Below are 40981 nucleotides of genomic sequence, written 5' to 3' on the forward strand. Positions count from 1 at the left end.
TAATAATTATAATTGAAATTAATGATGTAATCATTAATACAGTTTCTCAGAGATTGATTTTGCCGTTATCTCGCGGTATTTCATAGCTTCATCCTTTATTTTTAAAGAAACCCCGACATTCAAAATGTCAATAACAGCTAACTGGGATATCTTTGCAGCAAGTGAGCTGCCTTGTAGTGGATTTTCTCTAGCAACCATTAACAGTTCGATATCTGCCAGTTTGGTTATAGGGGAACGCGCATTACTGGTCATAACAACTATTTTGGCGCCCGCTTTCTTGGCTAGGCTTAAGTTCTCCAGCGTATCTTTGGTGCTTCCCGAAATGGATATCCCAACAGCTACATCTCCTGGATGCATTAACGCAGCTGTCATAGCCTGAAAGTGCGTATCTGTCTTAGCGAAGCTCTGCTTGCCAATCCGGGTGAAGCTATGCGCGGCCTGTAACGCCGTCAAGCCTGAAGATCCAACTCCAAAAAAGTGAATATGATTAGCTGCAGTTAATAGATCGATGGTCTTCTCCAACTGATCTGAACTAATAAGTTCCGAAGTTTGTTCCAGCGTCTCAATATGCATAGATATCACCTTGCGGTTTAAAGTCGCTGCATCATCCTCTTCCGTAACTTCATTATACAAGCGATCGGAAGGCTTAACCATATCTTGTGCCAGAGATAATTTAAAATCCTGAAAGCCCTGGAATTTCAGTTTCCGGCAGAGGCGAATCACCGTCGTCTCACCGACGTCTGCTCTCTCTGCAAGTTCGGTCACCGAATGATAAATGATATCCTGAGCGTTTTCCAGAATAAAATTTGCAACTTTTTGTTCTGTTTTGGTTAATCCATTGAAATGACTTCTTATGGATAACAACGTCTTTCCCATTCCCTGCTCGTTAGACAAATCCATTCTCCTTTCAGGTTGCCTAACAAATAGTGAACTGTAGACTAACCTACTATTTAGGATATACACAAATTCCTTAAAAGCCAAACTAGTATGCTATAACAAGTTACATTATAATGTAAATTTAATCTTAAATAAAATAACCCGCTACAGCCCCTACTACACCTCCATTATCTCCTAAAGAAGCCGAGACTACCTCAATTTCCCGAACCCTCTCTCTAAAAACAGGCAGCAGCTGGCGCGACAGACTTTCACGAACCGGATTAAGTAAAAAATCGCCTTGCCACCGATATCCAGACCTTTAGCTACTTCCCCAGTATGTCCCATCCATAGAACCTCCTCGTATAAAGGCTGCTGCAACAAAATAATAGAGACTACATTTCAGGAACGTTATGATATTGAAGTATAGCATCCGTATATTTCTTAGTAATCAATTGCGGCCTGGTAATGGCTCCGCCAATTACAACGGCGTAAGCTCCGGCCCGAAGACACGCAACAGTCTGCTCAGGACTATGAATTCTCCCCTCAGCTAATACGGGAACGCTAACCATTTGACGTAAATCAGCAACTAATTGAATATCTGGTTCCTCGCTCTGCGGGCTGTAGGCTGTATAACCAGATAGCGTAGTAGAAATAAGATCAAAACCCAGTCTATCTGCCTCTACTCCTTCTGCTACAGAAGATACATCTGCCATTAATAGTACTTGGTGCTTCTCCCTTATTTCTTTAACCAAATCCGCAAGACAAACATTGCCCGGCCTATTGCGCATTGTAGCATCCATAGCGACAATATCGGCTCCAGCAGCGATTATACCTTCAACCTCTGTTAAGGTAGGAGTTATGTAAATGTCAGAACCGGTATACTCCTTCTTCCATAAGCCGATAATCGGCAAATTCGTCACCTTTTTTATCGCTCTAATATCTTGAGGCGTATTCGCCCTGATCCCTACCGCCTTGCCCATTTCAGCCGCTAGAGCAAAGCGGGCCATATAATCACTTCCGTAGAATGGTTCTTCCTCAAGAGCTTGACAGGAAACAATAAGTCCGCCTTTTAAAGTTTGAATCATTGAATCTACCATAGTGCACACACCTCCGTAAATAAACTGTTCATTGAGTAATAGGTAGCTCATAATATGTACTCTTTCATTTCCTTAGAATCAGTAAACAGCCACCCCTTATTATCAATAGAGTGGCTGTCTGCTGAGTTTTTCTACTCTATCGTTGTTATAGAACCAGATCGTCCGGCCAGTGGATTTGGATCCCTTGCCTTTGAATCAGCGCTTGATAGGCCTGAAGATGCTCCGAATTGGCGTGAACCTCATGCGGCGTCACTTGATTCTGCAGCGCATAGGCCGCTAAATAACCGACCGATTCCCCAATGTTCCATTCTGTCGGGTGGAGGCGGTAGCATCCGTTCGTGATCTGAGTGGTTCCGATATTTTTACATGCGGGAAGCAAATTCTTGACCCGGATCGGCAGTAACGCACCAAGCGGAATCTCATACGGATAGTTCGGAATATAGAACGTCCGGTTCGTGACGGTCGTCAAGTGAACATCCAGATGATAGCTGCCTACACCGACGCTATCGTCGTAACGGCGAATTCCTTGTTCCCCGCGGAATTCCTTACTAACATCCTGCTCCGTTATGGTATACATCGCTTGAATCCGGCGCGACTCGCGAATATACGGGTACTTCGCCAGTCCGTCCTCTGTACCCAGTACATCCGTACGCAGCCGGATGCCTGGATACCCTCGCCCTCCATCCGGACGAGGCGTCTTAGTCTGGAGCCAGTAGATCAGTGAGAGGCTTAACTGTCTAGCACTCGCCAGATGCTCCTCCCGTTCTGCTTCAGGAACGTCAATAATTGAACCCAGAAAATAATCGTTCTGCGGCCAGTTGATCAAGGTGATGTCACTCTCATATAGCCCAGGCTCAAATAAAGCCGGGTCGATGACACGACGATACGTCCACAGCGACAGTAGCTCCCGTCCAGAAGCGTCCTTACGTTCACCTGGAAATAGGGCGAACTCCTTCATTTTCTCCGCGTCATCCGTATCGTTCGCATACCAGCTTAATAGCGGAATATTCGTATGCTTCGGTACGAACTTGCGCCAGAAATCATATTGCTCAGGCTTCTCAATCGTGAAATCGCCACCCTCTACATAATCGAGGGCAAACACATGGGTGATCGACTGCACATCGAGCGGATTTGCCTCTTCCAGCGCATGCGGCTCCCCTGTCTCATGCCTGGACTCCGCACCTATTACATATTCAACCCCCGCTAACGGCAGTACGTCTCCACATTCCGTAGCATCGAGGAAGTATGATCCCCTTAGTACAACTTCTTCACCTGAGCTTATATGTGTAACGGTTACACTCTCTATCTGATCCTCGTTCACTGAGGCTGCAGTTGGTCTGAAATGATACAATACCGTGATACGGCCGCTGTTCACATACGGGGCCAACATATCCTCGATGACGCGCAGCGCCACCTTCGGCTCATGGCATAAGCGGCTTACCCAACCATTGCCGGGATTAAGCAGTTCATTATTCTTCGCTTCCTCCAACATCGGATAGTTCTCTCGATAATAAGCACGCACCCGGTCTCGAAACTCGCGATATGTCTCTGTGGAGCCGAATTCCTCGATCCACCGATGTTCATCCGGCGGAACCGCCTGACTTGTCAGCTGACCGCCGAGCCAATCCGTCTCCTCTGTCATGATTACACGCACGCCCATTTTGGCTGCAGCCAATGCGGCCATACATCCGCCCAACCCGCCGCCTAGGACGGCGACGTCTGTCATTTGCTCGTTATGCATCTCTCGCTGGCTCCTTCTCCGGCGCTTCCAGCATCCACCTGAGCTGTTCATGCACCTTTTCTGTTATTTTCGTACTTTATTGTCCTTGCTTCGTATCACGGACATGGGTCTTCAATCCGACCTCAAACATCCGACTCCAAGGCATATAGCAATCGTCGATCACGATCTCATAATTATTCTCTGGATCATGCAAATGCTGCTCGATGAACCGAGTCAATTCAGCTCTGACCTGCTCGGCGATTTGTCCCCGCTGTCCGTCGATCGAGAAATAATTGTATTCCGTACCAGGCAGCACCCGATCACTTACATTCCTGCGTACGAAGGCACAATAGCCCCCATCCTCGACATAGCGTAGTGACAGGAAATCGCGATGCTGCGGCGTATTGCCATTCACGGCATAGATCATGCCTTGTGCAATGCAAGTTCCAAGCGTGTTGCCACTTGTATTCCAGCCTGCATAACCGGCCAATTCGAACAATAGCTTCTTATCGCGAAGCAGCTGCAGCAGTTCAAGATCTGCTCCGTTGGCATAGGCCACATCGGCGATAACACAAGGCTTGCCAAGACGGTGAACAATATCATCAGCCATCTCTACCAGTTCAACTAGATTCCGGTACACCTGATACCCTAAAGAAGACTGCCCTTGATCATTCGACTCCATCATGCTCTCGCCGGGTGAATTGATGCATAGGGCCATATCGGCTTCTGCCAGGGAAGGCGACATAAGTCCTCCGGCCGCCATAATCTGATATTTAACCGATTCATATAGTACGCGGTCTTCATAGAGAGGCATCACGAACGGCCCTTGCACACTGGCAAAATGAGCATGCACCCGTGGCTTGCGACGCTCAAAATGATTGATCATGCGGGCAAGCAGCGTACATCCCACTTCGTCGGCCCCGGGATACATATAGACGGACAGCTGCTGCTGACACTTCTTGACATGCTCGCGAACGTGCTGCTGATCCACCGCAGTCAGACCATAAGGAGCCGAGTCATCCTGTGGGATGATCATGAAATCGACGGCCCCGGCCTGCACCAGTTCGATTGCTCTCTTATTCGCTGTTAAATTAACAGCACGGCGCTCCGTGTAGTCCTGCCACATGAATTCAGGCAAAACGCCCTCGATCTGCTGCAATTCATGTTGCTCTTCTTCTGTAGCGATGCCCAGCTCCAACCGGTGGCGGATATACCCGCGCCGGAAAATCTCCCTGCCCCAATTCTCGTAATAATCCGGTTCTTCATCACTGCTGGAATAGCGCGGGCAACGCATAATAAGCTGATAAGCAAATACATGCAAAGCTGGGTTGATCCGCTTCAATTGACGGAGCTTCTCCAATTGCTCCCCGCATTGTTCCTCCGTCATCTCATGCAGCCGCGAGGGGATTATTCCTCCGTATAGCAATGTGTCCAAGGCCACAATCGCTCCGTCTGCATCACGCGCCTGCTCGAATAGCCAGGCCCATAGCTGTTCGATGTCTCCAGGGCGCTTCTTCAGCCCCATCATGCTCAAATCCGGACGAACGACATGATAATCCGTTCCCGCGGCAAGAAGTGCCGGAAATTCGTAATTGCACGGACGTTCGTCCAGCGGAATATATATAATTTTTCTCATGTGAGTAGTGTCCTCCTATCCTTTAACTGCTCCGGATACACCTTCCATGTAATATTTCTGGGTGCACAGGAACACGATGATAATCGGTATAACCGAAATGACGGTTCCGGCGGCAATCCAGCCAAAATTATAGGAAAATTGGCCATTTAAAAAGCTGAGCGCGGATGCGATTGGATACTGCTTCGTATCATTAAGCACAATCATCGGCCAGAGGAAGCTATTCCACATCCCCATGAACTCCAATAGTCCGATAACGGCGATCGCCGGCTTCACAATCGGCAGCGCCAATTGCAGCCAAATACGAAATTCGCTGGCACCGTCCACTTTGCCGGAATCGCGCAGCTCATGAGGCATGCCCATAAACGCCTGTCTCATTAGGAATACGTTGAACACGGTAACCGCTGAAGGAAGCACGACTGCAAGAAACCCGCCCATTAAGCCTAGTGCTTTTACCGTCAAATAGTTAACTACCATGCCTGCTGCAGCGGGAATAATCATCGTCGCTATCAGTAGTGTAAAGATTAGATCCCGGCCTTTGAAACGGAATACGGCAAGCGGATAGGCTGTAAGACAAGAAAAGAAGATGTTCATTACAACGCCCATCAGCGCAATGATAACGGTATTCATTAAGTATCTTGGAAAGTCCATGTAATTCCACACTTGGACGTAATTATCAAAGTCGATAAATGTCGGGAAAATCGCCGGCGGAGAGCTGAACACATTCTTGCCGGGCATGAGCGACACACTTAATATCCATAGGAATGGTCCCATCATAAAAATGGCAAACAGAATCAGCGCTCCATACAACAATAATAATTTCACTAATCGAAGTGGTTTTTTTCTCATATCATGCATCCATTAATATGGATTGACACCACCCTTCCGGTTGAATCTGAAGATGACGATACTAAGCGCACCAATCATGACGCTGACAATTAAGCCAAGTGCCGAAGAGTAGCCGAAATTAAATTGCTGGAAACCCTGCTGATAAATATACAAGCTCGATGTTAAGGTAGCATCCCCCGGTCCACCCATCGTTAGGATAAACACTTCATCGAACACACGGATTGCCGCCATTAGTGAAATAAGCGTGCAGAAAAAGACATACGGTCTCAACAGCGGAATTGTAATTTTACGAATCGTCTGCGCCCGGCTCGCGCCATCAATCATCGCAGCCTCTGTCAGATCCTTCGGAACGGATTGCAATCCGGCCAAATAAATCATCATATAGTAGCCAAGGCCCTTCCACATCGTAATGAACATCAGTGTCCACAGTGCAGTATCTTTGTCGGACAGCCAGGTAATTTTCTCTTTCATTAACCCTACATTGGACAGCACATAGTTTATGACCCCATTCTGGTTGAGCAGCCAGCCCCAAATAAGCGCTACCGCGACCATAGAAGTAACTACGGGGATGTAATAAGCCGTTCGAAATAATTTAATGCCTTTGACATTGCTGTTGACTAGAATCGCCATAAGTATAGATATAATCTGAATAAATGGTACAACAATGACGTATAGCAATGAGTTGAGCAGTGACGTGATGAAGCTCTTATCCTGCAACGCCTTAACGAAGTTATCCAAGCCAACAAACTCGGTCTTGCCTATGACGGAGTAATTCGTCAGCGCCAGCGGTACGCTATAAATAATCGGCCAGAAGACAAATAGGGCCAGTAGAATCAAACCCGGTGTCATGAAGAGCCAAGCCACTGCCGCTTCCGACTTGCCGAATCTAGTAAAGAATTTTCTCATGATAGTAATCCTCCACCACCATTAATTAGGTAGTTCAAAAAGTCCACTTTTGAACATCCATTATAAGAATCGGGCAGGACAAGCCTGCCCAATTTGAAGTATTTAGTTGCCCAAGATTTTGTTAACATCGCTCTCGGCCGTAGCCAATGTCTTCTTCACGTCAGCACCGTTCAAATAAATTTCCTGCAATGCTTTGGTGATGGTCTGATTAACGTCTTTAGCACTCTCAACGCCGATGTAGAAATCCTCGGCTTTATCAAGGCTGACTGCGGATACGGTCTTGGCGACCCCTTCTAGAGTTCCGTCATTCTCCGAGAAGAATGGATCTTTGGCACTCTCTACCGTGGAAGGCAATGTATTAGCGATCTTGGAGAATTCCACCTGATTGGCCGCATTCGTGACGAATACAGCGAAGTCAACCGCTTCTTTCTTATGGGATGTTGCCGAAGGCACGACGATGTTCATCGTGTTGGAATAGCGGATGCCCGCTTTGCCAACCGGACTTGGAACGGCAAGCATTTTGTTGTATACATCAGGCGCGGCTGTCTTGATCTTGTTAATAAACGGCGAGCTGGATAAAGACATGGCTACTTGCTCACTCGCGAAGTATTGCACTTGTTTATCGTAGTTGATAATGTCTTTTGGAATGACGCCGTCTTTTAACAGTTGTACATTCTCATTGACATACGCTTCCACTTCCGGTGTATTAAAAGCTGCCTTCTTATAATCCTCAGTCAGGAACGGCAGGTTCTCTTCTAACAGAGTCCGTGCTTCCATCGTGAATATGTAGCCGTAGGCGCCGGTTTTCTCTTTGATCTTGCGGCCCCATTCGTTCAATTCCTGTTTTGTCTTCGGCGGATTGTCTGGATTCAGTCCAGCTTTCACCACCAGATCCTTATTCATGAATAGGACAGGCAATCCAGTGTACCAAGGGAGTGCGAACGCTTTGCCGTTCATTTCTGTTGAGGAGTAGATTCCTTGGAAATAAGCTGCCTTCTGGTCCGCTGTCAGCTCTTGGTTGAAGTCAACCAATGCATCCTTGGTTCCCATCTGATTGGCCAGTTCCGTATTAAGGTTCACCACGTCTGGCGCATTACCGCCAGCAATATTCGTCATGAGCTTGTTCAGTACAGCATCGTAAGGGTAGTCCTTCCAATCTATCTTGACATTCGGATTCTTCGCTTCATAATCCGCAATCAATTTGTTGAAGTACTCATTGAAGGTCGGCTGCAATGAGATTGTCCAGAATTCTACCGTGACTTGTTCCGCGGGCTTCTCGCTATCGTTGTTTCCACTTGAAGCAGCCCCCTTGTTGCTCGATGAATCCGAACCACAAGCCGCCAATAACCCCACCATCATCATTGATGCCAATAGTAATGAAATGAACTTTCTACCTTTGAAACTCATGCCACAACACCCTCTCTTCTTTATAAACTCTCTCTCAAAGCTAGGAGAAGAAATGACTATAAGTCCGAAAACGGTAGCGCTTACAAAAAAGCCTTATTATTCTACGCTATATCTGTAATTGCTCCAATCCATGAATGATTTCGGAATAAGAGTCGTTCCTGCCACCTTTTCCCTTCTTGCATGTTCATTGTAGCACTCATTAAATAATTTCTCCACTATTTTTATAATATTTGGAGATTATATTCTTCATATTCTGATATAGCACTCGGATTTACAAAAACTAAAAAAATTCGGGGTGCCAAAATCGATCTGCGACACCCCGTGAATTCATTAGAAATTGATGAAGTCTAAATATTGCAGTTTCAACTTTGTCGTTATTCTTCGTAGTTCCCTTTATCATTACCAGCGCGCTGAATCGTCACCGTGTAGTTTTTCATTCGTCCATCTTCGGACATCACTTGTAACGTAACCAGATTCGATCCCACTTGAAGTGGTACGGGAATGACCGAATCATTTTCAATATGCTTGCCACCCACGGAAATAACTGAATTCTGATTCCTTGTAGTCGCCGTAATATTTAGCTCCGTAACCGAGTGCCCGACCTTTACCTTGTAATCATACGTCGATGGTGTGAAGGAAGGCGTTACCTTCATTACCTTCTTCCCCGAGCTCACCGTCAATTTACTTAATTGCGTTTTCGCTGTTTTGGAGAAATAGATGTCTATCATTTTACGGCCATAGTCCAAATCATGCTTCATTCGATTCTTCACTTCTTTATTAATCGAGCTGCTTGCGAGAAGTTTGCTTATGCTGTCGATCTTCTGTTTCACGTCACTTGCAGTCTCATCTGTCATAGTGGGATTCACATGTAGATCTTTTACAGCAGATTCCAGTTTCTGTATTAGTTTCCCGCCGTCCTTACGGCTCATCCCTTGGAAAGGAACGTAACTCTCATTGATTTTACGGATCATTTCTTCCATCACGGTCGCTAGAGGCTTGGTCGTATCATATTGAGGCAAAATTGCTTTATTACGATACAACCCAATCTTCAGCACCTTGTCATACTTATAATTAAATAGTCCTTCGTATTCAAATAATGCGGCTCCAGCTCCATCATTCTTTGTCGCTTCGGTAATTTGATCCACAACAGCCGATGTAGGATTGCCTTGGAATGTGTCCAGACCCGATGAGACGAATGCATTGTCTCCCGCTAATGCCATCGAGTTTCTCAAGTCCGTTACCGTTAATTCCGAACCTGGTGCATAAGACATATGGAACAAGTGATCGATCAAATTATGATCCAACCAGTATTTCGCTTCTTGTGCGTGCGATTTCGGCGCTTCCTCATAGTTCGGCCATACCGCAGTTGTAATTTGTAGGTTTGGTTTGATCTGATGCGCCTCGTTAACTACCCGAACGACCCAGGTATTGATCATGTCCGCACGGAATTGCAGCCACTCATCCCAGTAACGATCTCCTGGATGAAGGTCAAGCGGATCAACGCCATATTTCTCGCTGAACAAATCGCGGGTATACATGTCGTAACCAAAGTCATTCGTGTAATCTCCGGATCCTGGATACCTCGCATAATCCAAATGCAGTGAAGCTATGTCATATTTCGTGACGAGTTCATCGTATACAGAAGCAACGAAATCTCTAGCTTGCGGGAGCGCTGGATTAAGCCAATACCACTTGGCATTGTGACTGCCTTCTTCATAATCAATACCTTTTCTGCTTTTCATAAGCCAATCGGGATGATTCACCACAACCGGCCCGCCGACAAAGAAGTTCTCCACCCAGGCATGAATTTCAATCCCCTGTTTTTTGCCTTCCTCAATAAATGCTCCAAGTACATCAAAGCCTTCATACAAAGGATTTAATTCGGTATCTGGCAAAGACGTTGGCCAAGTGGTATATCCATTCCACCACGTTTCTAGATAGATGGCATTGATACCGGTCTCTTTGATTTTCTTCACATGATCTCTAACCTGCTCCAAGTTCTTTTCCTTCGGCCTCATCCAGAGACCTCGAGTCTGTACTTTCGGAGATTCAAAATTCATGTAACTTGCTTCCGTAACTTTCTGATCCAAGTCATTCAGTAGATCCATCAACCCGTTGGTACCGCTTTCATTTAAGCGCTGTTTGACCAACTCATAAACGCCCTTCGCTTCTACAATCTTCTGTTCAATATCGGCATAAGGAACGTCCATAAATTGATTCTTAGATAACTGGAGCGCCTTCTCTGCGCTATTGATACTTATCGATGCTTTATCTAAGTAAGATTCCGGTGTAAAAATAACCAACACTTCTTTTTTTACAAAATCCAGACTCAATTTGGCTCCGACCAGTGCATTGTTCTTTAACCATGTATTTTTAACCCCATGACCGGATAATACATAGCCGCCTTCAGGAATTTTACTGTTGTTCCCGCCGTTATTCGTCACATATCCATCCGCATTAACAATCGCTTCATTGCCCCATGGGTTCGTGCCAGTCTCCGCGCCATAATTACGACTATAGACGATCAACTGATTCGATCCACGAAATCCTGGATAAGGCACATTGCCGACATTGTCCCAGCCTCCGGGATTATCTTCTTTTACTTTCGGATTAAATGCATCAAACGAAGCTCTAGCCGCTTGGTAAATTAAACTATCCGTCACGAGCTCAACCTCTGCGCCGATACGCACTTGACCCGCTAGTTGGTTATAGAATGGACTTGTCGATTGAATCGACAGTACATATCCATCCGCTGGAATGGAGGAGTTGTTATCAAGATAAGCCCCTGTGTTGGGATCGTATGCAATTGACACGACCTTGGTTACCTTATTGCCAACGACTGTAAGCTCCATTCCCCAAGCATTCTGATTGGTGGTTGCGCCATAAGTAGGCTGGTACAACACCACCTCTCCCGCTCCACGCGGTCCATTTATTTTATCAATGCCTACCACAATACCATTCACTTTCAAATACTTGCTAGGCAGTATAGGAATATCTACGTTAATCGCTAGTACGGACTGCCCCACCTCCAAATTCAAGGATGACGCAGCGTTGCCAGAAGCCGAAATGACATAACCGTTCGCAGGAATGTAGGTGCCGCTCTGACCATGAACACCATATGTGCTTTTCACGACTGACACATCATTGGTGATGATATATTGAACGGTATCTTCAGAGAATGGTCTTGTCATCTCACCAAAATGACGTGTATAGACGGCGATGGTGTTCGCCGGTTGATCCTGATCTACAACGTCGATCGGTATGGTGCCCTGATCTGTGATGAGCTGTGGACCTCCGACTACCGGTGCGGGCAGCGTGTAGCCGACAATCTCAACCGGGTCTCCCGGACTCATATTGTCTTTAATCCACTGTTCACTCGATCCGTGACCAAACAGTACAAAACCATTCGTCGGTATTTGTACAGCACCCTCACGATATGTGACGTCGGTAACGCTGTAAGCGCCTTCATGGTAGTCCACGACTGCAGCAGCCGCATAAGGGTTCGAATCTGTGAGCTTACTACTATTTTCTCGGGTAAACAGGATCATTTCATCTGAAGCTCCGATGGCTCGATTCACTGCTGTAATGCTGATGGTGTTACCGTTTGCAGCTTTCGCTGTGATGGTGTTGCCATCAGCATCTTTTGCTGTGATGGCTTCATCGGCCAACACAGTCAACGTCGTCCCTGAAAAAATGAGAGCAAAACATAAGATGAAAGACAGCGTATTCTTTAATCTCATTTTCAAACCTCCCCATGGGTTCATGAAAAAACAGCTTCCCAAGCACTCCATCTTATGTACAACTAATCTCATCTATAAATCTATTTTTATGCCGAGTTTTCTACAAGCATCACCTCCATCAATCGTTATGGGGTATTCCTCTTGATCATAACAGACAACTCATATTCGAGGAAGGATATTTCCGCTTATTTTATGAATAATATTAAATTATTCCTCCATTTTATCTTTGCTTTATAGGAACGGCATCCATTCCTCCCGTAAGATGGAAGCCGAAACACAAAACGAGCCTTAGAAGCGATTCTAAAGGCTCGTTTTTGTACGGACTTTATTGTTGATGTTCTTTACAGTTACCTGCCATCATAAGCATCTCCATACGACTTGAAATTGTCAGTCAACCAAAACCAATTTTCACCTTTACTAGCGTATAAATGCTCTAACAATTCCGTAAAGCTTTTAGCAATAATCTGACTATCCCCTGGTGTTGCATGGGTTTCCAAAAAACTATCATAGCAATAACCTAAATGAGAATCGCTTAAGTCGATGCTAATGTACTGGTTTATTTGTTCAGATTCAGCAATTAGATACCACTCGTTACTAATATCTCCTTCTAGTTCCTCCCAAATAACATCATCCTCTGGGTAAAGCCTCTTACTAGTTGGAATAAACTCATTTGAAGAAACTATTTTTATTCCATAAGGCTTATCTGAGAACATTTGCAAGGAGTCATAATGGCTAAAGAAATAATTCAAATCTTCTGGAAGAGCGAATTCATTTGTAAAATCTGTTGTCCGCTTCACAAGTCTGCAATTACTATCCTGTTCTATTTTCTTAATAATCTCTATTATCTTCATAATTACTCCTTTAATCTCAAATTTACTTGCATGTAGTATATGTATCGCTCCCAGTTCATCTTGTTCTCTCACATCCTTCTCAATGACAACCGTGCTGAATTAGCATGAGCGCTATTCATATTGAGAACATTCATACAACAAATTGTTTTTAAAGTCATCCGCGGATACTCTTACAACGTCTGGATCTTCCGGAACTTTGAATACAACTACATGCGTTCCTTCTTCTGACAGGTTAGGCAATAGCTCATCTAAGAGTGTATCTAAATGTATTTTTTGTGTTTGGCAGTTCTCCCATTCATCTTCGATACATTTCATAGCGTACTCTTTAAATGGCCAAATCGGCATAGACAGATTTCCCTCTTTATCTGAGGTTGTAACAAACCCATCATTTAATTTCAAAGACCACGCCTCTTCCCAGTCTGCAATACGTTTTACGGAATAAATATATCGATCTCTAGCTGATCTTTTTATCATGGCTTTAAACTCTGGACTTGATTCAAATCCCTTACCCATATGGTTCTCCTCATTTCTTCTTTAGTTCAGTTCAGCCAACATAAAACTATCTTTATTTATCAAGATCTACAGACCAATCAATCTCTTCCTTAAACCAATTGTTCAATTTTGTTGAACCATTATCCATTTGAATAGGGATCTCCCTTGCCCACATTTTAATGTCATTTATGAACATCTCTTTATCAAGTCCTTCGAAGTTGTGTTTCTTTAGCGCAATGTTTAGGAACTCTAAAAATAGATTCCCCAAATGATACCGTTGCTCTACTTTATACATTTTTTCATATTCTTCTACCTTGACTGCAATATCGATTGTCAGATAGTTATCTTTCTTCGTGTATCTAATAAATGACCTTCTTCCATAGGATTCAGGCAAACATCTAAAACCTATCCCGATCGAGACATCAACATGACCATATTTTGAGTTTATGTTAGATTCCAATGCACTACTTAATTCACTAGCTAATTCACCAACTCTCGCACCTGCAGTATCTGAAATTATTGAAAAATCCATGCAGCGCACCTCCTACTCAGAAATTATTCTTTTCTCTTTTAGAAACAGAAACCAATCATCCTGTTCAGAATCCGGGATAACCTTGCAATATCCAGATCCGAACACAACATTTTGCATAAAGAAATCTAATTCTCCAAAGCCATTCATCGTAGTTCCGTCTTCATCCAATTTATAAACATTCCCGTCAAATCTGTTCATTATTAAGGGTTCATAGAGAATCTGGCCTATTGCTAACCATGATTCTTTGTCATCTTGAATATCTGAGAGAACATATTGACGACTCTCAAATTCACTGTAACTCCAGAAATCAATATCACCACATCGTGCTCCATTTGTTATTTTTAATAAGTCGTAGTATTTCCCTAGCTTTAACGAATCAGCTTCTTCATGAATCCCCGTGAACCCATCATTTAATTTTCCGAAAATAATCGTTGAAGGAGCCTCTTGTAAACCTTCTTTCAGGCAATCAATTATTTTTTTAATGTCTTCGTTCATTCAAATCCATCCTCTACTTAAAAAGAATCTTGAATTCTGTAACCTGCTTTTTGTGCCAACTCCTTAATTTCATTAATGTCAGTTGATGGAACCGTGATCAGAACGTAACAGTCACTTTCGAAATCCAAACATGCCAACGAAATTCCCTTTTCACTTAGCCTTTTGGAAATTTCATTTAAATATTGGGATGTTGGCAGCTCATCAAATTCTCCATCCTCAAAATCTTCCCAGCTTATGCACGCCATTTTCTTTCTATCTAGCAATTCATCAACAACATCGCATAGGTATAAACCTGATTCTTTCCAATCGATTTCAAATGCCAAATCATGATCAAGAAGTGCGTCAACCAAAGAAATCCATGCCAATTGATTAATCGGGCTATCGATCCCTCTTTCATCCAGCCGCTCTTTGAAATTCTCGAAATAGACTTCTGGCTTTTCTATAGCTAATGAAACCTCTGAATAAATTTCTTCTTCCACATCATATGAAAGCCTTTGCACAAGTAACAGCATTGCATTCATACACTCACTCCTTTTCTACCTAACAGTTGAAGGTTTAACGTATCATGCGCTGCGAATCAGGTACTTTTTCATTTTGAATTACGAATTGCAATATCTCATCCTCATCAATGTTATACCCGGGTTTATCCTTTGGAATTTCGGCCAGAGGTGTTTGAAGCAACGGATGTTCTATATTAGGGGTAGCTAGTCCCTCTTTTTCTCTAATTAATCGAATGCAATAATAATCGTAAGGAATACAGTCAAACGATAAAATTTCACTTAATTTATAGGGAGTGTCGCTTAGACTATAAATGTGGAAGTCACATAGTTCATACAGATGCTCTCTAAAATTACTTGTATCACTCCAACTACGCATTAATTTTTGATAGACATGATCTTCCGGTAAAATAGTAAACAATTCAGGCATGTCTCCCGTTTTCCATTTGTGATATAGGCAGGTCATAAAAACATGATGAGTCTTATTCTCCTCATAAAAATCTCGATCTTTCGTGAACATATTCGTTGCATATTTGTCGGCTAGCTCTGCAATATCTTCATAGCCCCACAATAAGGAAAGCCCGATAAGCCCACCTATTTGTCTGTCCGATACACTTCCTCTACTCGGATTGCTTTTGATCATTTGTATCAACCAAAAAAGTTGCTGCTCTAATAAAATCCATGCTGAGGATTCTCCATTGAGTATTCTATGTTTTGCATTCATTTCAAGGTGAACACCTATTAATAACCCTAAGCGATCCGCTAAACGATTTCGTTCGTTTTTTTGAATAAAGTCTTTGATTTCATCCAGTCGAGCATCTCGTATTTCTTTCACTTCTTCATCCGAAATTACTCGTTTTTTGTACTCTTTCATCGCTCGATCAAAATACTTCCAATACTTATTAGTGCGCATTCTTCCACTCCTTTACATTAAGAATATTGCCAATAACTTTGTATGGGGTTCTCAATCGAACCTGCTAACATTTGTGCATATAAATAGATAGCACCGAACGCAAAGGGATAACTCTTTCTTGGCTTTATGAGTGTATCTGGATACCCATCCTCATCGACCTGAAATAGAAATTCAAAACCGTCATCATGCAACTCCGTATAGTAATACTTTTCTCCCTGGATATGCCTTGGAGTTCCCCCAAATTTAATAAGAAAACGTTCTTCAAATGACGCTTTATCACTTACAATGTTGGCTTCTGAAATAAAGTGCTTTACTAAATCAGGATTGGTAAAAGTATCAAGTTTACTCTCTTCTGTTTTAGGATGTTTCATTGTGAATAATGAACAATCTGGATATCTATTTTTCGAAATACGATCTTCAAACTGTTTAGGAGCGAATATGGAGATCATCTCATTATCATCAAAAGGGTTAACGATAGATAAATAAAAATACCTCTCCATATCCTTATTTACCATGTCTTCTAGTTCATCAAAAGATGCCGGTGCATTCCCTCCGATCCATCCATTACGGCAATCATTTTCGCTCGTTTGAAAAAGCATGCACTCTTTTCGTTCTTTAAGCATTTTTAAATCTTTCATTGTAATCTCCCTTCTCTACTTTCATTTCGTGTAACACCGTCCTGCCCATCTCCTCACCATACTTCGATATTTATCGAGTTAAATCCTAACAAAAGGGGACTTGAATGAGCTTCTGACAATAGTCGATTTCGGCTTTGAGCATGTCCACCGTATTTTTAGCAGGAAGCCTTTCCTTTAGTGATTCATCGACAGTGTAAATGGCTTTTCTCAATTTGCGGGAGCGCTCTTGGAGAATCTCTTGCGGCGATTTGTGGTTGTAGCGTGCTTTTGTATGCGCTGCGTCCACAATAATAGAGGTGCTTTTCAGAATGCCCTGCTCGATAGCTAATTCGACTGACTTTCCAATCAGCATGTCCAACAGATTCAGGTCTTTGAGCCTCAGCTTGCGGAACTTGGTGAGTGAACTTGGGTCGATGACTGGTTCTTTCGGCGTCATTTGAAGGAAGTATTTGAACGACATGTCGTATCGGGAACGCTCAACCAAATCCACGTCCGATAGCTCGAAAATGGCTTTCAGAAGTAAATATTTAAACATCCGAACAGGGTCAATGGCGTTCCGGCCATTGTCCAGACAGTAGTTCGTTTTCAATTCATCGTAGACGAAGGAGAAGTCCACCAACTCGTTAATTTGACGTAGCATATTATATTTCGGCACCACAAGGTCATATAGAGCCGTGTAGGAGCTAAATGCAAACGAGATTTGAGGCTGGAACATTGGACTTCAACCCTTTCAATGTGATTTTTTCATTATACAGCAAAGAAGGCACTACTCCTCCAACAATCTTGGAGAAGAGTACCTTCTTTGGCTAAAGAACTTTTTCAGTGGCCTCCGTTACCGATAGGGCATTGTCCTTCCTTACTCGTGAATAACAACAAGCGGTATGATATAAAATGAGTGGGTAGGCGGTAGTAAGATGGCCTCATTTATGAACCTTCCAACCAGTCGTTCTGGTCTGTAAATCCCACAGCTTGTTATATAGACCGCCGCTTCCGAGCAGTTCCTTATGTGTCCCCTGCTCTGCGACTTTGCCTTTGTCCATCACGATGATCTTGTCTGCCTTTACAACGGTTTTCAGCCGATGAGCGATCATAATGACCGTGCGCCCCCGAATCAAGCGGCTGATTGCTTTTTGCATTTCCACCTCGTTCTCCGGGTCAAGGGAGGAAGTGGCCTCGTCGAGCAAAATCACCGGCGCGTTCTTAAGTATAGCCCGGGCAATGGAAATACGTTGACGCTCTCCGCCAGAGAGCGTAGATCCGCCTTCGCCGACCATTGTGTCATACCCATGCGGCAGTTTCATGATGAAATCATGACAACAGGCTTCTTTGGCCGCTGCCTCAACCTCCTCTTGAGTCGCATCTTCACGCCCGTAACGGATGTTATTGCGGATTGTGTCCTGGAACAGGTATACATCCTGGAATACCATAGAGATTTTCTTCATTAATATCTCCGGATCAAGCTCGCATTCATTCACGCCGCCGAACAGCACTTTTCCTGCCTGCGGATCATAGAACCGCGCAATCAGGCGCAGCAGTGTACTTTTCCCGCTTCCCGAAGGGCCTACGATAGCAGTCAGCTCGCCTTCCTCCATCCGGACAGTAACGTCGTCCAATACGATATTGCTCTTGTAAGCGAACGTTACATTTTCAAACCGGATATCATGGATTTGCGGAGGTTCTTTGTCACCCTTCATGACTGGCTCCTCCAGCAGACTGACGATGCGTTCACCCGCCAAGACGTCATATTTAAACGAAGGCAGACGCATGATCGCAACCGATAGCGGATCGAAAATTCGGGTGCCCATGAGCAAAAACATGGCAAACAGCGGTACCCTGATTCCACCGTCCAAAATAAGATACACGCCTAGAATCGTCATGAGAGATAATCCCATTTGAATAAAGGCAATAGCAACTAAAAAGAAAGGTCCAAGTCCACCTTCCAGTTTGATGCTTTCTTTCATATATCTATAAAAACTATGATCTAATCTTTTAAAATTTTCTCCGCGCAGATTGTAGGCCTTGATCATTTTCATGCCAAACAGATATTCCTGCAAATGGTTCGCTTGAACGATCTTGGCCTCAGCATGACTAGTGCCGATCTTGCGTTCCAAGCTGGAGACTCCCCACAGGATCAGTATCGTTACGGGAAATCCGGCAAACATCGCCGCCGCCATGCGCCAGTCCAAGAAAATCAGCCCGATAAAAGCGAATACCGGTATAATGGCACCGCTTATCAGCTGTGCCAAATTGTTGGTCCCCGCATTTTCCAGCTGGGTAAAATCATTCATCATCGTATGTCCCAATTCGCCGGGACTTTTGCTCATCAGAAAGCCAAGGGGAAGTTTTCGTATATGCTCGGCCAAATTAGCCCGCCCTTCGGCAGAAGCTTCATATGCGCCGCGATAGATGGAGCGGTATGCCATTCGTTCGCATGCCGACACGAGAACAAGGAACACAACCATGCCACCCCATGCATACCACAACTTCTCCATATTCAGGAGTCCCTGTTCCCCGCTGTAGTAAGCGTAAATGGTACTTACCGCTAAGGCTAGGCAACCGAATGGGAACATGTTAGCCAAATTGGCCAACATCGTCCAGAGGATGGGCTTCAACATTTTTCGGGGGTTGCCCGCCGTAATATAGTACAGTTGTTTCATCATCAATCGGACGCCACCCTTTCCTGCAATAGATCGATATTCCATTCCGTGGCAAGCGTATAAGCATCCCACATGCTTTTGTATAAACCGCCACGGGACAGAAGTTCATTATGTGAGCCTTTATCGTCGACCAGCCCTTCGTTTAATACTATGATCTGGTCTGCCTCACAGATGGTGGTCAAACGATGCGCTATAATCAGTACCGTCTTCCCCTTGATCAGTTCCTGCAGCGCAAGCTGCATATGATATTCGTTCTCCAGATCAGCGTAGGCAGTCGCTTCATCCAGCACAAGGATAGGCGCGTTTTTAAGAATGGCCCTTGCGACAGAAACCCTCTGTTCCTCTCCCCCCGAAAGATACACGCCGCCTTCACCGATCTTTGTATCATAGCCCTCGGGCAAGTTTTGGATAAACTGATGGCACTGTGCCGCCTTAGCAGCCGCATACACTTCCTCCGTTGTCGCCGTCTGCCTGCCCGCTGCAATATTATTGTAGATGGTATCTGAAAACAGGAACGTATCCTGGAATACGAAAGATAACGTATCCATGAGGTCGTTTGTTCTCATCTTCCGGATATCGATTCCGCCAATCGTGATACTTCCTTTTTGAACGTCCCAAAACCTAGGTATCAAATGCGCGATAGTAGATTTTCCGGATCCAGACGGTCCCACCAAGGCGGTGATTTCCCCTTGAGCTGCAATGAAGCTAATCCCTTGCAGCACCTCCGCACCATTGTCGCTATACGAAAAGGATACATTATGGAACTGAACATCATAGGAGGACGGCGTTAGACAAGTTTCCGGCTCTTGTATGGATGTTTCTGTGAATATCTCATCAATACGTCTGACGCTCTCGACAATGACATTGAGGGTAGATGCAAAACTGTTCAGCTTGAAAACAGGAGTAGAAATACCCGGTGCCAACACGAGGAAAAGCATCAGCGTTGCCGCAAATGCCACGTTGTCAGGATCTCCGCTGATGAATAGCAGGCCTACAGGCAAAATAAAAGTGACCAGCGATATCAGAATAACCTTAAAGGAGACATAGCCGTTTTGAAAATTATCGGTATACTTGACACTGAAATCACGATAGTGAATCATGTCTTGATAGAACTTGCGAAAAGAGCGTACCGTTTGTCCAAAGATTTTAATAGAAGGCATGCCTCGGACATACTGTATGGATGAAGTATTGATATTTTCCAAAGCGTCAAAATACTCCTTCATTCCTTCCTTTGCTTTTTTCCCTGCCATCATGGAAAATTGAAGGCCAAATCCGATCAAAATGGGGATGAAACAGGCCAAAGCGAGCCAAACATTGAATGAAAACATAATGATAGCCATGGCAATAATCATGACTAGCGTATTGATAAAATCAGGCAATTGATGAGCAATAAAAAGCTCGATCTTCTCTACATCGTGCTCTACGATTTTTTTGATTTTACCGGTGGCATTTTTAGTAAAGTATCCGAGCGGAAGGGAGCCAACGTGATTGGACAACTTCTTCCTGATCCCATACAGGATACGATACGCTGCAATATGCGAGCACATCCCCCCGACATACAGAAAGAAATACCCAAGCACCATCCCGGCAGCGCCCCATATCGCCCATCGGATGACATACGACCCATTCACAGCCGAAAGATCCGATGCGTGCTTTAACAATTCGGCCATCACCGCATAGATAGAGAAATACGGAACCAACATTAAAAATACGCTTAGCGTAGACAGGATTCCCGACCACACAAGAAGCGACTTTTTTTCACCTGCCAGCTCCAAAAGTCTGGGAATGCCTGCTTTCTTGTTCTGTTTCAATGTTTCTCCCCCCCATTCTTTTATTTTTAGCCGGTATCTGTTCATCGACTTTGAGCGGGGCCATAAATATATTCAACATACCGCAACGCGAACAAGCCTAGGGTGATTCATGGACTTTTCGCGTTGCGGCAAATCCAATCTATACAATGCCTGCTTTGGTAAAGTGCTTTCGAAGCATCTTCCTGCCCCAAAGACTACCCGCGTACGCCGCAATGGCAGTTACAACTAGCGCCGCGATAAATACCGGTAAATTCACCATACTTAGCAGCTTGTCGTAAAAAGCCGGGTCCATTCCTCGAGAGGTCTTAAAATCAATATAGGCTTCCTTCATAAATACCATGGGAGTGTATGCGCCTACAGCATAACCCACCATCAATATCGTATAAGAAATAGCGCCAGCGATAAATTTCGTGCGACCCATAAGCTCGAATACCGCCTCGGCCAAAATTCCGCCAACTATTGTGCAAATCGTCAAGATAGGCATATCTCCAACCAACATCATAAATGACCCAAGCAATATGCCGGTTATGATGAATACGCCGCGAATCGGAGCTTTGGCAACCATCAGCATGACGACAATTCCTCCAGGAATCGCGATAATGGCTGGCAAAAGGAGCCCCGTGACAGGAATTAATCCAAACGCAATCCCAAGAATAGTTACCAAAACCATCAAAATGGCATTTAAGATGCCGATAAAGATCAAACTTCTTACTTTAGACACGCTTTTCGATTTTGCATACATGTCGAACTCTCTCCTTCTTCGCTATCGATTTGGATGACGGATCGAATCTCCGCCAACGTTTCCTTGTTAACTCTAATTTCTCGAATTCCCTTGCTCCCTTCCAGGTGGAGGACACGATCAACGGTGTTCAATATAAACTCATAATCGTGGGAGATGACAAAAAGGCATCGGCCTTCTGCGGCGAGTTGGCGGAGCATTTGGCTTACCTTGTGCATGTTGGCTCCGTCTAACCCGCTCGTAGGCTCGTCGAAGAACAACAACTTGGCTTCCTTTAAGCAAGCAATTGCAATCGCAAGCCTTTGCTTCTGCCCCCCAGACAAGGTCGTCGGATGATGCGTCCGGTAGTCCTCGATTCCGAAATACCGAAGCAATTGTCCAGCTTTTTCTTTCACAGACTCCTTTTGTTCCAGTCCTAGTAAAATCTCCTCTTCTACACTGGAGGTGAAAAATTGGTAATCCACTTCCTGCATCACGATGAAGCTGTCGCGCAACCGCTCTCTTGGCGAACGAATGCGCCCGTCTATGCGAACGGTACCCGATTTCTGCCGTTTCATACCCATCAACGTCCGAAAGAGCGTGCTTTTACCGACGCCATTACCGCCGATGATCCCGACCACTTCCCCCGCATACGCTTCAAGCGAGATGTTGTTCAAGATCGGATCTTGTTTTCTATAGTAGAAGGTCACGTTCTCTGCCTGAATAAAAGGCTCGTTCTTCTTTGCCGATTGTTGCGACCTGGCGGCTGGAAGGAGCTGCTCAGGACGGATGCTTCTCAAGCCCTGTGCCTTAAACCATACCTCAGGCAAGCTAAAAAATTCCGGGCCGCTCCACTCCCCAAGCTTCTTGCCGTCCTCGATCATAATGACGCGATCGGCTAGTTCCCTCAAATAATAGAGCTTGTGCTCCGAAACCACGATGGTGTGCCCGGATTTCTTAAGCCGCTCAAGCGCTTGCCTCAACTGTTTGGTGCCCTGACCGTCTAAATTGGCCGAAGGTTCATCCAACACATAGATTTCGGGAGTGGAAGCGTATACGGAAGCGATTGCAACTTTCTGCTTCTGTCCGCTGGACAGATCGAAAATACGCCGCTTAACAAGTGGAGCAAGCTCCAGTTCAGAAACGGTACGCTCAATGTTCGCTCGCAGTATATGTGCTGGGATTCCCAGATTTTCTCCGGGAAACGCGATTTCCGAAAGAACCTCCAGCGTGAAAAATTGGGAGCGCGGATCTTGAAAGACAGAGCCTACTTTGGAAGCTATCCGTTTGATTTCTTCCTTCGGAACGTCTAACCCGCTTGCTCTGACATCACCCCCCAGCTCTCCTGCGTAGAAGTTCGGAACAAGTCCGTTAATGCACCTGGTCATTGTTGTCTTTCCGCAACCGCTTCGGCCCGTCACAACTACGAATTCACCGGGCTTTACCGACAAGTGAAAATGACTCAAGCTTTCTTGCTCTTCCTCTTCATATCGGAACGATACATCATGCAGCAATATGGAGATACTATTCATTCCTTCCCTATGATATTTGAAAGTCGACCGGTAAAATCGTAATCCTGAAGCCAAAGCAGAAGGATAGCCGTCAGCACGCATAGCCCTACACAACCGGCATCCATGATGCGAAACCGCACATCGGTCGCCGAAGTCCGCTTTCCGTTGGTATCGACGCCTTTGCTGAGGGCAGCGGCAGACAACTCCTCCGATACTTTGCTGCTTCGAATAAGCAGCGGAACAAGCAGATGCTCCATCGCCTCCATAGGATGCCGAAGCATGCCGAATATCGTCGCGTGAAGTCCTCGCATGACCATGTTTTCACGAATGTAAACAAGCTCCCGCCTGACGGTTGGCACATAACGGTAGGCCATTGCCAGAGGAATAATAATCAAATTCGGGATGCGCATCCGTTCAAGCGCTACGATCATCTCGTTGACTCGCATTCGAGACAAAACGATAACACCTACCATAATTAAGGGAAGAAAACGGTGTGCAATGGCGAGCAATAAAGAAATCGCCGTTACGACTCCATTCGTGGGAAGCTGCATCAACGCATGCTCCAACAGGTACCCTAATATGCTAACAATCGCAAAGACCGCCGCATACTTTCTTAATTCGAGAACCGCCATTACTATGGCAAGAAGAATAGATAGGCCAAGGAGCAACTCCCGGTTATGTAAGAAGAAGCTCAACAAGCAGACGGTTAAAGACATAAAAATGAATACTCGAGGATCTGGTCTGGTTGCACGGAAGCTGATCTTCTGGTTTTCCACCCTTCTCACTCCTTTCGCTTGGCGCGATGGATTGGATTATCGTAAAGATGATATCCCCAGCTCACACGAAGTATTCTTATATATACTCAACTTTATTTCCTTAGGGAAACTTTATGCGTGCGTTTATGTCATGTATCCTCTGCTCTGCGTCTCTTGTTTTTATGACCTGGTTTGTTATACTAGCCATTAAGTTAGAACTCTCAAACTTTACCACCCTGCCAGATGGAGAGACAATGGGTTTAGGCCACATTTGTCTTTCATCGGCATTCGATTTGTCTCTTATCGTCACTTTACATAGAAAGGAGCTTGCTGTTATGCAGCGGTTTACGATCGAAAGCGAATACACACCTTATCTGGAAGCGATCGGATTTTCCGTCGATCCGCATTTTCATGCCGAATCCGCAGTTCGCTTTATTCTTGATCCAGCGTTGGGTGAAGGGAGCGTATGGGTTTACGCCAAGACAGGCCATTTTTTTATACAGTCTATGGACTTTTACTTCTATGAGGATGTTTCGTTCGAATACCCGCAGTTCGACTTTATCAGCTTCGGATATTATGAATCCCTGCTCTATGCAGACGAACATGAGGTCTCTACCTCCCCCTACCTATTGGGGTATAGAAGCTATACTCAGGCTTTCAAATGCGTGATTCCGAAACAGCAGGCGGTAAGAAACCATTGTATTGTGCTCGCGCCCGCTTATTATGAGCATCACTTACGAAAAGCCTATCCGGACGAATACGAGGAATTGCTGACCGCGCTTGAGCAGCATTGCGGATTAATTCATCTCCCCGAGCTTGCTTTGCTTCTTAAGCAATTGACACATTTCTCAGGGAATGGCGCAGCAGCCAGGCTGTATTATGAAAGCAAGGTAGCCGAAACGTTAGCGCTGATCATCGACCATAACCACAAGCGAGGGATGCAAAAAGCGCCTCTTACCGATTTGGATCGCGACGGACTTGCGGCTGTCCTCCCCTTTATTGAGAACCAATGTGGCAACTACCGCATTACTCTTGATCAGTTGGCAAAGCTAGCTTGCATGTCCCCAACCAAGCTGAAATACACCTTCAAAAAATCGTACAACTGTACGATTTCCGAATACATTAGCCGGATAAGGATGCAAAAAGCGAAGCATGCGCTTGAACATACGCAAATCAGCATTGGGGAACTTGCCCGTAATCTGGGCTACAAAAAGACACGCAGCTTTTCCGATTACTTCTATGCCCATACCGGCCTGCTTCCGAGCGAATATAGAAAACTAGCGCATGGCAGTATATCCTTGCACCCACAGGAGGTTGAATTCGTATGAAACTGAGCCCCACCATGGAAGATTACTTGGAAACGGTTTTCCTTTTGTCCCAAGAAGGGGCCGGTGCTCGCCTCTCCGATATTGCCGATAAGGTCGGGGTAACGAAGGCCAGCGCGAATCGGGCGGTAGCCACCCTGTCCAGTTTAAGACTCGTTCAGAAAGAGCACTACAAGGAAATCCATCTCACCCCTGAAGGCCTTGCCTATGCAAATCGGATTGTTCATAAGCATGAGGTAATCAAACAATTTTTCATGAACGTCCTCCTAGTCGATGCGGATATTGCCGAGCAAGATGCCTGCATGATCGAGCATGTCATCAGTTCAGACTCGGTTCGAGCCATGCAGCAGTTTGTGACCAATACTCCCGCCAGCAATGCACCTCGCTCTATCCGTACAAATCCGAATGCGGACTAAGGAACGGATCCAGTCGCCGCCAATCATATAAAAAACCCTATCATCTTTGATAGGGTTTTGATGATGGAATCAACGTGTTACCGTAATCAACTCCAATCGTTAACGTGCCCGTATAAATTCTCTCTCCCCATTTCGTAAACTTAGGCCACCCTCCTTGAACCCCATGAGACAGCGTAAGAACAAAATCATTTGCATTAATATAGGGACTGAGTTGCCTTGAATTGTATGGTGGCAAGGATTCAATTTCATAGGTAAGCTCTTGAGGGAAAAATAATTGCGTTGTTAATATTTCTTTTAAACCATCAATTATTTTGATGTGAATATGAGGCGTTCTAAGATGATACCAAGCAGGAATTATGGTCAGAAACTCAACCATGCCATTCACGTCTGTAAACTGGCGCCCACGTAGAAATGTTTTATGGTCTATCGGTGTGGCAGTTTGTCCTGGAGCGAAGCTACTATTTTCGTACCCTGAAAATCCTGAATAAACACCACAGGCGTTACTATTCCAAATATCAACGGCCAACCCACAGATGGGTCTGCATCCCTTAACATCAACTACTCTTAAGCGGAGTAAGAGATCAACTCCATATTGGTCTTCTCGAACATCTTTTCGAATCATGGAGTTCTTCAAATAAAAGGGGCCTTCACTCGTGGAACTCGTAAGTAGACATCTATCTGTATCCTCGAAACTATAGCTTACAATACAAAATTCGTTATATTGCTGTTTCAGGATATTTTTCTTGACCCATTGATTACACGGATTGTTCATATCACGAAACATACATACGGTTCTCCTTTGGGTTTCTGATTATATCCTGAGCATATGCCTATATTTCGTAATAAGTGCAATTTGTTTAGGAAACCACAACATAAAGCTTCGAATAGCACTAAAAAGTCTTTTTTTATTTCAAACCTTTAGAAACATATGATTATCAATAGCGTTTATATACAGAACAATACGAACTTGGAAGAGGTGAAATTATGAAGAAATTAGACGGCCTCTAGCTTCCCACAAGGAGGAAAAATAGAGCCAAATGAGCAATAGTATGAAAAAATCACCCGTATGGACAGACCACCAAACACCCGGTACCCGCTGGAGCAAACGGCAGGCAAGTAAAGCTGTACGCCGCTTTACAGGTGATGTTCAAAACGGAAAATGGTACAGAAAGCTGTTCTGTTCCTGGGATATTTGCGACTTACGCTTTTACAAAACAAATGAACAAGCGATACATGAATGGGAAACATCCCGATGTCTGAGGGAACGACAATTGACTCAGGCAGAAGTGATAAAGGATTGGGAAAAGTTCTATAGAAGAAAATAAGCTCAAGCGTCGGTCTGGGAAGCCCGGCGCCTGAACTTTTATAAGGGATTATTGCTGCCACTCGTTCAATCTAATTTGAAGCGGAAATTCACATTAAACTGAACCTGATACGATATTGCCTCTGAACATCGTTGCGACACGTTTCGAACTTCTTGCGATAGCTTCAGCCGAACATGATGCTTCCACTAACACCATATTTGCATCGTCTCCGACTTGGGGCCATACTCTTTCGCCATTATCATTTAATGGCGTCTTGCCGTCAGTAATAAATTGCAGCGTCCGAGCTAATGCCCGCTCATCGGACCATCCGTACATTTCCGCCAAACGACCGGCGCGTTTCAAAATATCCCCATCTCCAAAAGGCGACCAAACGTCAAAAATATTATCGCATCCGACAGCAACATTGACACCTTTCCGATGTAATAGACCGACTGGCGGAAACTTGCGGTTTATCGGTACACTAGTAATGATGGAGATCCCTGCATCTGCCAGAAGCTCTCCCATGACTTCCGCTTGAGCTTGAGAGATGTCCCCCAACCCAAAGGCATGGCTGACGGCAACCTTGCCTTGCAATCCTGCTTCTTTCGTTAACTGGGCCAATCGTTTTATTGTAAACACACCAAGATGATCGGCGTCATGCAAGTGCAGGTCAATGCCCGCATTTCCTTCTACGGCTAGCTCCACCATTTCCTGCAAGGAAGCTTCGAGATCACCATCCACCGTGGCCGGATCGACCCCGCCAACAAAGCTGGCTCCTTGGCGAAGGGCTTCCCTGACCAACTGTTTCGACTTGGAACGCAATAAACCATGCTGTGGAAAAGCAACGATTTCGTAGGATAGCTTCCCTTCAAATGTTTGCAGCGCTCGCTTAACTTGTTCCAAATTCTCCAATCCAACCTCGGGATAAACATCGACATGCGTGCGCACATGCGTTACACCAGACTTCACATAAATATCAAGCAGCTGTTCCGCACGTTCTTGCGTCGTTGTTTCCAAAGAAGGAAGTACTTGCTTCTCGATTTCAAACCGTTCAAAAATATTGCTTGCAGGTGTTACCGCACGCCACCGATCACCAAGCAATGTTTTATCCAAATGACAATGTTTTTCGATGAATGAAGGCAGCACCAGACGCCGTTTCGCATCTTTCTTAGAGAGATCATCCTGAACGGGCTCATCCGCTGAGACGATCTTCGCCACTTTCCCATCCTCGATTAAGAGATGATAGCATTCGGTTTTGGTACCCGTAATCACACCGTTATCTTCCTGAAACCCCGTTTCCAACAGGACATTGGTTAACCAATAAGCAGTATTCAAAGAAGCTCATCCTTTCTACGTTCTATGATTAAAGTTCTCCGGCCGCCAGATTCCCCTGAAAGATAACCGCGACCCTTCTTGCTCTTCGTGCAACCGCTTCGGCTGAACAACTCGCATCAACGAGAACGAGATCGGCAGCGTCTCCGACATTGGGCCAGATGCGTTGTCCGTCTGTATTTAAAGGTGTTACACCGCCTGTAATATACCCCAGTGTTTGTCCAAGGGAACGTTCATCCTTTAAGCCGAATCGCTCCGCTAATGTACCTGCTTTTTCAAGACTATCTCCTTTGCCAAAAGGAGACCAGTGATCCGTGATGCTGTCATCACCGAGGGATATTTGCACACCTTTTTCGCTTAAAAGTGGAATCGGAATTGTCTTTCCAATCGGAACCGAAGATGTAATCGTAATCCGCTGCTCAGCTAATAGGTCTGCAACTTGACCTGCCTCTTCTAGAGAAATGTCGGCCAACGCCAGAGCATGGCTGATGTTGACTCTTCCTTGCCACCCGGCTTCCTCTGTTAACGCGGCCAATCGTTGAAAGGTAAAAATGCCAAGATGGCCTGGATCATGGATATGAAGATCTATACCCGCATCCGCTTCCACCGCAAGCTCCATGACCGTGTGCAGCGACTTCTCGATATTTCCGTCAATGGTTGCAGGGTCAACGCCGCCAACGAGAGCAGCACCGCTTCTCAATGCTTCTCTTACAAGAGAAACAGATTCACTGCGCAATAATCCATGCTGAGGAAACGCCACAATTTCAACCGAAGCTTTTCCTTTGTAAGTTTCTACGGCCTGAAGCGTGGCTTCCAAATTCCGCAGCCCTATGAATGGATCGACATTACAATGGGTACGAATACGGATCGAACCGGCATGGGTCAGCAATTCCAGCAACTTCTCCGCCCTTTCCTTGGCAACAGGCAACAAGCGCGGGAGTAATTCCTGTTCTTCCTCCAGCCTAGTCAAAAGTCCTTTACGCGGAATCGTTGGCGCTTTCCATGGGCCGCTGTAATATGTCTTATCAAGATGAATATGCATATCGCGGAAAGAAGGGAGCATGAGATATCGATTTGCATCCCGTTTCGGCATATTCGTTTCTAAAGGTTGATCTGCAGGAACGATCTCACTGATCTTCCCATCTACAATCTGTACATGAAAAAGCCTTGTTTCTGTCCCCGTTACGGTGCCATTCTCATATTGATAGCCGGTTTCCAAGCGCACATTCGTTAACCAGTAAGCATTGTCTGCCACTTCCGTCTCCTCCTTCACTGCAATGTTTTCCCAAACCAGCCAGTAAGACAGCCATTACAATCAGCAAGAGACGAGACATCTTCTCCGCCTCCTTTATCGTGCTTTACAAATATGCTAACATGAAGGCGATCAAACGAAAAATATATAATAAATAAGTTATCTATATGTTTTCCATATACGAGAAGGGAGTCTATGCATCGATGGATATCAGACAGCTTCGCTATTTTATTGCGATTGTGGAGGAAAGAAGCATATCAGCCGCAGCGAGAAGACTTCATATTTCTCAACCGCCATTAAGCCAACAATTGAGAGCAATGGAAGAGGAACTCGGCGTAATATTGTTAGAGAGAAACGGTAAACACATGGAAGTAACGGATGCAGGCAAGACCTTATATTCCTATGCCTTGCAAATGGATCAATTAATGCAAGAGGCTAAGATGGAAGTGAGTGAGGTCGAAAATGGGGTAAACGGCCAATTGACGATGGGTGTAAATACGTTTTCCGTTCCTGATTTGCCTGAAATCCTCCATCAATTTCAAAAGTACTATCCAAAGGTAACGTACAAAATCCAACAAAATGAGTCCGCTCATCTGTGTCAGTTAGTTCGGGATCGGGCTATCGAATTAGCATTCATACGATTGCCGCTTGAATTGGACGATTTCTCAGTTCTTCACCTGTATACCGAACCGTTTTATTTGATTACATCCCAGAAGCAGAAACGGTTTGAACATGAAGTAACGCTTGCGGACACGGCTAACGAGCGGCTCTTATTGCCAAGCACGCAGGGATTAGGTGTGCACTATTTAATCTTGGAGGCATACTCAAGGCTTGATATGCATCCCCCTGTTGTCGGCGAATGTTCCGACATAGCCCTGTTGATGGAGTTGGTTTCCACTGACTTTTGTTCATCGATCGTTCCGGAAACATTGCTTCATCGGCATAAAGGGTTTTCGATCCATGCGTACAAAATTTCCTCTACCGTTGGGATGTCTTCTCCGCTTGGGCTAATATGGCTCAAAAATCACCGTTTATCCAACACGGCCCGGAATTTTATCGATTTGTTCAAAAAGGAAAGCAGGTATCTTCAGCATCACGTGCATAAGGAAATGGATGGAGATTGATTGATTCAAACCCTATTATAAAGTCCATTTTTGTGGAATACGGAAATCAAAAAAAGACCCTCGGATTATGACGATCCGGGATCTTTTGGGTCACCTTCAAACGAATGATTTCACGTCTTTGAAGCAAATTGTTCTAAGAGCACATCAGCCGCGTTGAGGAGAATTTATATCTCTCAATCGACTTCCCGTGAAGATACTGCTTACGAGCAGTACGAATCCGCCAAACAGATAGGGCAAGTCAAAGTGAACCTCAAACAAAATACCTGCCAGCAACGGTCCAAATATCGTACCGAGACTCGTATAGGCATTATTCATCCCCGCCACAAACCCTTGTTCATTCCCGGCTACTCTGGACAGCAGCGTATTGATCGTGGGGCGCAAAATATTATTGAACGTAAAGAATAACATCGTGATTACCATGACATAGTAGAAATCGCCAGAGAATAATAGGAGTACAAGGGAGACCGCCGATAAGAACAACATGGCAACAATAATCTGTTTTTCCCCGAAACGTCGTGTAATTCGGTCGGTCAACAACAGTTGATTCATCGTGCCGATGAGCGAACATACGGTTAGTAGAATAGCGATTTGACCCGTCGTGAATCCGTACACCTGTACGACAAAGAGCGGAAAAATCGCTTCAAAATGCGTCAGACCGAAGGTCATCGTGAAAACAATGAGCAACATGACGAAATAGCGAGACCGAACCGAAAGCACGATTTGCCGGAACACATTGTCCCTCTTTTCCTTCATTTGACGACGCATCTGGCGATTGTTAACCGACACCGATTCAGGCAATCCCCACAAGCTGCAAAGCATTGCCAGCACTCCTACACATGCGGATACATAGAATGGCATCTTGATTCCCCATTCCGCAAGCATTCCGCCGACACCCGGTCCGATAATAAACCCAGATGTCATCGACGCACCCAACCATGACATCGACTTGCTGCGCTGATCGTCTGCTGTAATGTCAGCAATATACGCAATAATGGACGGGATTAAGGCTGCTGAGCCTATTCCACCAATCAATCGCGAAGCGAATAATAAAGTTAGATCACTTGCAAATGCTGCAAGCAGGTTGGAGAGTGCGAACAAGACCAAACCTATGATAATCATTGGTTTACGGCCGTATCGATCTGACAAATTGCCTGCAATGGGTGAGAAAAGAAACTGGGTCAAGCCGAAGCAGGAAACCAAATATCCTGCCGCCTGTCCGCTTGCTGAAAACTCCTCAAGAAGTTCCGGCACAATCGGAATGACAAGACCCATACTTAGATTAGCGAGAAACATGTTCAACAGCAGTAATGGAAACGCTGATTTAGTTAACATTAATAACCACCTATATCGAATTGATAAAAACCACGAGTCGGGAGCAAAATACCAGTCCCTCTCTATCTGCATTTGTATATGTTAGCATGCGGCTATCTTCAATAAAAATATGAAAAACATATAGGGACTTAATATTTTTAATATACATAACATCCTTTGTGGATTTTGACAGTTCATCATTGCTTGATTGATAAACTTCGAGGGAATATGCCAACTACCAGAATGTCGATGAAAGTTAATTATTGACACCCGCAACCATATAGGTTATTTTTAACCTATGTTACTTGTAACTTAGTATAGTTATGTAAATCCAATCAGCAATATTAGGCTTACTGAGTGGGAAGTCCTCAACAGGTGATGAACCAAACAAGATTTTGAGGATTTGAAAGAGAAAAAAAGGAGAGATATCATGGAGAATATATATAAATCAGAAGTAGGCAAACGAGAAGTGTTAGGACAGTACCGAAAAATACTTGCTAACTGGCCAGTGGAAAACCACCAATACGAAGTTGAGACAAGCTTTGGATCGACTTTTGTCATTGAGTCAGGATCAAAGGACAATCCACCACTGATTCTCCTGCATGGAAGCGTAGCGAATTCTTTTGCTTGGTATGGCGATGTAGCTTCTCTTTCACAAACTCACAATGTTTATGCAATCGACATTATTGGAGAAGCAGGATTATCAGCAGCAAGCCGACCAAGCTACGGGAGTGGTGCATATGCGCTATGGTTGAATGAAACCATACATGCACTTCGATTAAGATCCTGTTCCATTGTAGCTATGTCATTAGGCGGCTGGATGGCATTGAGCTTCGCTACCACTTATCCGGAGAAGGTTGACAAGTTGGTTTTGCTTTGTCCCGGAGGGCTTGCACATGAAAAAGCCAGTTTCCTATGGAAAGCAATCTTTTTCTCCCTTCTTGGAAAATGGGGTCAGCTGCAAATACTTAAATTAGTGGGTGCTGGTCATATTTCTTCATCATCGTTATCCAGATTAGAAGTAGATCTAACATTCGCATCACTAATATTCAAAAATTTCAAACCGCGAACTGCAAAAATGCCGCTATTTAGTAATCAGTCCCTTTCACAATTAACGATGCCGAGTCTGATGCTTTTTGGCGATTCTGATCAATTAATACCTGCTAGCAAGAGTATGAATCGACTGAAACAAGCTACACAACATGCTAAGATCGAGCTGCTGCCTGATACGGGCCACCTCATTGTCAACCAAACAGATAGGATACTACAATTCTTGAACCTCCAAGACAGTTGATAGGTTATGCAAACAATAAAAGGGTTTCCCGACATCAGTACCTCCCGCCTAACAACCAGGAGAAAAACTCAATGTCTGGAAACCCTTTGTTTATGGGCATTTTCAGCCTTATATTTAGCTACCTTTGACATCAATACTGCGCACAGCGTTGTAGAAACTATAAAAAGCCATTCATTCCACCAAATATCCTACCAAGAACATTAAAATATATGAAAAGAAGAGATACTCCAATCGTTATAAAAAGTGTCCAAAGCAATGGTTTACCTTTTTTTGCGATAGAGAGAAACAAAATGAGTATCATGATTAAATAAATTCCCTGCATCCATGGAATCAAATAATAATGTGTGTGTATGGGTAAGTACGCATTACGTAAATTATACCCTTCTGTAAGCAACACTGCCGCCGGGAGGGATAACACAGTATTGGAGAACAATCCGTTCCCACCCGAGTACCACATAATATATGCACAAATAGGTGAGATCACCGCGCATATGCTCCAAAAAATAATGACTGTTTGCGGAAAGAAATGCAATATGAACACTGTATATACATAATATACGGTAAGTAGCGCTACAAAAAATGTAAATACTTTTACAGCCGCTTGCTTGGGCGAATCGCTAAAGACCGATAAAAGCGTTGCTACAAATACCCACACGCCAAGGCGCGCTCCAATGTGGTCAAGTATAGGGTTTGCACCGGGATCATCCACAAGTTTCGCTACTAACCCCAAAACGGCTCCTAAAATAAAAGCATATACGATTGAGAAAGCGATTTTTTTCGTATTTGATTTTATCGGAGCTCTAATCCTAGTTAACTTGTTGGATATTTCCATGATCTGATATTGCACCTCCCAATTATATTGAACTGCAAAAGCTTTAGAAGCAAGAAAAGACCTGAACGAAAAGTTCAAGTCTTTAAGGTTTATCCACCAAGAAAACCAATTTGAGAAGAGTCAAGAAACTTCCTGACATATTTATTGTCATAACGTATTACGCCGTAGCTCATAAAAATACTGCACAATGGGATGCTTTACCTTCATCTTCTCGCCCATGTTTAAAATTCGCTTTTTCCCAACTCTTCTATCCACCAAAGCCAGAATATTCAATAAGATGTCATTGCTCTCTATGCTTTCCTCTATAGAAGTAGATAAAAAATGATTCGCCACAACGTTAAAATTTGATTTACTCAATGATGCCTGTGCTGACAAAAGCTCCCTAGCATATTCTGTTATTTTTCTATTTCTTGCAATAACTTGTAGACGATCCTCTGGAACTGTCCCCTTGGTATCCTTTCTGACCGCTTCAATTTCTTCATTGCTGATCGGAATTTGGATTTCTGAATCATTCTTAATTTCCATCTCCGTTTGATACCATTTGATTAAGCTAGTTTTATCACTCATATTGAATACATTCTTTTTGTCGACCGAAATATAACAAATACCTGCTTTATCAGGTAAATAACGATAGCTCGTTGCACGGTATTCGACCCTTCCATGTAACGCAGGACAGAGAAAGCTCTCCAGTTGTTGCTTCAATTTGCTCCAGGACATGTAATCCCCCTATTTTCTACTAGAATTCCTACCCCCATATTATCACATCTTTATTCGATTTTTAGACCGTGTATATTGCAAACAATATTTCTTTATTTCAAACACCCCGGTCTCTTTCCATCCGAGATCAGCTTAATGATTGCTTCGATTAATTGCGGAAGCTCACGCATCGTATCAATCGCAAAATCTGCACCATATTGCGATGGATCATGTAAGGATATGGTCTGCCATAAGAATCCGTTTCACTAGTTGTGACCAGATGATCGGAACTGTTAGAGCTGCTCCACATCCTGTTCTGTAAATGGCCTGCCATATTGATCTTCCCATAATGCCGAAACTCTGGGCATCGACAGCATCGCCCGAATATGATCGATTTTCAGCATCCCCATGGGTGCATATTGACAGCGGCTCCACCACCTGCAGCGGCATTACGATGGAACGAGGGATTTCGGATTACAATTTGGAGGAAGCTACTACACGCAAGAAGATGATCGAACTGTCCAAAGAAGTGTATATCGTGGCAAACAGCACCAAATTCGGAAAAGACGTTAAGATTGCCATTACACCACTAGATAACGTGAACGCCATTATTACCGATGCGAATATCGATCCCAGTTACCCGCCGCAGTTTAGGTCGATACGAACGAAGCTAATCATTGCAGATTAACCAACTGGCATATTTATCATCAGTAGAAAGATGGGGCATGGAAACGGCATGCTTATGTATGGAATCAGGTAATCATGAAAAAGAGGGGCCATCGCCCCTCATACGGTTTATAAAACTCTCTACAGATAATCCAAACTATAAAAAATCATAATCGCCCCCACGATACACATGACCCACGAAACAGCCGATCCCGAATGCTTCGAAAGCTTGATTTGAAGCCTTTCTAATGGTCTTTTCATCACTCGCCCTAATAATAAATGCAATGTAAATAGGATTAATGGCGGGAGAACCATTATAAAATTATAACCTACCATAATTGGGAGCCACTGAAAAACAGTTAAATTTGAGGTATTCATAAGACCAATCGCAGCAAAATACGGAAATGCTGCACCTACCTCAATCAAAGATGTCGTGAAACCGAGTGCAATCATGGATGTCTTGCTTTTTGACTTCGGCCTTGGCAATTCCGACTTTTTACTCTTTGGGTAGTAGAAGCTGGCTATAAACAGAATTCCCCCAATAATCAGCATAGCCCAACTTACAATCCGATTTTGAAAAATGGAAGAGAAACTAGCCAGAAACGCATCCAGACCTAACATGAAAGCAACGCCTACTGAAAAATAAATGACTGCGACCGTCAATAAATAAATCATTAAGCGTGAACCTAATCGCTCTTTTTCAGTCAACAGCAAATATACGGTTACTCCCAATGTTGCAGGGCTAAGCGTGTCTAATATGGCTAATCCCCCTATCATAGAAAGGAGTTCAAGAGTCACGATTCTCCTCCTTGCTCTATGGAAGAGTTCTGTATGGAAGAAATATGAATGCCATAGGCTCGTTCCATAAAATCAAGAACTTCCTTGTCTATAGGATACAGTCCGAGACTCTCAGATTGCTCTGGGGATTTCCTCAGATCCCATAGTTTATTCACAAACTCGTCTTCTCCTTTGAATTCTTCCAGTTGTTTTTCTATCATACGCCGTATTATGTTTTGCACTCGTGATGAAGCAGGATCATCTTTCGTATATCGTTTTATCTGACCTAGCAATGCAATCCACTCCATAGAATCAGGGTCTTCTCCACTCATTTTTGGGAGCTTTGTCCAAAGCTTCATTTCCTTATCGTTAAACATGTTTTCCTTGATGGTCGGCAATCTTTTTTTATGTTGATTCGATAACTGAATAAGTTTCTGTATCGCAAGCCGTTCATCCCCGTCTTCAACCGCAATCCCGGTTATCAATTCCCGAAGTGACGACTCTATACTCCTTAATCTTTCTTGCTCTTCAAGGATATAGGCTAATTGGTTTTTCAAACTGTTCGTCCAATTCCATTTAGAGTCGTATAACATACTTTTAATCTCTTGCAACTTGTAACCAATTCCTTTTAGAAATTGGATGTATTGAAGCTTCTTCAGTTCCTCTTCTGAATACAGACGATGGCCCCCTTCTGTTTTGGACGGTGCCGCCAATAATCCGATCTGATCATAGTACCGAAGTGTTCTGACCGTGATATTCGTTTTTTTTGCAACTTCTTTAATATGTATCAATTACAGACACCTCCGACAATTCAGATAAGATCAATTTTCTTGATCTTTATATAAACCATGTTTGATTAAATATCCTAATCCTAGACCGACTAATACGCCTGGAAATGCTTGATCAATCATAAGTCCAATTCCTGCTCCTATAATTACACATGCATAAATAATGATGTCTCCTTGTTTCATATCTACTCTCCCCTTTTATAATAAATCTCCTCTTCCCCTTAGCCGACTTAACAACATAAGTGATGAAGAGCTTACCCATTGGCTTGATTATACAAAATGACGCAACGTCACTTTCAAGTGTTTTCATTAGAAAATTCTTTGATTGCACAAGTTAACTTGATGTTGACGCAACGTAATCTTATATAATCAGTTCACAATCATGAAGAATAGTGATGAGGTGAGAAAATGAAAAAATATTGCATTGGTTTACTTTTGGTGGGGATGCTTTTTCTTAGTGCCTGTAGTTCTTACCAAGAAAATGCTGCACACGCTGTGTCATTAAAGGGGATAGAAAACATCCATATTGACCACGGCAGCACAACATTAATAGTAGAATCAGCAGATATAGAGTCACTTGAAGCAATTAGTAATGGACCTGAAATTGTTATAGATAAGGAAAAAGACAACATCAAAATTCGGCTTAAGAGTGATATTAGAAACATCGTAAATATCGGAAAAATGCCTCAGCTATCCGTTCGTATTCCAAACAATTATGAGAGAAAAGTAACGTTAGACGGTTCTTCCGGTAATGTAAAGATAATCAATCTGAGCACACAGAAACTCGATATCCAAGGAAGTAGTGGAAATGTATCGCTTGACTATTTAAGAATAAATAGTGACATCAATATTTCTGTCAAAAGCGGCAGCATCCTTTTAAATCTGGAAGACAAAGACTCCAACATAAACTGGCTTTTGCAATCGGGTAGTGGCAGACGAGCTATGGGTATTCCTTTGAATAATTCTCAACAAAATAACAGAAAGACACAGGGTCAGACGGGGAATGGCTCATTTAATGTACATCTCCAAACAACTTCCGGAAATATAACGGTTAAATAAATAACAGGGATATAAAAAAAACGCCTCAGATGTGATCTCTGAAGCGTGATTATTTGCAAACATATTTTGTCATCTAAAGCTGAATGAGCAAGCCCTCTAAACAAACTTACTCTCATCATTCCATGCATCATTAATTAGTGGAGTAAAATTAGTTCCCTATGAATGGTTCTGTGTATTATCGCATGGATTTTCTAATAATTGAGCAATGGTGATCACCATCGCCGATGGGTAACTGCTGTTTACGACTGCTCTGCGCCTTGACTGCCGGCATAATAAGGTTCTCCCGGATCTATATCGATAACAACCCGGTGCGGTGCGGCCAGCCCGTATTGGTGCTCGCAGCGCCAGCGCATCTCTTCGGTGAAACCAACTGTTTCCCCGTCGACAATAACGTCCCCGCGGTCGAATAAATAATAGGCGATATTAAGCAAGTTTCCGGCTACTTCATCAGGCTCCAGATCGTAATAATGACACTGAACATCCGGAATGCCAAGCGCGGCGAGTCCCAATGAATCCATCAGACCTTCAGGGCGGCCGCTGCCTGTGCCTTCAACATTATAAAAACGAATGTTCAGCGCACCATATAACAGTTCTCCTGCTTCAATCGCCGCCAGATAAGCGCTAGGTTCAACGAGCTTGTCGCTTTCCCCGAAATAGATGGCGTCGCAAGGCGCCGTTTCCAGCACCGCCTGCAGCGAGCCGGTGAACAGCTGCAGCCGCGATTTGGGAGCGAGTCCCGATGCCATCATGTCGATCAACAGCAGCGAGTGCTCGCAATCACTCACGACTTCAGCAGCTTCCCGCCAATGCCAGGACTGCTGTAAGGCCGACTCGTAGTCCGTAACCGGGCGGCTTTCTGTATCCATTAGGCTGGTTTGTGCCGGCATTTCGCCTTGAGAATATTCAACCATATAATTCAGATGGAAAAAATGCAGCAAATTCTGATCTTCCTGACTATTCGCCTCCCACACTGCAAGTCCCGCGGCATCCGAATGATGTTCTCCGCGATCAACCTTACCCGTATAAAGTTCCATCTTCTCGTAAAGCATGTTTCGATCCAGCTTCGGCGGCTGCTTGTATTTTAACTCCACAGCGTACACCTGGGCAAAACCAAAATCCTTTTCCTGTTCAAGCCTCTCATTCGCCTTAATATCATTCTTCTCCGAATCAATTGCGTTTGGCTGCACTGTCTCAGATTTCTCTTGATGGTCTGTTAGGCCAACCTCGCGACGGCTCCATGTCAATAACGTCGAAGTATCTTCATCTTCGGGATCAAGTTTATTCGCAATTTCGAATGCCGCTACTGCGTCCTCATATTGCGATAGGTAGTAGTAGGCATACCCTACACGAAAATGCCAAAGAAAGTCATTCTCGCCTTGCGTTTTGATCGTCGAAAGTTGCTGTAATGCTTCATCGTAACGTTTTAAATTGTTTAATGCTCTCGCCAAATAGCCAACTATATCATAGTCTCTGTCCTGTTCGGGAATTTCCGCAATCTTATCTACTATTTTTTCAAATTCATCCTCTTCATGCCAGAGGTTTAGCTGTTCCAACAAGTCCTTTTCCATAACATTACCTCCTTAGTTTCTAAAAGCCACTTAGATGTTTTTCTAGTTTTATTTCGGAAAACCTCCTTACTTCGCTAATAGGAAACCAACAATAGCCGACATTTAACTTTCAAGACCGTTTTCCGAAACAATTCCCCCTCTATAGCTGAGTGAAGCGCATAGCGCAACGATAATGGGGAGATCAATTTCGGTTCTCTTCATTTCCGTGAACGTCAAAAATTAAAAAGGTACTATTTTTAAATAGCACCTTTTTAAATCAATATTTTATTTGCGTTCCCACACTAGTACTTGGAATCAAGGATTTCCAGCCTTATTGTCTTTATAGCAAAGAGCAAAGCAACCGACTCCACATGTGGAGTCGACAGTAACAGAAACGGCTGAAACCCTTTTTAACAAGGACAACAGCCGTTTCTCTTTTGGTTATATGTCATTCAAATGAACAGCCTTTACTGGACCGCTTCACAATTGTAAGAATCCATGCTGTCTTCGTAGATAGTATGTTCTTTCATTAACAATCACTATTTAATAACTTCAACCTTTTTTTCTCCTGCTGTCTTCGCCGGCTGAGTACCTTGGGCATCGACTGTGCTGGCTGTAAGCAACATAGTCACGACTAGAGCTGTGCTGAGGGCTGCGGAAATCATTTTTCTTTTGCGATTGACCATGACCATACCTCCAATATCTATCTTTTGATAAGTCGATCATGCTGTCTGATAATTGAATTATAACGTACTGGTAGTGGTTGTAAAGGGAGTTTTTCCCGTGATGAGCACAGCAACGACTAATCGACTTACCAATTCAATCAACTCAGGGATTTTCTAATCTGTATTACTCTCCAAAACCGCTCCACTACTGCATTCTCAGCTATCTGTGCCATTCCTCACCAGCAAAGCCACTCATCTAAATACGGGTATCGGATTAACGAACATGATTTACTACAATTTTTTAATTATGAGAGGGTTGAGGACTTTAAAAAGTTAAATACCATTAGTTTAAGCCGCCGAGAAGTCGGCGGTTATACATATTCAGAAAACATAATCGGCTTTGACCGTGGCTACAGGAGAACACGTTAAAAACTGGCTCGGCTTTCACCAGTCAATGTAGCCCCGTGTTTATTGCATACTAAAAGTGCCTAAAAT

39 protein-coding genes and 2 pseudogenes are annotated in these 40981 nt (G+C 44.0%); 7 read left to right on the forward strand and 34 right to left on the reverse strand.

What is annotated here, in order from left to right; translation table 11 throughout:
- Positions 1-33: 33 nt before the first annotated feature.
- The 22 genes and pseudogenes from BBG47_RS17945 to BBG47_RS18045 all read right to left on the reverse strand — a co-directional run bounded on the left by BBG47_RS17945 (position 34) and on the right by BBG47_RS18045 (position 24119).
- Complete coding sequence (locus tag BBG47_RS17945; protein ID WP_021252872.1) at positions 34-894, reverse strand: MurR/RpiR family transcriptional regulator; 861 nt, start codon at positions 892-894, stop codon at positions 34-36.
- Positions 895-1086: 192 nt separating this feature from the next.
- Entirely contained in the window at positions 1087-1221 is a 135-nt protein-coding gene (locus BBG47_RS31095; protein ID WP_302621956.1) for a hypothetical protein, read from the reverse strand.
- 47 nt (positions 1222-1268) lie between these two features.
- Positions 1269-1973, reverse strand: a complete 705-nt coding sequence (locus BBG47_RS17950; protein WP_065292845.1) for an N-acetylmannosamine-6-phosphate 2-epimerase — start codon at positions 1971-1973, stop codon at positions 1269-1271.
- 145 nt (positions 1974-2118) lie between these two features.
- Positions 2119-3714: an FAD-dependent oxidoreductase gene (locus tag BBG47_RS17955; RefSeq protein ID WP_065292846.1), complete on the reverse strand. Its 1596-nt coding sequence runs from the start codon at positions 3712-3714 to the stop codon at positions 2119-2121.
- Between the two features lie 76 nt (positions 3715-3790).
- Positions 3791-5329 (reverse strand): DUF4127 family protein, encoded by a 1539-nt coding sequence (locus BBG47_RS17960; protein WP_065292847.1) that lies wholly within the window; start codon positions 5327-5329, stop codon positions 3791-3793.
- 15 nt (positions 5330-5344) lie between these two features.
- Positions 5345-6175, reverse strand: coding sequence for a carbohydrate ABC transporter permease (locus BBG47_RS17965; protein ID WP_065292848.1), 831 nt, complete (start codon positions 6173-6175; stop codon positions 5345-5347).
- 12 nt (positions 6176-6187) lie between these two features.
- Positions 6188-7081 carry a carbohydrate ABC transporter permease gene (locus tag BBG47_RS17970; protein WP_021252878.1) on the reverse strand — a complete coding sequence of 298 codons (894 nt, stop codon included), beginning with the start codon at positions 7079-7081 and terminating at the stop codon, positions 6188-6190.
- Positions 7082-7183: 102 nt separating this feature from the next.
- Entirely contained in the window at positions 7184-8488 is a 1305-nt protein-coding gene (locus BBG47_RS17975) for an ABC transporter substrate-binding protein (protein ID WP_065292849.1), read from the reverse strand.
- Between the two features lie 374 nt (positions 8489-8862).
- The gene (locus tag BBG47_RS17980) at positions 8863-12228 is read right to left on the reverse strand and encodes a family 10 glycosylhydrolase (RefSeq protein WP_065292850.1); all 3366 of its coding nucleotides are present in this window, start codon (positions 12226-12228) and stop codon (positions 8863-8865) included.
- Between the two features lie 347 nt (positions 12229-12575).
- A complete protein-coding gene (locus BBG47_RS17985; RefSeq protein ID WP_217492509.1) occupies positions 12576-13151 on the reverse strand; it encodes an SMI1/KNR4 family protein in 576 nt (191 codons plus the stop codon).
- A 39-nt stretch (positions 13152-13190) separates the two neighbouring features.
- Entirely contained in the window at positions 13191-13592 is a 402-nt protein-coding gene (locus BBG47_RS17990; RefSeq protein ID WP_065292851.1) for a DUF2750 domain-containing protein, read from the reverse strand.
- Positions 13593-13644: 52 nt separating this feature from the next.
- The gene (locus tag BBG47_RS17995) at positions 13645-14103 is read right to left on the reverse strand and encodes a hypothetical protein (RefSeq protein WP_065292852.1); all 459 of its coding nucleotides are present in this window, start codon (positions 14101-14103) and stop codon (positions 13645-13647) included.
- Positions 14104-14115: 12 nt separating this feature from the next.
- Entirely contained in the window at positions 14116-14598 is a 483-nt protein-coding gene (locus tag BBG47_RS18000; protein ID WP_065292853.1) for a hypothetical protein, read from the reverse strand.
- Between the two features lie 17 nt (positions 14599-14615).
- A complete protein-coding gene (locus BBG47_RS18005; protein ID WP_065292854.1) occupies positions 14616-15119 on the reverse strand; it encodes a DUF6630 family protein in 504 nt (167 codons plus the stop codon).
- 34 nt (positions 15120-15153) lie between these two features.
- Positions 15154-16008 (reverse strand): hypothetical protein, encoded by an 855-nt coding sequence (locus tag BBG47_RS18010; RefSeq protein ID WP_065292855.1) that lies wholly within the window; start codon positions 16006-16008, stop codon positions 15154-15156.
- A gap of 17 nt (positions 16009-16025) precedes the next feature.
- Positions 16026-16646 (reverse strand): hypothetical protein, encoded by a 621-nt coding sequence (locus BBG47_RS18015; RefSeq protein WP_065292856.1) that lies wholly within the window; start codon positions 16644-16646, stop codon positions 16026-16028.
- 97 nt (positions 16647-16743) lie between these two features.
- Positions 16744-17361 (reverse strand): annotated as a pseudogene (locus BBG47_RS18020) (transposase); the annotation flags it as partial.
- Between the two features lie 205 nt (positions 17362-17566).
- The gene (locus tag BBG47_RS18025; RefSeq protein WP_083189422.1) at positions 17567-19306 is read right to left on the reverse strand and encodes an ABC transporter ATP-binding protein; all 1740 of its coding nucleotides are present in this window, start codon (positions 19304-19306) and stop codon (positions 17567-17569) included.
- Complete coding sequence (locus tag BBG47_RS18030) at positions 19306-21006, reverse strand: ABC transporter ATP-binding protein (RefSeq protein ID WP_483310736.1); 1701 nt, start codon at positions 21004-21006, stop codon at positions 19306-19308. Before BBG47_RS18030 ends, BBG47_RS18025 begins: the two co-directional genes overlap by 1 nt.
- 247 nt (positions 21007-21253) lie before the next feature.
- Positions 21254-21856, reverse strand: a complete 603-nt coding sequence (locus BBG47_RS18035; RefSeq protein WP_065292858.1) for an MptD family putative ECF transporter S component — start codon at positions 21854-21856, stop codon at positions 21254-21256.
- Positions 21823-23364, reverse strand: coding sequence for an ABC transporter ATP-binding protein (locus tag BBG47_RS18040; RefSeq protein ID WP_065292859.1), 1542 nt, complete (start codon positions 23362-23364; stop codon positions 21823-21825). The genes BBG47_RS18035 and BBG47_RS18040 overlap by 34 nt, the downstream gene beginning before the upstream one ends.
- Complete coding sequence (locus BBG47_RS18045) at positions 23361-24119, reverse strand: energy-coupling factor transporter transmembrane component T family protein (protein WP_065292860.1); 759 nt, start codon at positions 24117-24119, stop codon at positions 23361-23363. The genes BBG47_RS18040 and BBG47_RS18045 overlap by 4 nt, the downstream gene beginning before the upstream one ends.
- 314 nt (positions 24120-24433) lie before the next feature.
- Between BBG47_RS18045 and BBG47_RS18050 the strand changes: the two genes are divergently transcribed.
- Positions 24434-25426 (forward strand): helix-turn-helix transcriptional regulator, encoded by a 993-nt coding sequence (locus BBG47_RS18050; protein ID WP_065292861.1) that lies wholly within the window; start codon positions 24434-24436, stop codon positions 25424-25426.
- A complete protein-coding gene (locus BBG47_RS18055; RefSeq protein ID WP_065292862.1) occupies positions 25423-25839 on the forward strand; it encodes a metal-dependent transcriptional regulator in 417 nt (138 codons plus the stop codon). Before BBG47_RS18050 ends, BBG47_RS18055 begins: the two co-directional genes overlap by 4 nt.
- A 40-nt stretch (positions 25840-25879) precedes the next feature.
- Here BBG47_RS18055 and BBG47_RS18060 read toward each other — a convergent pair whose 3' ends face one another.
- Positions 25880-26623, reverse strand: coding sequence for a dioxygenase family protein (locus BBG47_RS18060; protein WP_065292863.1), 744 nt, complete (start codon positions 26621-26623; stop codon positions 25880-25882).
- A 253-nt stretch (positions 26624-26876) separates the two neighbouring features.
- On the opposite strand from BBG47_RS18060, the gene BBG47_RS18065 reads away from it, so the two are divergent.
- Complete coding sequence (locus BBG47_RS18065; protein WP_065292864.1) at positions 26877-27164, forward strand: hypothetical protein; 288 nt, start codon at positions 26877-26879, stop codon at positions 27162-27164.
- 93 nt (positions 27165-27257) lie between these two features.
- On the opposite strand, the gene BBG47_RS18070 is transcribed toward BBG47_RS18065, so the two are convergent.
- Together BBG47_RS18070 and BBG47_RS18075 are read right to left on the reverse strand one after the other, a co-directional pair.
- Positions 27258-28478 (reverse strand): amidohydrolase, encoded by a 1221-nt coding sequence (locus tag BBG47_RS18070; RefSeq protein WP_065292865.1) that lies wholly within the window; start codon positions 28476-28478, stop codon positions 27258-27260.
- 28 nt (positions 28479-28506) lie between these two features.
- Positions 28507-29730, reverse strand: a complete 1224-nt coding sequence (locus BBG47_RS18075; protein ID WP_065292866.1) for an amidohydrolase family protein — start codon at positions 29728-29730, stop codon at positions 28507-28509.
- Between the two features lie 200 nt (positions 29731-29930).
- Between BBG47_RS18075 and BBG47_RS18080 the strand changes: the two genes are divergently transcribed.
- Positions 29931-30851, forward strand: a complete 921-nt coding sequence (locus BBG47_RS18080) for a LysR family transcriptional regulator (protein ID WP_065292867.1) — start codon at positions 29931-29933, stop codon at positions 30849-30851.
- Between the two features lie 144 nt (positions 30852-30995).
- Here BBG47_RS18080 and BBG47_RS18085 read toward each other — a convergent pair whose 3' ends face one another.
- Positions 30996-32183 (reverse strand): MFS transporter, encoded by a 1188-nt coding sequence (locus BBG47_RS18085; protein WP_065292868.1) that lies wholly within the window; start codon positions 32181-32183, stop codon positions 30996-30998.
- A 409-nt stretch (positions 32184-32592) separates the two neighbouring features.
- On the opposite strand from BBG47_RS18085, the gene BBG47_RS18090 reads away from it, so the two are divergent.
- The gene (locus tag BBG47_RS18090; RefSeq protein WP_065292869.1) at positions 32593-33456 is read left to right on the forward strand and encodes an alpha/beta fold hydrolase; all 864 of its coding nucleotides are present in this window, start codon (positions 32593-32595) and stop codon (positions 33454-33456) included.
- Between the two features lie 157 nt (positions 33457-33613).
- On the opposite strand, the gene BBG47_RS18095 is transcribed toward BBG47_RS18090, so the two are convergent.
- The 3 genes and pseudogenes from BBG47_RS18095 to BBG47_RS31410 form a co-directional block, all read right to left on the reverse strand.
- Positions 33614-34288: a DUF6518 family protein gene (locus BBG47_RS18095; RefSeq protein WP_065292870.1), complete on the reverse strand. Its 675-nt coding sequence runs from the start codon at positions 34286-34288 to the stop codon at positions 33614-33616.
- Positions 34289-34435: 147 nt separating this feature from the next.
- Positions 34436-35005, reverse strand: coding sequence for an SF0329 family protein (locus tag BBG47_RS18100; protein ID WP_065292871.1), 570 nt, complete (start codon positions 35003-35005; stop codon positions 34436-34438).
- A gap of 275 nt (positions 35006-35280) precedes the next feature.
- Positions 35281-35400, reverse strand: a pseudogene (locus BBG47_RS31410) (phosphonoacetaldehyde hydrolase); the annotation flags it as partial.
- A gap of 38 nt (positions 35401-35438) precedes the next feature.
- On the opposite strand from BBG47_RS31410, the gene BBG47_RS18105 reads away from it, so the two are divergent.
- Positions 35439-35672 (forward strand): DeoR/GlpR family DNA-binding transcription regulator, encoded by a 234-nt coding sequence (locus BBG47_RS18105; RefSeq protein WP_397376555.1) that lies wholly within the window; start codon positions 35439-35441, stop codon positions 35670-35672.
- Positions 35673-35791: 119 nt separating this feature from the next.
- Here BBG47_RS18105 and BBG47_RS18110 read toward each other — a convergent pair whose 3' ends face one another.
- Genes BBG47_RS18110 through BBG47_RS29990 form a run of 3 tightly spaced genes read right to left on the reverse strand, consistent with a single transcriptional unit; the run spans position 35792 to position 37398 of the window.
- Positions 35792-36427: a GAP family protein gene (locus BBG47_RS18110; RefSeq protein ID WP_065292877.1), complete on the reverse strand. Its 636-nt coding sequence runs from the start codon at positions 36425-36427 to the stop codon at positions 35792-35794.
- A gap of 17 nt (positions 36428-36444) precedes the next feature.
- The gene (locus BBG47_RS18115) at positions 36445-37218 is read right to left on the reverse strand and encodes a MerR family transcriptional regulator (RefSeq protein ID WP_065292873.1); all 774 of its coding nucleotides are present in this window, start codon (positions 37216-37218) and stop codon (positions 36445-36447) included.
- A gap of 30 nt (positions 37219-37248) precedes the next feature.
- Positions 37249-37398 (reverse strand): hypothetical protein, encoded by a 150-nt coding sequence (locus BBG47_RS29990; protein ID WP_021254963.1) that lies wholly within the window; start codon positions 37396-37398, stop codon positions 37249-37251.
- Between the two features lie 225 nt (positions 37399-37623).
- Here BBG47_RS29990 and BBG47_RS18120 point away from each other — a divergent pair, with 225 nt between their 5' ends.
- Positions 37624-38274 carry a DUF4097 family beta strand repeat-containing protein gene (locus BBG47_RS18120; RefSeq protein ID WP_065292874.1) on the forward strand — a complete coding sequence of 217 codons (651 nt, stop codon included), beginning with the start codon at positions 37624-37626 and terminating at the stop codon, positions 38272-38274.
- Between the two features lie 239 nt (positions 38275-38513).
- Here the strand turns inward: BBG47_RS18120 and BBG47_RS29315 are convergent, their stop codons facing one another.
- Both BBG47_RS29315 and BBG47_RS29995 read right to left on the reverse strand, forming a co-directional pair.
- A complete protein-coding gene (locus BBG47_RS29315; protein ID WP_083189427.1) occupies positions 38514-39842 on the reverse strand; it encodes a DUF4261 domain-containing protein in 1329 nt (442 codons plus the stop codon).
- Positions 39843-40360: 518 nt separating this feature from the next.
- Positions 40361-40507 (reverse strand): hypothetical protein, encoded by a 147-nt coding sequence (locus BBG47_RS29995; protein ID WP_172619370.1) that lies wholly within the window; start codon positions 40505-40507, stop codon positions 40361-40363.
- Positions 40508-40981 lie beyond the last annotated feature (474 nt).

This window comes from Paenibacillus sp. KS1 (assembly GCF_001680695.1).
In the GTDB taxonomy this organism is placed as follows: domain Bacteria; phylum Bacillota; class Bacilli; order Paenibacillales; family Paenibacillaceae; genus Paenibacillus_B; species Paenibacillus_B suaedae.

Excerpts from the sequence above, each read along its gene's own strand:
- BBG47_RS31095 (WP_302621956.1), bottom strand. The coding sequence starts at position 1,221 with ATGGGACATACTGGGGAAGTAGCTAAAGGTCTGGATATCGGTGGCAAG.
- BBG47_RS17950 (WP_065292845.1), bottom strand. The coding sequence starts at position 1,973 with ATGGTAGATTCAATGATTCAAACTTTAAAAGGCGGACTTATTGTTTCC.
- BBG47_RS17955 (WP_065292846.1), bottom strand. The coding sequence starts at position 3,714 with ATGCATAACGAGCAAATGACAGACGTCGCCGTCCTAGGCGGCGGGTTG.
- BBG47_RS17960 (WP_065292847.1), bottom strand. The coding sequence starts at position 5,329 with ATGAGAAAAATTATATATATTCCGCTGGACGAACGTCCGTGCAATTAC.
- BBG47_RS17965 (WP_065292848.1), bottom strand. The coding sequence starts at position 6,175 with ATGAGAAAAAAACCACTTCGATTAGTGAAATTATTATTGTTGTATGGA.
- BBG47_RS17970 (WP_021252878.1), bottom strand. The coding sequence starts at position 7,081 with ATGAGAAAATTCTTTACTAGATTCGGCAAGTCGGAAGCGGCAGTGGCT.
- BBG47_RS17975 (WP_065292849.1), bottom strand. The coding sequence starts at position 8,488 with ATGAGTTTCAAAGGTAGAAAGTTCATTTCATTACTATTGGCATCAATG.
- BBG47_RS17980 (WP_065292850.1), bottom strand. The coding sequence starts at position 12,228 with ATGAGATTAAAGAATACGCTGTCTTTCATCTTATGTTTTGCTCTCATT.
- BBG47_RS17990 (WP_065292851.1), bottom strand. The coding sequence starts at position 13,592 with ATGGGTAAGGGATTTGAATCAAGTCCAGAGTTTAAAGCCATGATAAAA.
- BBG47_RS17995 (WP_065292852.1), bottom strand. The coding sequence starts at position 14,103 with ATGGATTTTTCAATAATTTCAGATACTGCAGGTGCGAGAGTTGGTGAA.
- BBG47_RS18000 (WP_065292853.1), bottom strand. The coding sequence starts at position 14,598 with ATGAACGAAGACATTAAAAAAATAATTGATTGCCTGAAAGAAGGTTTA.
- BBG47_RS18005 (WP_065292854.1), bottom strand. The coding sequence starts at position 15,119 with ATGAATGCAATGCTGTTACTTGTGCAAAGGCTTTCATATGATGTGGAA.
- BBG47_RS18010 (WP_065292855.1), bottom strand. The coding sequence starts at position 16,008 with ATGCGCACTAATAAGTATTGGAAGTATTTTGATCGAGCGATGAAAGAG.
- BBG47_RS18015 (WP_065292856.1), bottom strand. The coding sequence starts at position 16,646 with ATGAAAGATTTAAAAATGCTTAAAGAACGAAAAGAGTGCATGCTTTTT.
- BBG47_RS18025 (WP_083189422.1), bottom strand. The coding sequence starts at position 19,306 with ATGATGAAACAACTGTACTATATTACGGCGGGCAACCCCCGAAAAATG.
- BBG47_RS18030 (WP_483310736.1), bottom strand. The coding sequence starts at position 21,006 with ATGTTGGTTCCGTATTTCTCTATCTATGCGGTGATGGCCGAATTGTTA.
- BBG47_RS18035 (WP_065292858.1), bottom strand. The coding sequence starts at position 21,856 with ATGTATGCAAAATCGAAAAGCGTGTCTAAAGTAAGAAGTTTGATCTTT.
- BBG47_RS18040 (WP_065292859.1), bottom strand. The coding sequence starts at position 23,364 with ATGAATAGTATCTCCATATTGCTGCATGATGTATCGTTCCGATATGAA.
- BBG47_RS18050 (WP_065292861.1), top strand. The coding sequence starts at position 24,434 with ATGCAGCGGTTTACGATCGAAAGCGAATACACACCTTATCTGGAAGCG.
- BBG47_RS18055 (WP_065292862.1), top strand. The coding sequence starts at position 25,423 with ATGAAACTGAGCCCCACCATGGAAGATTACTTGGAAACGGTTTTCCTT.
- BBG47_RS18060 (WP_065292863.1), bottom strand. The coding sequence starts at position 26,623 with ATGTTTCGTGATATGAACAATCCGTGTAATCAATGGGTCAAGAAAAAT.
- BBG47_RS18065 (WP_065292864.1), top strand. The coding sequence starts at position 26,877 with ATGAGCAATAGTATGAAAAAATCACCCGTATGGACAGACCACCAAACA.
- BBG47_RS18080 (WP_065292867.1), top strand. The coding sequence starts at position 29,931 with ATGGATATCAGACAGCTTCGCTATTTTATTGCGATTGTGGAGGAAAGA.
- BBG47_RS18085 (WP_065292868.1), bottom strand. The coding sequence starts at position 32,183 with ATGTTAACTAAATCAGCGTTTCCATTACTGCTGTTGAACATGTTTCTC.
- BBG47_RS18090 (WP_065292869.1), top strand. The coding sequence starts at position 32,593 with ATGGAGAATATATATAAATCAGAAGTAGGCAAACGAGAAGTGTTAGGA.
- BBG47_RS18095 (WP_065292870.1), bottom strand. The coding sequence starts at position 34,288 with ATGGAAATATCCAACAAGTTAACTAGGATTAGAGCTCCGATAAAATCA.
- BBG47_RS18100 (WP_065292871.1), bottom strand. The coding sequence starts at position 35,005 with ATGTCCTGGAGCAAATTGAAGCAACAACTGGAGAGCTTTCTCTGTCCT.
- BBG47_RS18105 (WP_397376555.1), top strand. The coding sequence starts at position 35,439 with ATGGAACGAGGGATTTCGGATTACAATTTGGAGGAAGCTACTACACGC.
- BBG47_RS18110 (WP_065292877.1), bottom strand. The coding sequence starts at position 36,427 with ATGATAGGGGGATTAGCCATATTAGACACGCTTAGCCCTGCAACATTG.
- BBG47_RS29990 (WP_021254963.1), bottom strand. The coding sequence starts at position 37,398 with ATGAAACAAGGAGACATCATTATTTATGCATGTGTAATTATAGGAGCA.
- BBG47_RS18120 (WP_065292874.1), top strand. The coding sequence starts at position 37,624 with ATGAAAAAATATTGCATTGGTTTACTTTTGGTGGGGATGCTTTTTCTT.
- BBG47_RS29315 (WP_083189427.1), bottom strand. The coding sequence starts at position 39,842 with ATGGAAAAGGACTTGTTGGAACAGCTAAACCTCTGGCATGAAGAGGAT.
- BBG47_RS29995 (WP_172619370.1), bottom strand. The coding sequence starts at position 40,507 with ATGGTCAATCGCAAAAGAAAAATGATTTCCGCAGCCCTCAGCACAGCT.